Annotated in this window: 54 protein-coding genes; 34 read left to right on the top strand and 20 right to left on the bottom strand. The window is 72.3% G+C overall.

The window, feature by feature from the left end; translation table 11 throughout:
- Window positions 1-193: 193 nt before the first annotated feature.
- Complete coding sequence (locus NE235_RS26595; RefSeq protein WP_252807748.1) at window positions 194-1,567, bottom strand: ricin-type beta-trefoil lectin domain protein; 1,374 nt, start codon at window positions 1,565-1,567, stop codon at window positions 194-196.
- A gap of 174 nt (window positions 1,568-1,741) precedes the next feature.
- On the opposite strand from NE235_RS26595, the gene NE235_RS26590 reads away from it, so the two are divergent.
- A complete protein-coding gene (locus NE235_RS26590; RefSeq protein WP_252807746.1) occupies window positions 1,742-2,542 on the top strand; it encodes an aminoglycoside 3'-phosphotransferase in 801 nt (266 codons plus the stop codon).
- 101 nt (window positions 2,543-2,643) lie between these two features.
- Window positions 2,644-2,913 (top strand): DUF4235 domain-containing protein, encoded by a 270-nt coding sequence (locus tag NE235_RS26585; protein ID WP_252807744.1) that lies wholly within the window; start codon window positions 2,644-2,646, stop codon window positions 2,911-2,913.
- A 187-nt stretch (window positions 2,914-3,100) separates the two neighbouring features.
- Here NE235_RS26585 and katG read toward each other — a convergent pair whose 3' ends face one another.
- The 3 genes from katG to NE235_RS26570 all read right to left on the bottom strand — a co-directional run bounded on the left by katG (window position 3,101) and on the right by NE235_RS26570 (window position 6,674).
- Window positions 3,101-5,317: a catalase/peroxidase HPI gene (gene katG / locus NE235_RS26580; protein ID WP_252807742.1), complete on the bottom strand. Its 2,217-nt coding sequence runs from the start codon at window positions 5,315-5,317 to the stop codon at window positions 3,101-3,103.
- A 28-nt stretch (window positions 5,318-5,345) separates the two neighbouring features.
- Window positions 5,346-5,783 carry a Fur family transcriptional regulator gene (locus tag NE235_RS26575; protein WP_252807740.1) on the bottom strand — a complete coding sequence of 146 codons (438 nt, stop codon included), beginning with the start codon at window positions 5,781-5,783 and terminating at the stop codon, window positions 5,346-5,348.
- A gap of 150 nt (window positions 5,784-5,933) precedes the next feature.
- Entirely contained in the window at window positions 5,934-6,674 is a 741-nt protein-coding gene (locus NE235_RS26570; RefSeq protein ID WP_252807738.1) for an SDR family oxidoreductase, read from the bottom strand.
- Window positions 6,675-6,835: 161 nt separating this feature from the next.
- Between NE235_RS26570 and NE235_RS26565 the strand changes: the two genes are divergently transcribed.
- From NE235_RS26565 to NE235_RS26530, 8 genes are all read left to right on the top strand, one after another.
- Window positions 6,836-7,678, top strand: a complete 843-nt coding sequence (locus NE235_RS26565) for a LysR family transcriptional regulator (protein WP_252807736.1) — start codon at window positions 6,836-6,838, stop codon at window positions 7,676-7,678.
- Window positions 7,679-7,785: 107 nt separating this feature from the next.
- On the top strand, window positions 7,786-8,466 hold the full coding sequence (locus NE235_RS38350; RefSeq protein ID WP_308206158.1) for a DUF4189 domain-containing protein: 681 nt from the start codon (window positions 7,786-7,788) through the stop codon (window positions 8,464-8,466).
- A gap of 247 nt (window positions 8,467-8,713) precedes the next feature.
- Window positions 8,714-10,144, top strand: coding sequence for an arabinofuranosidase catalytic domain-containing protein (locus NE235_RS26555; protein ID WP_252807734.1), 1,431 nt, complete (start codon window positions 8,714-8,716; stop codon window positions 10,142-10,144).
- A 54-nt stretch (window positions 10,145-10,198) separates the two neighbouring features.
- Complete coding sequence (locus NE235_RS26550) at window positions 10,199-11,590, top strand: glycoside hydrolase family 43 protein (protein WP_252807732.1); 1,392 nt, start codon at window positions 10,199-10,201, stop codon at window positions 11,588-11,590.
- Window positions 11,591-11,740: 150 nt separating this feature from the next.
- On the top strand, window positions 11,741-12,751 hold the full coding sequence (locus NE235_RS26545) for an aldo/keto reductase (protein ID WP_252807730.1): 1,011 nt from the start codon (window positions 11,741-11,743) through the stop codon (window positions 12,749-12,751).
- Window positions 12,751-13,341: a TetR family transcriptional regulator gene (locus tag NE235_RS26540; RefSeq protein WP_252807729.1), complete on the top strand. Its 591-nt coding sequence runs from the start codon at window positions 12,751-12,753 to the stop codon at window positions 13,339-13,341. Before NE235_RS26545 ends, NE235_RS26540 begins: the two co-directional genes overlap by 1 nt.
- Window positions 13,342-13,357: 16 nt before the next feature.
- Window positions 13,358-14,311 carry an NADP-dependent oxidoreductase gene (locus tag NE235_RS26535; protein ID WP_252807727.1) on the top strand — a complete coding sequence of 318 codons (954 nt, stop codon included), beginning with the start codon at window positions 13,358-13,360 and terminating at the stop codon, window positions 14,309-14,311.
- A complete protein-coding gene (locus NE235_RS26530) occupies window positions 14,311-15,546 on the top strand; it encodes a serine hydrolase domain-containing protein (protein ID WP_252807725.1) in 1,236 nt (411 codons plus the stop codon). Before NE235_RS26535 ends, NE235_RS26530 begins: the two co-directional genes overlap by 1 nt.
- Before the next feature lie 239 nt (window positions 15,547-15,785).
- Here NE235_RS26530 and NE235_RS26525 read toward each other — a convergent pair whose 3' ends face one another.
- Genes NE235_RS26525 through NE235_RS26510 form a run of 4 tightly spaced genes read right to left on the bottom strand, consistent with a single transcriptional unit; the run spans window position 15,786 to window position 19,241 of the window.
- Window positions 15,786-16,268: a DUF2231 domain-containing protein gene (locus NE235_RS26525; RefSeq protein ID WP_252807722.1), complete on the bottom strand. Its 483-nt coding sequence runs from the start codon at window positions 16,266-16,268 to the stop codon at window positions 15,786-15,788.
- A 47-nt stretch (window positions 16,269-16,315) separates the two neighbouring features.
- On the bottom strand, window positions 16,316-17,164 hold the full coding sequence (locus tag NE235_RS26520) for a DMT family transporter (RefSeq protein ID WP_252807720.1): 849 nt from the start codon (window positions 17,162-17,164) through the stop codon (window positions 16,316-16,318).
- 56 nt (window positions 17,165-17,220) lie between these two features.
- Entirely contained in the window at window positions 17,221-18,576 is a 1,356-nt protein-coding gene (locus NE235_RS26515; RefSeq protein WP_252807717.1) for a sensor histidine kinase, read from the bottom strand.
- Window positions 18,573-19,241 carry a response regulator transcription factor gene (locus tag NE235_RS26510; protein WP_252807716.1) on the bottom strand — a complete coding sequence of 223 codons (669 nt, stop codon included), beginning with the start codon at window positions 19,239-19,241 and terminating at the stop codon, window positions 18,573-18,575. The genes NE235_RS26515 and NE235_RS26510 overlap by 4 nt, the downstream gene beginning before the upstream one ends.
- A 129-nt stretch (window positions 19,242-19,370) precedes the next feature.
- Here NE235_RS26510 and NE235_RS26505 point away from each other — a divergent pair, with 129 nt between their 5' ends.
- The 6 genes from NE235_RS26505 to NE235_RS26480 all read left to right on the top strand — a co-directional run bounded on the left by NE235_RS26505 (window position 19,371) and on the right by NE235_RS26480 (window position 23,562).
- Window positions 19,371-19,865: a DUF2231 domain-containing protein gene (locus NE235_RS26505; RefSeq protein ID WP_252807714.1), complete on the top strand. Its 495-nt coding sequence runs from the start codon at window positions 19,371-19,373 to the stop codon at window positions 19,863-19,865.
- Between the two features lie 92 nt (window positions 19,866-19,957).
- Entirely contained in the window at window positions 19,958-20,305 is a 348-nt protein-coding gene (locus NE235_RS26500) for a hypothetical protein (protein ID WP_252807712.1), read from the top strand.
- A complete protein-coding gene (locus NE235_RS26495) occupies window positions 20,305-21,252 on the top strand; it encodes an FAD:protein FMN transferase (protein ID WP_252807710.1) in 948 nt (315 codons plus the stop codon). Before NE235_RS26500 ends, NE235_RS26495 begins: the two co-directional genes overlap by 1 nt.
- The gene (locus NE235_RS26490) at window positions 21,249-22,040 is read left to right on the top strand and encodes a ferric reductase-like transmembrane domain-containing protein (protein ID WP_252807708.1); all 792 of its coding nucleotides are present in this window, start codon (window positions 21,249-21,251) and stop codon (window positions 22,038-22,040) included. The genes NE235_RS26495 and NE235_RS26490 overlap by 4 nt, the downstream gene beginning before the upstream one ends.
- Window positions 22,037-23,356 carry an NADH-ubiquinone oxidoreductase-F iron-sulfur binding region domain-containing protein gene (locus tag NE235_RS26485; protein WP_252807706.1) on the top strand — a complete coding sequence of 440 codons (1,320 nt, stop codon included), beginning with the start codon at window positions 22,037-22,039 and terminating at the stop codon, window positions 23,354-23,356. Before NE235_RS26490 ends, NE235_RS26485 begins: the two co-directional genes overlap by 4 nt.
- A 2-nt stretch (window positions 23,357-23,358) precedes the next feature.
- A complete protein-coding gene (locus NE235_RS26480) occupies window positions 23,359-23,562 on the top strand; it encodes a ferredoxin (protein ID WP_252807704.1) in 204 nt (67 codons plus the stop codon).
- Between the two features lie 27 nt (window positions 23,563-23,589).
- Here NE235_RS26480 and NE235_RS37715 read toward each other — a convergent pair whose 3' ends face one another.
- On the bottom strand, window positions 23,590-23,721 hold the full coding sequence (locus NE235_RS37715; protein WP_289849238.1) for a hypothetical protein: 132 nt from the start codon (window positions 23,719-23,721) through the stop codon (window positions 23,590-23,592).
- Window positions 23,722-23,786: 65 nt separating this feature from the next.
- Between NE235_RS37715 and NE235_RS26475 the strand changes: the two genes are divergently transcribed.
- On the top strand, window positions 23,787-25,019 hold the full coding sequence (locus NE235_RS26475) for an acyltransferase family protein (protein WP_252807701.1): 1,233 nt from the start codon (window positions 23,787-23,789) through the stop codon (window positions 25,017-25,019).
- A gap of 15 nt (window positions 25,020-25,034) precedes the next feature.
- On the opposite strand, the gene NE235_RS26470 is transcribed toward NE235_RS26475, so the two are convergent.
- From NE235_RS26470 to NE235_RS26460, 3 genes are read right to left on the bottom strand one after another with little or no spacing between them, the layout of a single operon-like run.
- Window positions 25,035-25,508, bottom strand: a complete 474-nt coding sequence (locus NE235_RS26470; protein ID WP_252807699.1) for a hypothetical protein — start codon at window positions 25,506-25,508, stop codon at window positions 25,035-25,037.
- The gene (locus NE235_RS26465; RefSeq protein WP_252807697.1) at window positions 25,505-26,917 is read right to left on the bottom strand and encodes a sensor histidine kinase; all 1,413 of its coding nucleotides are present in this window, start codon (window positions 26,915-26,917) and stop codon (window positions 25,505-25,507) included. The genes NE235_RS26470 and NE235_RS26465 overlap by 4 nt, the downstream gene beginning before the upstream one ends.
- Window positions 26,914-27,588 carry a response regulator gene (locus tag NE235_RS26460; protein ID WP_252807695.1) on the bottom strand — a complete coding sequence of 225 codons (675 nt, stop codon included), beginning with the start codon at window positions 27,586-27,588 and terminating at the stop codon, window positions 26,914-26,916. The genes NE235_RS26465 and NE235_RS26460 overlap by 4 nt, the downstream gene beginning before the upstream one ends.
- Before the next feature lie 113 nt (window positions 27,589-27,701).
- On the opposite strand from NE235_RS26460, the gene NE235_RS26455 reads away from it, so the two are divergent.
- A complete protein-coding gene (locus NE235_RS26455) occupies window positions 27,702-28,505 on the top strand; it encodes an SGNH/GDSL hydrolase family protein (protein ID WP_252807693.1) in 804 nt (267 codons plus the stop codon).
- A gap of 47 nt (window positions 28,506-28,552) precedes the next feature.
- On the opposite strand, the gene NE235_RS38345 is transcribed toward NE235_RS26455, so the two are convergent.
- The 4 genes from NE235_RS38345 to NE235_RS26435 all read right to left on the bottom strand — a co-directional run bounded on the left by NE235_RS38345 (window position 28,553) and on the right by NE235_RS26435 (window position 34,371).
- The gene (locus tag NE235_RS38345; protein ID WP_252807691.1) at window positions 28,553-29,260 is read right to left on the bottom strand and encodes a GNAT family N-acetyltransferase; all 708 of its coding nucleotides are present in this window, start codon (window positions 29,258-29,260) and stop codon (window positions 28,553-28,555) included.
- A 13-nt stretch (window positions 29,261-29,273) separates the two neighbouring features.
- On the bottom strand, window positions 29,274-29,726 hold the full coding sequence (locus NE235_RS26445) for an iron chaperone (protein WP_252807688.1): 453 nt from the start codon (window positions 29,724-29,726) through the stop codon (window positions 29,274-29,276).
- Window positions 29,666-31,417, bottom strand: coding sequence for an FUSC family protein (locus tag NE235_RS26440; protein WP_252807686.1), 1,752 nt, complete (start codon window positions 31,415-31,417; stop codon window positions 29,666-29,668). The genes NE235_RS26445 and NE235_RS26440 overlap by 61 nt, the downstream gene beginning before the upstream one ends.
- A 152-nt stretch (window positions 31,418-31,569) precedes the next feature.
- Window positions 31,570-34,371 carry a helix-turn-helix transcriptional regulator gene (locus NE235_RS26435; protein WP_252807684.1) on the bottom strand — a complete coding sequence of 934 codons (2,802 nt, stop codon included), beginning with the start codon at window positions 34,369-34,371 and terminating at the stop codon, window positions 31,570-31,572.
- A 345-nt stretch (window positions 34,372-34,716) separates the two neighbouring features.
- Between NE235_RS26435 and NE235_RS26430 the strand changes: the two genes are divergently transcribed.
- The 4 genes from NE235_RS26430 to NE235_RS26415 all read left to right on the top strand — a co-directional run bounded on the left by NE235_RS26430 (window position 34,717) and on the right by NE235_RS26415 (window position 38,691).
- A complete protein-coding gene (locus NE235_RS26430; RefSeq protein WP_454464577.1) occupies window positions 34,717-35,466 on the top strand; it encodes an MBL fold metallo-hydrolase in 750 nt (249 codons plus the stop codon).
- Window positions 35,467-35,487: 21 nt separating this feature from the next.
- Entirely contained in the window at window positions 35,488-37,017 is a 1,530-nt protein-coding gene (locus NE235_RS26425) for a carboxylesterase/lipase family protein (protein WP_252807681.1), read from the top strand.
- On the top strand, window positions 37,014-37,418 hold the full coding sequence (locus NE235_RS26420; protein WP_252807679.1) for a RidA family protein: 405 nt from the start codon (window positions 37,014-37,016) through the stop codon (window positions 37,416-37,418). The genes NE235_RS26425 and NE235_RS26420 overlap by 4 nt, the downstream gene beginning before the upstream one ends.
- A gap of 106 nt (window positions 37,419-37,524) precedes the next feature.
- Complete coding sequence (locus NE235_RS26415) at window positions 37,525-38,691, top strand: serine hydrolase domain-containing protein (RefSeq protein WP_252807677.1); 1,167 nt, start codon at window positions 37,525-37,527, stop codon at window positions 38,689-38,691.
- Window positions 38,692-38,772: 81 nt separating this feature from the next.
- Here the strand turns inward: NE235_RS26415 and NE235_RS26410 are convergent, their stop codons facing one another.
- The 3 genes from NE235_RS26410 to NE235_RS26400 all read right to left on the bottom strand — a co-directional run bounded on the left by NE235_RS26410 (window position 38,773) and on the right by NE235_RS26400 (window position 41,898).
- Window positions 38,773-39,738, bottom strand: coding sequence for an acyl-ACP desaturase (locus NE235_RS26410; protein WP_252807676.1), 966 nt, complete (start codon window positions 39,736-39,738; stop codon window positions 38,773-38,775).
- Window positions 39,739-39,953: 215 nt separating this feature from the next.
- Window positions 39,954-41,369 (bottom strand): DEAD/DEAH box helicase, encoded by a 1,416-nt coding sequence (locus NE235_RS26405; RefSeq protein WP_252807675.1) that lies wholly within the window; start codon window positions 41,367-41,369, stop codon window positions 39,954-39,956.
- 325 nt (window positions 41,370-41,694) lie between these two features.
- A complete protein-coding gene (locus NE235_RS26400) occupies window positions 41,695-41,898 on the bottom strand; it encodes a cold-shock protein (protein ID WP_252807674.1) in 204 nt (67 codons plus the stop codon).
- 429 nt (window positions 41,899-42,327) lie between these two features.
- On the opposite strand from NE235_RS26400, the gene NE235_RS26395 reads away from it, so the two are divergent.
- Genes NE235_RS26395 through NE235_RS26350 form a run of 10 tightly spaced genes read left to right on the top strand, consistent with a single transcriptional unit; the run spans window position 42,328 to window position 52,596 of the window.
- Window positions 42,328-43,341, top strand: a complete 1,014-nt coding sequence (locus NE235_RS26395; protein ID WP_252807672.1) for a substrate-binding domain-containing protein — start codon at window positions 42,328-42,330, stop codon at window positions 43,339-43,341.
- 2 nt (window positions 43,342-43,343) lie between these two features.
- Complete coding sequence (locus tag NE235_RS26390) at window positions 43,344-44,939, top strand: sugar ABC transporter ATP-binding protein (RefSeq protein ID WP_252807670.1); 1,596 nt, start codon at window positions 43,344-43,346, stop codon at window positions 44,937-44,939.
- A complete protein-coding gene (locus NE235_RS26385; protein ID WP_252807661.1) occupies window positions 44,936-45,943 on the top strand; it encodes an ABC transporter permease in 1,008 nt (335 codons plus the stop codon). Before NE235_RS26390 ends, NE235_RS26385 begins: the two co-directional genes overlap by 4 nt.
- Before the next feature lie 43 nt (window positions 45,944-45,986).
- On the top strand, window positions 45,987-47,066 hold the full coding sequence (locus tag NE235_RS26380; protein ID WP_252807659.1) for a zinc-dependent alcohol dehydrogenase family protein: 1,080 nt from the start codon (window positions 45,987-45,989) through the stop codon (window positions 47,064-47,066).
- A complete protein-coding gene (locus NE235_RS26375; protein ID WP_252807657.1) occupies window positions 47,059-48,357 on the top strand; it encodes a DUF4380 domain-containing protein in 1,299 nt (432 codons plus the stop codon). Before NE235_RS26380 ends, NE235_RS26375 begins: the two co-directional genes overlap by 8 nt.
- Entirely contained in the window at window positions 48,354-49,109 is a 756-nt protein-coding gene (locus NE235_RS26370; protein WP_252807656.1) for an SDR family NAD(P)-dependent oxidoreductase, read from the top strand. Before NE235_RS26375 ends, NE235_RS26370 begins: the two co-directional genes overlap by 4 nt.
- On the top strand, window positions 49,106-49,885 hold the full coding sequence (locus NE235_RS26365; protein ID WP_252807654.1) for a FadR/GntR family transcriptional regulator: 780 nt from the start codon (window positions 49,106-49,108) through the stop codon (window positions 49,883-49,885). The genes NE235_RS26370 and NE235_RS26365 overlap by 4 nt, the downstream gene beginning before the upstream one ends.
- Entirely contained in the window at window positions 49,875-51,020 is a 1,146-nt protein-coding gene (gene dgoD / locus NE235_RS26360) for a galactonate dehydratase (RefSeq protein WP_252807652.1), read from the top strand. The genes NE235_RS26365 and dgoD overlap by 11 nt, the downstream gene beginning before the upstream one ends.
- Entirely contained in the window at window positions 51,014-51,652 is a 639-nt protein-coding gene (locus NE235_RS26355; RefSeq protein ID WP_252807650.1) for a bifunctional 4-hydroxy-2-oxoglutarate aldolase/2-dehydro-3-deoxy-phosphogluconate aldolase, read from the top strand. The genes dgoD and NE235_RS26355 overlap by 7 nt, the downstream gene beginning before the upstream one ends.
- On the top strand, window positions 51,649-52,596 hold the full coding sequence (locus tag NE235_RS26350; protein WP_252807649.1) for a sugar kinase: 948 nt from the start codon (window positions 51,649-51,651) through the stop codon (window positions 52,594-52,596). The genes NE235_RS26355 and NE235_RS26350 overlap by 4 nt, the downstream gene beginning before the upstream one ends.
- Window positions 52,597-52,684: 88 nt before the next feature.
- On the opposite strand, the gene NE235_RS26345 is transcribed toward NE235_RS26350, so the two are convergent.
- Window positions 52,685-53,116, bottom strand: a complete 432-nt coding sequence (locus NE235_RS26345) for an amidohydrolase family protein (RefSeq protein WP_252807646.1) — start codon at window positions 53,114-53,116, stop codon at window positions 52,685-52,687.
- 188 nt (window positions 53,117-53,304) lie between these two features.
- On the opposite strand from NE235_RS26345, the gene NE235_RS26340 reads away from it, so the two are divergent.
- Window positions 53,305-54,342 carry a beta propeller repeat protein gene (locus tag NE235_RS26340; protein WP_252807644.1) on the top strand — a complete coding sequence of 346 codons (1,038 nt, stop codon included), beginning with the start codon at window positions 53,305-53,307 and terminating at the stop codon, window positions 54,340-54,342.
- 567 nt (window positions 54,343-54,909) lie between these two features.
- The gene (locus NE235_RS26335; RefSeq protein ID WP_252807642.1) at window positions 54,910-55,743 is read left to right on the top strand and encodes a CPBP family intramembrane glutamic endopeptidase; all 834 of its coding nucleotides are present in this window, start codon (window positions 54,910-54,912) and stop codon (window positions 55,741-55,743) included.
- Window positions 55,744-55,810: the final 67 nt, after the last annotated feature.

The raw sequence follows: 55,810 nt of genomic DNA, 5'->3' as shown, positions 1-55,810 counted from the left end.
TGGTGAACTGGGTGGTGCTCGCGCCCTTCGAGCTGCGGTGATGCCGCGCCCACCTGAGAAGGGTGCCCCTTGAGCAGTATGGTCGGGATCGGGGAGATCCCGACCATACTGCTCAAGGGGCACTTTTCGTATCACGGGCCAGTGTCCTGCGCCTCGTCGCCGAACAGGGCGTCGACCGGTTCCTCGACCTCGGTCAGAAGCCGGCCGTGATCCGGGTGAAGTCCCAGTCGTTCTGGGAGATGCCGCTGCAGGTCGACTGCACTCCTCCGCCGGGGCAGGGGTGGTCGCGGTTGACCGCCCAGAAGGCGAGGCGGTTCAAGCCCTTGGACACCGCCCAGTCGCGGATCTGGGTCCAGGTGGCCGTCGAGGTGGTCTCCTGCTGGTCGGACAGGCCGTTCATGCCGGAGATCCCCATGTGCGCGTAGGCCTGAGCGTCGCTCCAGCCCCACGCGTTCTTCAGGGCGGTCTTCAGCCCTTCGGCCGCGTTGACGGTGCTCTGGTACATGTTCGATCCGCCGCCGAAGTCGAACGGCATGATCGTGTAGCTGTCGATCGGCACGTTGAGCGCCTTCGACTGGTTGATCAGCCGGACGCCGTCACCGCTCGGGCCGGAGGTGGTCGTGCCGAACGTCACGGCGATCTTGATGTTCGGGTTGTTCTGCTTGACGATCTTCAGGCCGCCGAGGATCCGGTCCTGCACGGTGTAGTTCGAGAACTCGTCGGTGTTCTCGATGTCGAAGTCGACGACGGCCGGGCCGACCGCGTTGATGACCTGCTGGACCGCTCCGGCGTACGCCGAAGAGGACGAGCAGTTCGGGCCGAGCTTGTTGCCCTGCCAGCCGCCGAAGGAGACCTCGACGCTGCCGCCGGCGCTCTTGATGGCCGAGATCGCCTGGGCGTCGGTGCCGCCGGTGAGCGGCCGGGAGCCGTCCCACGCGGGCGTGCATCCACCGCTGGAGAGCATGAACGCCATGGTGAAGGACTTGACGCCGGTCGCGTTCATGACCGTGGCGGGGTTCGGCGGGTTGCCCCAGCCCATGTAGAGGTACGGGGCGCCGGGGATGCGGCCGGAGCCGGGCGAGGTGCTCGTCCCGGGCAGCGTCCACTTCTGGTTGTCGCTGCCGGCGCAGTCCCAGATCTGCAGCGGGGTGCCGTCCGCCGAGCTGGGGCCCGTGGCGTCCAGGCACTTGCCGAGGGCGCGGAGGCTGCCGTCGGAGGCGGCGGTCCACGATTGGGCCACCGTTCCGTTGCAGTCGTAGAGCTGGACCTTGGTGCCGTTGGCGCTGTTGGCCGCGGCGACGTCGAGGCACTTGCCGAGGGCGCGGATCGTGCCGTCGGTCCCGACCGTCCACTGCTGCGCGTTGGTGCCGTTACAGGTGTAGAGCTGGATCTGAGTGCCGTTGGCGCTGTTCGCCGCGGCGACGTCGACGCACTTGCCGCCGTACCCGGTGATCTGGCCGGTGCCGGCCCAGGCGGGAGAGGCCACGGCGACGAGCGGGGGCAGCGCGAGCACGGCCGCGCCGGCCAGGAGACGGAGCCGGAGGCGGGAGAAGCGTTCCTGATTCATGGCGGGGGTCCTCTCAGGAATGATCAAAGCTTCGACCAAGACGCGGATTAAGGGGGCGGACCGAACCTCCTTCCCGGCGGCCGTCTCCAGGCCGGATCGACCTAAAGACAGGAAGGTTTCTTAAAAATTAAGCCGACTATAGCTCAGGCCGCGCGGTTGCGTAAGGATGGAGCGATGGTTGCCGGACCCCCGAGATCAGACGTGGCGGTGCCCGCGCGCGTGACGGCCCTGGCGGCGGGCCGGCCCGTGCGTGCGGTATGGGAGAACGAGATGGGCGGGCTGACCTTCGAGGTCGGCGCGGACCCGGACCGATGCTTCGTGAAGTGGGCTCCTCCGGGCGGCGGGAGCGACCTCGCCGACGAGGCCGTCCGGCTGTCCTGGGCCGTGGCGTTCACCCCGGTGCCGCGCGTGCTGGACCAGGGCGCCGACGACGAGGGCTCCTGGCTCGTCACCGCCGCGCTGACCGGGCAGAGCGCCGTCGCCGACCGGTGGAAGGCCGAGCCGCGTACGGCGGTGACGGCCGTCGGCGAGGGCCTGCGCGCCCTGCACGAGGCGCTTCCCGTCGCGGAGTGCCCGTTCACCTGGGCGGCCGAGGACCGGCTCGCCATCGCCCGCCGACGCGCCGCGCAGGGCCGGCTCGACCCGGCGAAGTGGGACCCGGCGCACCGCTCGCTCGGCGTCGATGGGGCGCTCGAACTGGCCGCGGACATCCCGCCGCACGACCGGCTCGTCGTCTGCCACGGCGACGCCTGCGCACCCAACACCCTGGTCGGCGCAGACGGCCGCTGGTCGGCCCACGTCGACCTCGGCCGGCTCGGCGTCGCCGACCGGTGGGCCGACCTCGCGATCGCCGCCTGGAGCACCGAGTGGAACTACGGCCCCGGGTGGGAAGACCTTCTCCTCGACGCGTACGGCGTCCGCCCCGATCCCGACCGGATCCGCTACTACCGTCTCCTGTGGGACCTCGGCGCCTGAACGTTAGCCCGCGTGCTCACCGGGTACCCCCGCCGCACCAGGAGACCCCACGACGAGGAGAGGTGCGCACACGTGAGCACGACGGACCCGCGGAGCCGGCCATGAGCAAGTCCAACTCGATCTCCCGCCCGGTCTCGGCGGTCCTCGGCCTGACCGGTGGCCTGATCGCCGGAGCGCTCTTCAAGCAGACCTGGAAGCTCGTCTCCGGCCAGGACGACGCCCCCGACGCCGGGGACGTCGAGCGCGGCTGGGTCGAGGTCCTGGCCGCCGCCGCGCTGCAGGGCGCGATCGTCGGCGGCGTCAAGGCCGCCCTCAACCACGGCTACCTCGTCCGCCGCACCGAGCGATCCCGACGAGCGAGCGAGGCGTGAGCACGCCGGCCAAGGGACGAGGCCGTCCGCGGAGCGAGTGAGAAGGGCGAGCGAGGCGTGAGCACGCCGGCCGGAGCGACTGACGACCGCGGCCCTCTCGACGTCGCGCGGGAGGCGAGCGGCGTCGAGAGGGCCGGATTCGGGGAACGTCCGGGCCGGCCCGTGCGGGCCGGCCCGGACGTCGTGGTCAGCGCAGGTCGAACCGGTCGAGGTTCATGACCTTGTCCCAGGCCGCGACGAAGTCCGTCACGAACTTCTCCTTCGCGTCGTCGCTCGCGTAGACCTCGGCGACCGCGCGGAGCTCGGAGTTGGCGCCGAAGACCAGGTCGACACGGCTGGCGGTCCACTTGACCTCGCCCGAGGCGTCGCGTCCCTCGAAGGTCTCCGACTCCTCGGAGACCGACTTCCACACCGTGCCCATGTCGAGCAGGTTCACGAAGAAGTCGTTGGTCAGCTTCCCGGGGCGGTCGGTGAGGACGCCCAGGGAGGACTGCTGGTGGTTGGCGCCCAGCACGCGCAGACCACCGACGAGGACCGTCATCTCGGGCGCGCTCAGCGTGAGCAGGTTCGCCCGGTCGATGAGGAGGAACTCGCCGGGCAGCATGTTGCCCTTCATGAGGTAGTTGCGGAACCCGTCGTGCGACGGCTCCATCACCTCGAACGACTCGACGTCGGTCTGCTCCTGCGACGCGTCGGTGCGTCCCGGAGTGAAGGGCACCACGATGTCATGGCCGGCGTCCTTCGCGGCCTTCTCGACGGCCGCGCACCCGCCGAGCACGATCAGGTCGGCCAGGGAGATCCGCTTGCCACCGGTCTGCTCGGCGTTGAACGCCTCCTGGACCTGCTCCAGGGTGCGCAGCACGGTCGTCAGCTCGTTGGGGTTGTTGACCTCCCAGTTCTTCTGCGGCTCCAGCCGGATGCGCGCGCCGTTGGCGCCGCCGCGCTTGTCGGTGCCGCGGAACGACGCGGCCGACGCCCACGCGGTGGTGACCAGCTGGGAGATCGACAGACCGGAGTCCAGGAGCCGGGCCTTGAGCGCGGCGATGTCATCGGCGTCGACCAGCTCGTGGTCGACCGGCGGGACCGGGTCCTGCCAGATCAGCGTCTCGGCCGGCACCTCCGGGCCGAGGTAGCGCTGCTTCGGGCCCATGTCGCGGTGGGTCAGCTTGAACCAGGCGCGGGCGAACGCGTCCGCGAACTCGTCGGGGTTCTCCATGAAGCGCCGCGAGATCGGCTCGTAGATCGGGTCGAAGCGCAGCGACAGGTCGGTCGTGAGCATCCCCGGCGCGCGGTTGAGCGTGCCGTCCTCGGGGTCGGGCACCGTGTTCGCTCCGGCGCCGTTCTTCGGCCGCCACTGCTTCGCCCCGGACGGGCTCTCGGTCAGCTCCCACTCGTTGCCGAAGAGCACCTCGAAGAAGGTGTTGTCCCACTTGGTCGGGGTGGGCGTCCAGGTGACCTCGAGGCCACTCGTGTGGGAGTCCCGGCCCTTGCCGGTGCCGTAGGAGTTCTTCCAGCCCAGGCCCTGGTCCTCCAGCGGGGCGCCCTCGGGCTCGGGCCCGATGGCGTCGGCCGGGGCCGCGCCGTGCGTCTTGCCGAAGGTGTGGCCCCCGGCGATCAGGGCGACGGTCTCCTCGTCGTTCATCCCCATGCGGCCGAACGTCTCGCGGATGTCGCGCGCCGCGGCGACCGGGTCCGGGTTGCCGTTCGGGCCCTCGGGGTTGACGTAGATGAGGCCCATCTGCACCGCGGCAAGGGGCTTCTCCAGGTCGCGCTCACCGCTGTAGCGCTCGTCGTCCAGCCACGCGGTCTCGGGCCCCCAGAAGACGTCCTCGTCGGCCTCCCAGGCGTCCTCGCGGCCACCGCCGAAACCGAAGGTCTCGAGGCCCATCGTCTCCAGGGCGACGTTGCCGGCCAGGATCATCAGGTCGGCCCACGAGATCTTCCGGCCGTACTTCTGCTTGACGGGCCACAGCACGCGGCGGGCCTTGTCGAGGCTCGCGTTGTCCGGCCAGCTGTTGAGGGGCGCGAAGCGCTGCTGGCCCGCCCCGGCGCCACCCCGGCCGTCGCTGACGCGGTAGGTGCCCGCGCTGTGCCACGCCATGCGGATGATCAGCGGCCCGTAGTTCCCGAAGTCGGCCGGCCACCAGTCCTGCGAGTCCGTGAGCACCCGCGCGATGTCCTGCTTCACGGCGGCGAGGTCGAGGCTCTTGAACTCTTCGGCGTAGTCGAAGTCCGCACCGAGGGGGTTCATCATCGGCGGGTTCTTGGCCAGCATCCTCAGGTTGAGGCGCTCCGGCCACCAGCCGCGGTTGCCGCCGCCCTGGGTCGGGTGCGGGGCGCGGGTACGGCCGTGCGGGACCGGGCAGCCGCCTTCTGCGGCGTTCGCGTCAACGTTGTCAGGCATGGGAATCCTTCCGGACAGATCACGGTGGTCAGGAACTGCGAGCGGTGGAACAGCCGGGGCACAGGCCCCAGTAGACGACCTCGGCCTCGTCGATCGTGAAGCCGTGGCCGTCGGACGCCGTCAGGCACGGCGCCTCGCCGACCGCGCACTCGACGTCGGCGACGACACCGCAGGAGCGGCACACGACGTGGTGGTGGTTGTCCCCGACGCGTCCCTCGAACCGGGCGGGGCTGCCCGCCGGCTCGATACGGCGGATGAGTCCCGCCGCGGTGAGCGCGTGCAGGGCCTCGTACACGGCTTGGAGGGAGACGTGGCCGACGCGGTCGCGCGCCCCGGACGCGATCGCCTCGACACCGAGGTGGTCACCGGCCCGTACGGTCTCGAGCAGTGCGACGCGAGCGGCCGTCACCCGCAGCCCGGCACCACGCAGGTCCTCGGCGGTGGTCGAAGTCCGGGATGCGGTCATGACCTCAACCTACCGCCCTAAACGTGAACGATTCAATAGAACGAGCGACTTAGGTTAGGGGCGCCCATGCACGCTCCACCTGATCGGCTCGAATGCCGCTCACGACCGCGGCCGTCACCGCGCCCGGGGCCGCTCCCGGGCGCCCGCCCATCACCAGGGCACCACCCCGTCGTCCTCGAAGAAACCGCCGGTCGGACCGTCGTCGGGCAGGGTGGCCAGCCGGATCGCGATCGCCGCGCCCTGCTCGGGCGTACGGACGCCGCGGTGGCCGTTCAGGTCGGTCGCGCAGTAGCCGGGGCAGCCGAGGTTGATCAGGATGTTCGTGTCGCGCAGCTCCTTCGCGTACTGGACCGTGACGGCGTTGAGGAACGTCTTCGACGGCGCGTACGCGCCGGAGATCGGGCCCGCCTTGAGCGGATCGTCCTTGTCGGACTGCCGGGTGAGGGAGCCGACGGAGCTGGACATGTTCACGATCCGCGGCGACGCCGACCGGCGCAGCAACGGCAGCATCGCGTTGGTGACGCGGATGACGCCGATCACGTTCGTCTCCACGGCCGCCCGCGCGGTCGCGGGGTCGACACGGGTGGGCTCCTGCGGCATGCCGCCGGTGATCCCGGCGTTGTTGACGAGCACGTCGAGGCGGCCGGCGCGCTCCTCGACCAGCCGGGCCGCGGCGGCCACACTCGCGTCGTCGGTCACGTCGAGCGGCACGCCGAACGCGTCGGCCCCGGCCGCGCGCAGCCTCACCACGGCGGCCTCCCGCTGCTCCTCGCTCCGGGCGCCGACGCCGACGCTCCAGCCGAGCGCGCCCAGGCCCGCCGCGATCTCGTATCCGATGCCCTTGTTCGCGCCGGTGACCAGCGCGATCGTCTGTTCGCTCATGTCGTTCATCCTGTCCGCGCGCCCGCCGGCACCTCCAACACCGTTCGGGTAGGCGGCGATACCGGACGGGTATCGTCTCTGGTCAACGGCACTCTCCGGCCCCCTGCCCCGTCCCGTCCCCGGTCTTCCGGGGGGCGCGGTACGGGCGGCCCCGCGGGTACCGTGGCGACATGGAGACGCGGGAGCTGCGGTACTTCATCGCCGTCGCCGAGGAGCTGCACTTCGGGCGCGCCGCGGAACGACTCGGGATGGCACAGCCGCCCCTGTCCCGGGCGATCCAGCAGCTCGAACGGCGGCTCGGGGTCACGCTCCTGGAACGCACCAGCCGCGCCGTCACGCTCACCGAGGCCGGGGCCGTGCTGCTGCGCGAGGGCCGCGCGGCCCTCGACGCGGTCGACGCCGCCGACCGCCGTACCCGCCGCGCGGCCGTGGCCGGCGCCCCCGCCCTGGTCCTCGTCACGAAGGCCGGCGCCACCGGGGAACTCCTGCCGAAACTGCTCGACGCGTACGCCGCCGAACCCGAGGCGGTCGCCGTCGACGTGATCCTGTGCGGGCCCGGCGAGCAGGAGCGGCTGCTGCGCGACGGGCGGGCCGACGTCGCACTGCTGCACCTTCCGTTCGACTCGGCCACCGGGTTCGACACCGAGGACCTGCGCACGGAAGGGCAGGTCGCGGTCCTGCCGGCCGGGCATCCCCTCACCGCCCGGCCCCACCTGCGGATGAGCGACGTCACCACGCTGCCCGGACTGCCGATGCCGCGCTGGCCACGCCTCGACGGCACGTACCCCGACGGCCCCGGTCCGCAGGTCCGGGACCAGACGCAACTACTGCAGCTGATCGCCCTCGGCCGGGCTGCGGCGATCATGCCGGAATCGGCCCGGCCCCACCGGGGCGAGGACGTCGCCGCCGTGCCGGTGCTGGACGCGCCGCCGGTGACGACGGTGATCGCGTGGCCGCCGCACAGCCGGTCCCGGGCGCTCGCCGGGCTGGTCCGCGCCGCGACCCGCCTCTGAAATCCGCCTGAACCGATTCGCCGGAAATGGCGTCTTAGGTCTGCCTCGGACGACGGGGCAGCCGCTACGATCTTCCGGACTTCGACGCATCTGGGGAGTGGGTCACCGTGCAACCCCCGCAGCCGCCGTACGGTGGCCAGCCGCCCTACGGTGGGCAGCCGCCGACGTACGGGCCGCCGCCCGGCCCTCCCGGACCGCCGATGCCGCCCGGCCCTCCGGGATGGGGCCCACCCGGCCCGCCCGGTCCGCGGCGGCCCAACAACAACGGCGCGGCGGTCGTCATCGTCATCGTCGCGGCCCTCGTGCTGCTGGTCGGCGGCGGTGCCGTCCTGGTGTGGGGCTTCGACGTCGGCGTCTCGAAGGCCAAGCGGGCGGCCGCGGCGCCCACCCTGCCGGACCTGCCGACGCCGCCCACCTACAGCCCGCCGGCGATGCCGAGCTACAGTCCGCCGCCGCTGCCCAGCTTCCCGCCGGACACCCCGCCCGACACGTACTCGCCTCCGACACTGCACTACGGGGCCATCGCCGTGGCGCCCGACGGCAGCGTCGGCAAAGCCTGGGACTACACGACCGTGTCCGCCGCCAAGCGACGGGCGCTCAAGGAGTGCCCCCGCTCCGGCTGCAAGGTCCTCACGACCTTCGTCAACGGCTGTGGCGCCGTCGCGTACAACTCCCGCACCAACAGGTACTGGGGCGGTTCGGGCACAACGAAGTCCGCGGCCCAGAAGAACGCCATCTCGAACGCGGGCGGCGGCCGCTGGATCACCTGGGTCTGCACCACCCGATAGCCGGTCGCGAGTCCCGGAGAACGGACCTCCGCCGGGTGCCGCCCGTGAAACGGGGATGAAAGATCCCCTGCCCCCGGGCGGCCCCCGTACCGCCGTGGCCTGTGCCGCCACCGGCGGCGCCCGCCCATGAACCGCGAGCCCCTTGACATGCGGTCCGCGTCCCGCACACTCCTGCGTGAGTCAGCGTCCAGCATGTCGCGCTCTGTCCGAGATTTCGAACAGAGCGGTCGAGCAGGGGGAGGCCTCGATGAGGTGGGCCGCATACGGTCGGTTGCTACGACGCCTGCGCGGCATCGCCGCCGCGGGCGTCATCCTGGCGAGTTCGGTCACGGTCGCCGCTGTGGCCACGAACGCGCACGCGGCGGCGGGATGCCGCGTCGACTACAAGGTCACCAGCCAGTGGACCGAGGGGTTCACCGGTGACGTCACCGTCACCGACCTCGGGGATCCCGTCAGCGGATGGACGCTGACGTGGTCCTTCGGCGCGGGCCAGCAGGTGACGCAGGCGTGGAACGCCACGGTCGCGCAATCGGGCGCCCAGGTCACCGCGCGCAACGCGAGCTACAACGGCGGCCTCGGCACGAACGCGAGCGTCACCTTCGGCTTCAACGGCTCGTGGCGCGGTTCCAACCCGGTCCCCACCGCGTTCGCGCTGAACGGCACGACGTGCACCGGCGGCGTCCCGACCTCGCCTCCGACCAGCCCCACACCGCCGCCCGCATCCGGCACGGGCCCGTGTGACATCTACGCCTCGGGCGGCACGCCCTGCATCGCCGCGCACAGCACGACGCGGGCGCTCTACGGCGCCTACAACGGCAACCTCTACCAGGTGCGGCGCTCGTCCGACAACGCGACCAGGAACATCGGCGTGCTCACCGCGGGAGGCTCGGCCGACGCCGCCGCCCAGGACTCCTTCTGCACGGGCACCACCTGCGTCATCACGGTGGTGTACGACCAGTCGGGGCACGGCAACGACCTGTGGTACCAGGGGCCCGGCGGGATCGGCGGCTCCGACACCCCGGCCAGGGCGACCAGCGAGTCGCTGACGGTCGGCGGCGGCAAGGCGTACTCGCTGTACATCAACGCCGGCAACAGCTACTGGCGGAACGGCTCCTCCTCGGGCGTCCCGACCGGCAGCGCGCCGGAGGGCATGTACATGGTGACCAGCGGCACCCACGTCAACGGCGGCTGCTGCTTCGACTACGGCAACAGCGAGACGACGCGGAAGGCCGACGGCCCGGGCGCCATGGACGCGATCAACTTCAGCACGTCCTGCTGGTTCGGCGGCTGCTCCGGATCCGGTCCCTGGGTCCAGGCGGACCTGGAGTGGGGGCTGTACCCGGGCGGCAGCAAGTCCTGGAACCCGAACCAGCGAGCCTTCACCAGCAAGTTCGTGACGGCGACGCTGAAGAACAACGGCACCTCGCGGTTCGCCATCAAGGGCGGCAACGCCCAATCGGGCGGCCTGACCACCCTGTGGGACGGCGGGCTCCCGAGCGGCTACAGCCCCATGAAGAAGCAGGGGGCGATCATCCTGGGCAGCGGCGGGGACTGCTGCAACGGCAACACCAACCTCAGCGTCGGCACGTTCTACGAAGGCGCCATGGTGGCCGGCTATCCCTCCGACACGACCGACAACGCGGTGCAGGCGAACATCGTCTCCGCCGGCTATCGCTGAGCCGGGACGACGACCGAGCCGCGGCAAGAGTCCACCACTACCCGAGGGGTGCTCGTGACAGGCGCAAACCGGATCCCGGCCGTCCTCAGGCCCAGGCGCGTCGTCGCCTGGCTCACCGGCCTGCTCTGCCTCATGGCGTTGTTCGCGGTTCCCGCGAGGGCGGACAACCCGATCGTCCAGACCATCTACACCGCCGATCCGGCCCCGCTCGTCTACAACGGCCGCGTCTACCTCTACACGGGCCACGACGAGGACGGCTCGACGACGTACACCATGAAGGAGTGGCGGGTGTGGTCGTCCGCCGACATGGTGAACTGGACTGACCACGGCTCCCCGCTCAGCCTCGCGAGTTTCAGCTGGGCGAACGCGAACGCCTGGGCAGGCCAGGCCATCTACCGGAACGGCAGGTTCTACTGGTACGTCCCGATGCGGGACCGGGCGACCGGAGCGATGGCGATCGGGGTCGCCGTGTCGAACAGCCCCACCGGGCCCTTCAGTGACGCCCTCGGCCATCCGCTGGTCGAGAACGGCCAGATCGACCCCACGGTCTACATCAACGACGACGGGCAGGCGTACCTCTACTGGGGCAACCCGGACCTTTGGTCCGTCAAATTGAATCCCGACATGACCTCCTACTCGGGCAGCCCGACCAAGGTCTCGCTCACCACCGCGGGATTCGGCACCCGTACGGGGAACGCGAGCCGGCCGACCCTGTTCGAAGAGGGACCCTGGTTCTACAAGCGCAACGGCCTGTACTACATGGTCTTCGCGGCGGCCTGCTGCTCGGAGTTCATCGCTTACTCGACGGCTCCCGGCCCCACCGGACCGTGGACCTACCGGGGCACCATCATGCCGACGCAGGGCGCCAGTTTCACGAACCACCCGGGAATCGTCGACTTCAACGGCGGGTCGTACTTCTTCTACCACAACGGCGCGCTGCCCGGCGGGAGCGGTTACACCCGTTCGGTCGCCGTGGAGAAGTTCACCTACAACGCGAACGGCACCATCCCGACCATCAACATGACGTCGTCGGGCGCGCCGCAGGTGGGCACGCTCAACCCGTACGTCCGCCAGGAGGCCGAGACGATCGCCTGGGAGTCCGGGGTCGAGACGGAGCCGTCCAGTGAGGGCGGGATGAACGTCGGCTACATCGAGAACGGCGACTGGATCAAGGTCAAGGGGGCCGCCTTCGGCGCCGGCGCCACGTCCTTCACCGCGCGGACGGCCTCGGCGACGAGCGGCGGGCGGATCGAGGTCCGCCTGGACGGCACGGGCGGCGCGCTGGTGGGGACGTGCACCGTCCCCGGCACCGGCGGCTGGCAGACGTGGACGACCGTCTCCTGCCCCGTGACCGGCGCGACCGGAACCCACGACCTGTACCTGCGGTTCACCGGCGGAAGCGGCTACCTGTTCAACGTGAACTGGTGGCAGTTCAACGCCGCGTAGCCCCGGAGAGGACTTCCCACCGGGCGTCCGCCCGCCCCACCAGGCACCTCCTGAGGGGCGGGCGGACTGCCGTCCGGCCCGTTTCCGGCGAAGCCCAGTATCAGGTTACAAAGTTTGACACCTGTTACCTACTCTCCTTAGTGTGCTCGCATGGAGCAGAGAACACTTGGTGCGGACCTGCGCGTGGGGGCGGTCGGGCTCGGCTGCGCGGGCATGTCCGGCGCGTACGGACCCAGCGCCGACGAGCAGAGCATCGCGACCTTCCGTAGCGCGCTCGACGCCGGGATCACGTTGATCGACACCGCCGACTTCTACGGGATGGGGCACAACGAAGCGCTCATCGGGCGGGCGCTGCGACCCGCCGACCGCGACCGCGCGGTGGTGAGCGTGAAGTTCGGCGCGCTGTTCGGGGTGGACGGCAGCATCCGCGGCGTCAACGGCCGGCCCGACGCGATCCCGAACTTCCTGGGCTACTCACTGCAGCGGCTGGGCACCGACTACGTGGACATCTACCGCCCGTCCCGGCTGGACCCCGCCGTCCCGATCGAGGAGACCGTCGGCGCCATCGCCGAGATGGTGCAGAAGGGGTACGTGCGCGGCATCGGGCTGTCCGAGGTCGGCGCCGAGACGATCCGCCGCGCCCACACCGTGCACCCGATCACCGACGTCCAGATCGAGTACTCGCTGTTCAGCCGCGGTGTCGAGGACGAGATCCTGCCCACCTGCCGTGAGCTGGGCATCGGCGTCACCGCCTACGGGGTGCTCGCCCAGGGACTGCTGACCGGGACCTGGCGGCCGTCACCCGACGACGCACGGCGCCGCGGGCACCTCCCTCGCTTCGCCGCCGGCAACGTCGAGACCAACCTCGCCCTGGTCGAGCGGCTGCGGGAGGTCGCCACCGCCCGCGGCGTCACGGTCGCACAGCTCGCGATCGCGTGGGTGCTCGCGCAGGGCCGGGCGCACCAGGACATCGTCGCGGTCGTCGGGGCCAGCCGGCCGCAGCGCATCACCGAGGTGGCGGACGCCGCCGACCTGCGGCTGACCCAGGACGACCTGGACGCGATCGAGCAGGCCGTCCCGCGCGGGGCGGTCGCCGGAGAGCGCTACGCCCCCGCCCTGCTCGCGATGCTGGACAGCGAGCGAACGAGCGGCAGTCGCTGATGCCCCCTCGGACCCCACTGGACGCGGACGCCGTCCTGGCGGCCACCGAGGACATCCTGCGCCGCCACGGCCCGGACAAGGCGACCGTCGTCGACGTCGCCCGGGCACTCGGGGTCAGCCACGCCGCCGTCTACAAGCACTTCGCCTCCAAGCAGGCGCTACGCGAGGCCGTGACCCGGCGCTGGCTCGACCGCAACCGCGACACCCTCGCCGGCATCGCCGCCGACCGCGCGGTCCCGCCCGCCCAGCGGCTGCGTAGCTGGCTGCACGCCGTCCTGACCGTGAAGCAGGCCAAGATTCGGGAGGACCCGGAGCTGTTCGCCGCCTACGGGATCCTCGCGGCCGCGCACAGCAGCGTCGCCACCGGCCACGTCGCCGACCTCCTGGGCCAGCTGACGGCCATCATCGCCGACGGCGCCGCCGACGGCACCTTCCGCACCGACGACGCGGCGGCCACCGCCCGCGTGGTCTTCACGGCCACGGCCAGGTTCCACCACGTCGCCCACGCGGCCGAATGGCAGAACCCCGGCATCGAAGACGAACTCGACGAGGTCTGCAGCCTGCTGCTCGAGGGCCTTCAGAACAACTGAGGAGAGATCGAAACCCATGGTCAAGGCAATCGGAGTGACGGCGCCGGGCGGACCGGACGCGCTCGGCGAGCTCGACCTGGCGGCCGAGCCGCTCGGTCCCGGCCAGGTCAGGATCCGGGTGAGCAGCGCCACGGTGAACCCGACCGACGCGATGATCCGTTCTCGGCCGCGTCAAGGCGACGCGGACGCGATACGGGTGCCGGGCATGGAGGTCGCCGGCGTGATCACCGAGATCGGCCCCGCCGTCGACCGTCCGTTCGCGCCCGGAGACGCCGTCATGGCCATCGTGCTGCCCTCGGGCGAGCACGGCGGCTACCGCGCGGATCTCGTGCTGCCGGCACGTTCGGTCGCGATGATCCCGGCCGGGCTGTCGGACGTCCAGGCCGCCACCATCCCCATGAACGGGCTCACCGCCCGCCTCGCACTCGACACGCTGGCGCTCCCGGCCGGCGCGACGGTCGCCGTCACCGGCGCCGCCGGCACCGTCGGCGGGTACTTCGTCCAGCTCGCCAAGCAGGCCGGGCTGGTCGTCGTCGCCGACGCCGCCCCGCAGGACGAGGCCTTCGTCCGCGACTGCGGAGCCGACGAGATCGTGCAGCGGGGGGACGACTTCGCCGCGGCGGTCCGCCGCCACCACCCCGGCGGCGTCGACGGGCTCCTCGACGCCGCCGTGCTGGAGGCCGCCGTCCTCCCCGCCGTCAAGGACGGCGGCACCGTCGTCACCGTCCGCGGTTACCAGGGCGACGGGACCGACCGGGTCCGCGTCGCTCCGATCTTCGTCCGCGACTATGTCGAGGCCGCGGCCGAGCTCGACCGGCTCGCCGAACTCGCCGGCGAAGGACGGCTCACCGTCCGCGTGGCCGGCGAACTGCCCGCCTCCCGCGCCGCCGACGCGCACCGCTCGCTCGACCGGCGCGGCGTCCGCGGGCGGTTCGTCCTGCGGTTCGCCCCGACGGGGGAAGATAACTGATGGCGACCGCGACGCATCCGGGCGTCACACGCGAACCCGCGGCGGCCGGCTTCGACGAGCGTCGCCTCGCACGGCTCGCCGGCTACCTGGACGAGCGCGTCACCAGCGGCCGCGATCGGGGCTCCATCGTCCTGGTCGCGCGCCGAGGCGAGCTGGTGCACCTCTCGTCCCACGGCACGAGAGACGCCGAAGGGCGGCTTCCCGTCGAGCCGGACACGATCTGGCGGCTCTACTCGATGACCAAGCCGGTGACGTCGGTCGCCGCCCTCATGCTGTGGGAGGAGGGGCTGCTCTCGCTCTCCGATCCGGTCGAGCGGTTCCTCCCCTCCTTCGCGCACATGCGCGTTCACCGGCCAGGCGAGGACGGATCGACGGTGCCGGCGGTCGAGCCCATCCGGATCCGGCACCTGCTCACCCACACGGCGGGCCTGACCGTCACCGGGCTGGCCGACAACGCCGTGAACGACGCGTACCGGGTGGCGGGGATCGCCGCTCTCGGTGAGCCGGAGCCCTACACGCTCGACGAGCTGTGCGAGCGGCTCGCCGCGCTGCCCCTGCTGTTCGAGCCGGGCTCCGCGTGGAACTACTCGCACGCGACCGACGTGCTCGGCCGGATCATCGAGATCGCCGGCGGAACGCGACTCGACGAGTTCCTGGCGGAACGCGTCTTCGAACCGCTCGGGATGACCGACACCGGTTACCGGCTGCCGGCCGGCGATCGGCTCGCCGCTCTGTACCGCCGGGATCCCCGCACCGGACGGCCCGAGCTCGTGCGGGACCCGGGGGTCGCCGCGGGCGAGCTCCCGACGCTCATCACCGGCGGACACGGTCTCCTGTCGACCGCGCACGACTACCAGCGCTTCGTACAGATGCTCGCGCGCGGAGGCGAACTGGACGGCGAACGGCTGCTGGCGCCGCGCACCGTTGAACTCATGGCGGCCAATCACCTCCCCGGCAACGCGACCATGTCGGCGTTCAGCCATCCGCCGGCGCGAACCGCCGGCATTCACGAGGGGCGCGGCTTCGGGTTCGGCGTCGCACCGCTTCTCGACCCGCGCTCGGTCTGCTCCCTGTCGAGCGCCGGTGAGTACGGCTGGGGAGGCGCCGCGGGCACGAACTTCTGGGTCGACCCCGAGAAGGACCTGACGGTGCTGTTCATGACGCAGGTCATGCCGCCCCCGGACGACATATGGCTGGCGCTGCGCCGGCTCGTCTACCAGGCGCTCGTCGACTAGGGCCTGTCTCAAAGCCCCGCTGTCCTACTGTGCGGCGCCCAGGCGGCGCCTCGCCGCGTTGTCGTCGGTCGGCAGCCAAAACCAGGCTGCCTCCCTCCTCCGCCTTGCGACGCACCACCTGGACACCGCTCGCTACGGACGGGGACTTTGAGACAGGCCCTAGCGCGGCACACGGTCACGACCGGCCCCGCGCCCCGGTGCGCCGGGCGCGGGGCCTCGGCGACCCGGCCGCGCCGGTGTCACCGCTTCGTCCAGACGGCCTTCGCTCCGCCGTGGCCGGCGAGCACGACCTCGGCCACGCCGCCGATTCCGCCCACCAGTGCCATGGCGGCGAGGACGGCCGCCGCGACGGGCCGCCACCGCGGCCGGGCGCCGGTCGTCCCTCCCGAGGATCGTGACGCCCGCCGGGCGAGGTAGATCGAGAGGCAGATGCCCGCGACCGCCAGCCACAGCACGATGACGAACGGCAGTACCTGCTCGCTCTGCTTGGCGTGGGCCTCGACGAGCTCGTTCTCGCCGACGCGCTCTTCGAGGGCCTCGCCGCTCTCGGTCGTCACCGGCACCGCGATCAGCCCGATGGTCGCCACGAAGAGGACCGCCGGCCACAGGCGACGCGCCGCGGCGGGCCAGAACGCCATGAGGATCGCGCCTAGCGCCGCCAGCGGCACGCAGACCACGACGGCGTGGGCGATCAGCGGATGCAGCGGCAGACCGAAGACCATGCCCCGTCTCGTACCCGGGAGGGCGGAAACCGGCGGCAAAGCAGTGACTAAGTCCGTACGAGGGGCGATCTGTCCAGGATGGTGATCCCGGTGACGGCTAGGAGCGCGCCGAGGACCTGGACGGCCAGGGCCCAGGACGAGGCGAGGCGCTCCTGGAAGACGGCGGTTCCGATCAGGACGGCGCCGATCGGCTCCAGGGTGTCGATGAGGGGCAGGCTGATCGCCAGTGACCCCGCCTGGTAGGAGCTCTGGGCGAGGAGCAGCCCCGTTCCGCCGATGACGAGCAGGGCGTACGGTTCCCAGTGCCGTAGCGCGGCCAGCCCGTCGTGGCGGAGCAGATCCGCGGCCGCCTTGGTCAGCGCGTCGAGCAGGGCGAAGAGCAGCCCGGCCGCCGCCGCGTACATGCCCGCCCGGCGGCGGCCCGGACTCCGGAGCCCCGCCGAGACCAGCACGGCCACCAGCGAACCGATGACCACGAGGAGCGGCAGCCAGCCCCACGATCCCGGCGCGGCCGCTCCAGGGGTGTGGGGCAGCACCGTCAGGAACGCCGCCACCCCGCCCGCGGTGCACATCGCGCCGGTCACCTCGGCCGGGGTGAGCCGCTGGCCGCGGCGCCAGGCGATCAGCGGGAGGGCGAACAGCAGGTCGGTCGAGGCAAGCGGCATGACGAGCACCAGCGAGCCGAAGGCCAGGGCGACGCCCTGGATGAAGTACGAGGCGGCCGCCATCGCGATGCCGGCCAGCCACAGCGGCCGGTGGGCCAGTTCCCAGAGCAGGCGCGGCCGGAGTGACTGTGTTTCCGGCATGCCGGAGGCCGCCGCCTGCTGCACGACGGCGGCGACACCGAAGCAGCACGCCGCCGCGAGCGCGGACAGTACGGCGATGGCGGAGGCCACGATGCCAGCATGCTCGCCGGTCGCCGCCGGTGCACGCACCGTGACGGCCGCCGCCGTCATCTCGTCGTGGGCAGGTCCAGGGTGACGGTGAGCCCTCCGCCGGGCGTCTCGGACAGTGTCACGTCTCCGCCGTCGGCGGTGATCAGCCGGTGGACGATGGGCAGGCCCAGGCCGGTGCCGCCCGCCCGTCCGGTACGGAACCTGCGGAACGCCTCGGCCATCGCCTCCGGTGACATGCCGGGACCGTCGTCCGCGACGATCACGCGGACCCGGTGCCCGGCGCGGCCCGCGCCGATCCACACGTGGCCGCCCTTCGACGTCGCGGTGAGCGCGTTGTCCACCAGGTTGTCGATGGCCTGTTCGAGGCGGCCGGGGCCCAGCATCGCGGTCAGGGGCGCGCCCGCTTTCAGGATGAGTTCGACGCCGCGTTCGGCCGCGACCGGCCGCCAGGCGTCCACGCGATCGCGCAGCAGCTCGGTGACCGGGATGGACTGGGGAGGCGTCGTGGTGTTCTCCGCCCGGGCCACGGCGAGGAGCCCGTCGACCATGCGGCTCAGACGGCTCAGCTCCTCCAGGGCCGCCTCGAACTCGGCGACGTCCGCCTGGCCTCCGCCGGACCTGGCCTCCTCCGCGAGGAGTTCCATGCGCAGCCGCAGCGCCGACAGCGGCGTGCGGAGCTGGTGGGAGACGTCCGCGAGCACGGCGCGGCTGTCGTAGATCAGGTTCTCCAGGCGGGCCGCCATCACGTTGAACCGCTCGGCCAGGCCGCGCACCTCCGGCGGGCGGCGTGGCGGCTCGGCGCGCGCCGCCAGGTCACCGGCGCCGAGGGCCTCGGCGGCCACGCCCAGCCGGCGCAGGGGACGGCCGACCCACCTGGCGAGGTAGACGGCGAGGACGACGGCGGTGACGACCGCGAGGAACGCGACGACGCCGAGCCGCGTCCACAGCCGGTCCACCCGGTCCCGCAGGGGGGCGAGCGGCCGGGTCAGCAGCACCGTGCCCTTCACCCGCTCGTCCTCGACGCCGACCGGGACGATCGCCAGCAGGCGGTCGCCGAGCTCGGAGACGCGGCTCTGGCCGCGCAGGCCGACGGCGGCGCGGCCGGGCGTGTACAGGCCGGTGTCGCGTCCGACGATGATCCGGCCCTTCCGGTCGACGACGGTGACCACGGTCCGGTCGCCGCCCTCGACCCCGTGTCGCACCGCCGCCAGCCGGTCCGGCAGGCCGGCCGCGCCATCGTGGTCCTCGACCCCCTCCTCGGCCGTGCTCGCCATCGCACGGGCCAGCTCGAGCGTGCCGCTCTCGTAATCGTGGCGGTACTGACCGGCGATGGTGTACCCCAGCGGCAGCAGCGCGCCGATGATCAGCCCGCCGGTCAGGACGAGGAACGCCGCGAGGATGCGGCTGGTCACCCGGGGTCCCCGAGCCGGAAGCCCCGGGCGTACACGGTCTGGATGGCCGACGGGTCGCCCAGCTTGCGGCGCAGCGCCGCGATGTGGACGTCGAGCACGCGCGTCGGGCCGTACCAGTGGGTGTTCCACACGCGTTCGAGGATCTCCTGGCGGCTCACCACCCGTCCCGGGTCGGTGGCGAGGCACTCGAGGATGTCGAACTCGGTGGGGGTGAGGGAGACCTCGGCGCCCCCGGACGTCACCCGGCGCGTACGCGTGTCGATGGTCAGCGAGCCGTGCCGGAGCAGATGCGTCTCGGTCAGCCTGCTGCGGCGCAGCACCGCCCGGATCCGCGCCATCAGCTCGGCGAACCCGAACGGCTTGACGATGTAGTCGTCGGCACCCGCGTCCAGCGCGGCGACGCGGTCGGGTTCCTCACCACGAGCGGTGATCACCAGGATGGCGCTGTCGGACCGCCGCCGGAGCGTGCCGCACAGCTCGGTGCCGTCGGCGTCGGGCAGGCCGAGGTCGAGGAGGACGACGTCGGAGGGGCCGGCGGCCAGCGCCTCCGCGGCCGTGCTCACGGCGGACGCGTCGTATCCCGCGCGGGTCAGGCCCCGCTGGAGGGAGGCGGAGATCCCCGGGTCGTCCTCGACGATCAGGATCCGCACCGGCGTGTCGGTCACGCCTTCACGGTACGACCGGGGACCCGATCTGAACGACTTCTGAACATTCTCCTTGATCCTTACTCAGTCATGACCGGCGACAGTGGAGCACGCATCCCCGGCCGAGACCTCCCTCCCCGAAGGACGATCATGTTCTCCACCATCATGGGACTGCCCGCCCACCCCCTCGTCATCCACGCGGTGGTGGTCCTCATCCCGCTGGCCGCCCTGGGCGCGATCGTGGTCGCCGTCTGGCCGGCCGCCCGCGAACGGTACGCCTCCCTGGTCCTCGCGGTGGCGACGCTGGCCCTGCTCTCCGTCCCGCTCGCCACGCACACCGGCGAACTGCTGGAGGACCACGTCAAGCGGACGTCGCTCGTCGAACGGCACACCGAGATGGCCGACGGCCTGCTGCCCTTCGCCGGCCTGCTCTGGCTGGGCCTGGCCGTCATGGTGTTCGTGCGCTGGTACTCCGCCCGGCGGACCGTGCAGTGGGGCCGGTACCTGACCGTCGCCGCCGCGGTCGTCGCGGTCGTCGGCGCGGTGGCCAGCGGCGTCCAGGTGGCGCGCATCGGCCACAGCGGCGCCAAGGCCGCCTGGCATGGCGTCGCGACCTCCTCCTCCGAGCACGGCGACCGCCCCTGAAGGATGAACGACTTCTTCACATTTCAGGCACAGCTCTCGAACATCCCGCCGACGAGACTCGGAACCTGAGCGCACATCGAGGGGGATGAGAGATGCAGCACCCCGAACGTTCGCGCCGGCGCCGTCGCGACGCGGGCCTGAACCAGGTGGCGGCCTGGACCCGCCGGGCGGTCGGCGTCGGCATCGTCCTGTCCGGCCTGCTGGCCGCCGGCCTGGCGCACCTGCTGCCGGGACAGGCCGCCGACCGTGCGGACGGCGGCCCGGAGGCCCCGGTGTCCTCGGAGCCGTCCGCGCCGCCGGCCACCAGCCCGTCACCGGACGGCTCCGCGAGACCGCACCGCACCCACCGTCCCCGCCTCACTCCGCCCGCCACCGCACCGGCCGCGCCGCCGAGCACCCCGGTCAGGAGGCCGGCGCACACCACCTCGGGCGGCTCCTGATGACGGGCGCGGTCGGCTTCCCCGTCTGGGGGACGACGGCGCGGCTCCTCGTCACCGACCCGAGGCGCCTCGACGCGGCGCGCGCCGCCCTCGACGCCGAGCTCACGGCGATGGGCGCGGCGTGCGACCGGTTCCGCGCCGACTCGGAGCTGTCGCGGGTCAACGCCGCCGGCGGGCGGCCGGTCGAGGTGTCCGCCCTGTTCGCCGAGACGCTGCGGCGGGCCCTGGACGTGGCCGAGGCGACCGGCGGCGCGGTCGACCCCACCGTCGGGGCCGCGCTGGTCGCCGCCGGGTACGACCGGGACCTCGCGGAGGTACGCGGCGGCGGCCCGGCACCGCGCCTGGTCCGGCGGCGCGTCGCCGGCTGGCGCACGGTGCACCTCGACGGCCGGGTCGTACGGCTGCCGCGCGGCGTACTGCTGGACCTGGGCGCGACCGCGAAGGCGCTGGCCGCCGACCGGGCCGCCGAACGAGCCCTCGCCGACACCGGCTGCGGGGTGCTCGTCGGGCTGGGCGGCGACATCGCGGTCGGCGGGCCGCCGCCCGAGGGCGGCTGGCGGATCCGCGTGACCGACGACCACCGCGACAACGGCCCGGGAGACGCCCCCGGCCAGGACGTCGTGATCAGCGCGGGCGGCCTGGCGACCTCATCGGTGACCGTACGGCGCTGGCGGCGCGGAGACCAGCGACTCCACCACATCATCGACCCGGCGACCGGCATCCCCGCCGCCTCCTGCTGGCGTACGGCCAGCGTCGCGGCGGCCACCTGCGTCGACGCGAACGCCGCCGCGACCGCGGCCCTGGTCAAGGGCTGGTCCGCGGGCACGTGGCTGGTCGACCAACGGCTGCCCGCCCGCCTGGTCCGTCTCGACGGGCACGCGTTCGCCCTGGCCGGCTGGCCCGAGGAGACACCGGTCGCGATCACGAGCGGGGGGCGGGCGGGATGAACCTCCTCTGGTACTCCACGCGCGCGACCGGTGAGGTCGCCCTGCTGTTCCTCACGATCGTGCTGACGCTCGGCGTCCTGTCGGCTCTCCGCGTCGGCGGGCGGCGCGCGCCCCGGTTCGTGCTCGCCGGGCTGCACCGCACCCTCACTCTGGCCGCCCTGGGCTTCCTCGCCGTGCACATCGCGACGACGGTCGCCGACTCCTACGCGCCGATCACCGTGACCGACGTCGTCGTGCCGTTCGGCTCGGCGTACCGGCCGATCTGGCTGGGCCTGGGCACCGTCGCGTTCGACCTGCTGGCCGTCCTCACCGCGACGAGCCTCCTGCGGACGAGGCTCGGCTTCCGGCGCTGGAAGGCGCTGCACTGGGCGGCGTACGCCTGCTGGCTCGCGGCCTTCGTGCACGCGCTCGGCACCGGGTCGGACGTCCGGTCCTCGCTGTTCCTCATGCTCGCCGGGGTCTGCGCCGCCGCCGCACTCGCCGCCGTGGCCTGGCGGCTGGCGGCCGGTGGCTCCGGCAACGCGGGTCTGCGCGCCGGCGCCGGGCTGCTGACACTCGTGGCGGTCCTGGCCGTCGGCGCCTGGACCGTGTCCGGCCCGCTGGCCGGTGGCTGGGCCCGGCGCGCCGGCACCCCCGCCTCGCTGCTCGGGAACGCCGGCACCCCGGACACGAAGGCGAGTACGGGAACGACCGGGAACACGCCGGCCCCGCGATCGACGCGGGCCACGCCACCTGCCGGGGACCGCGACGACGACGGGGACGGCGACGAGGGAGGGGACGAGGAGTGACCACGGGAACCGCGGCGCCGCACACCGTACGGCTCCTCGCCGGATACCACGCGCTGGGCCGGCGGGCGGGGCTGGAGGACCACCTGGTCCAGTACGGCGCGCCGCCGGCCACGGCGGGCGCCGCGTTGATCCAGGCCGTCGAGGAGTCCGGGCTGACCGGCCGGGGCGGCGGCGGCTTTCCGACCGGCCGCAAGCTCCGCTCGGTGGCGGCCGGCCGACGGGCCGCCGTGGTGGTCGTCAACGCCGCCGAAGGCGAGCCGGCCAGCGGCAAGGACCGCGCGCTGCTGACGGTCGCCCCGCACCTGGTCCTGGACGGGGCCGTGCTCGCCGCCGGCGCCGTCGGCGCACGCGAGATCGTCGTCTGCGTGCACGCCGAGCCGGACGCCGGCACCGGGAAGGACCCGCAGACCGCCGTACGGCGAGACGGTGCCGCCACCCTCGCGGACACGGTCCGGCGGGCGATCGCCGAGCGCGAGGCGGCCCGGCCGGCGCCGGTGCCGATGCGGGTGACCGCCGTACCGCCCCGCTACGTCGCCAGCGAGGAGACCGCCCTGGTCCACTGGCTCGACGCGGGCGACGCCCGGCCGCTCTTCACGCCGCCCCGCCCCTTCGAACGCGGCGTAGGCGGACGGCCGACGCTCGTCAGCAACGCCGAGACCTACGCGCACATCGCCCTGATCGCGCGGCACGGCCCCGCGTGGTTCCGCTCGTGCGGCACCCCGGAGGCACCGGGCACGGCCCTGTTCACGGTGTCGGGCGTCGTCGCCCGCCCCGGCGTGGTCGAGGCGCCGCTCGGCACACCGGTCGGCGAGGTCCTGCGCCTGGCCGGCGGCCCGTCCGAGCCGCTGCAGGCCGTACTGGCCGGCGGATACGGCGGCACCTGGCTACCACCGGACCTGCTGGGCCTGCCAACGACGCCGTCGGCGTTCCGGGCCGCCGGCCTCGCGCTCGGACCGGGCATCCTGGTCGCCCTCCCCGAACGGGCCTGCGGGGTGGCGGAGTCCGCGCGGGTCCTCGCGTGGCTGGCCGCGCAGACCGCCGGGCAGTGCGGCCCCTGCGTCCACGGGCTGCCCGCCATCGCCGCGGACTTCGCCGAACTCGCGGCGTGCCGGGTGAGCACGGAGCTGTACCGCCGGCTCGACCGGCGGCTCTCGGTCATCCCCGGGCGCGGCGCCTGCCGTCACCCGGACGGCGCCGTACGGTTCGCGGCCAGCGCCCTGCGCGTCTTCGGACGGCACCTGCGGGTCCACGCGCACGCGGAGGGCTGCCTGCTCGCCCAGTGGCCGCCGGTCCTGCCGATCCCCGAGGAGTGGTGACGATGTCCTGGCGCCTGAGGGTCGACCCGATCGCCTGTACGGCGCACGGCCTGTGCGCCGAGCTCCTCCCGGAGGCGATCGACCTGGACGAATGGGGCTACCCGATCATCGGCCCCGTGCCGGACCGGCTGCTGCCGCTGGCACGCCGCGCGGTGGCGGACTGTCCCACCCTGGCGTTGCTCCTCGAACGCGACCGCCCGCGCTGACCGGCCGCCGGTCGCAACGGGCGGCGGCTACGCGTCGGCGGTGCCGGGGAGCACGGCGAACACCGGATGGCGCGAGACCTCGGCGGCGAACTCCTCATCGGCCGAGTCGAGCGCGAAGTTGATCTTAATCGTTGAGGACGCCGCCCCGTCGCGGCTCACGATTACGACGAACCTGCGACCTGGCGGGGACGATGCCTCGACACGGGCCCGGCACCGTCGTCGCCATGACGCGAGTTGCACCGACCAACGACGCTCGGCCCACCGGTGACGCTTCCCGGGCCATCGGGCGCAGGCCGCACCTGCCCGCGCTGGACGGGCTGCGCGGGGTCGCGATCATCGGAGTGCTGCTGTTCCACACCGGGCACCTGTCCGGTGGTTTCCTCGGCGTGGACCTGTTCTTCGCCCTGTCCGGTCACCTCATCACCGGCCTGCTGCTGCGGGAGGTCGAGGCGACCGGCACCGTCTCGCCGGTCGCCTTCTGGGGCAGGCGGATCCGCCGGCTGCTGCCCGCGCTGGCGGCCATGCTGGCCGGTGTCACCGTGCTGGTCCGGGCGGTGGGGCCGCCGGACCTGGTGCGCACCACACGCGCGGACGGTCCCTGGGTGCAGCTGAACCTGGTCAACTGGCACCTGCTCGCGGAGTCGGCGAGCTACTGGGACCGGTTCGGCGCGGCCCGGGTGTTCGAGCACCTGTGGAGCATCGCGGTCGAGGAGCAGTTCTACCTGGTGTGGCCGGTGCTCCTGCTGCTCACCGCCCGAGGCGGAGGGCGGGCGGGACACCGGGTCGCGGTGACGGCGGCCGTGGGCTCGGCCGTCTCCCTCGTGCTGATGGTCGCGCTCGCCGATCCGGCGGACCCGACCCGCGTCTACACCGGCACCGACACCCGGGCGTTCTCGTTGCTGCTGGGGGCCATGGTCGCCACTCCGCCACTGCGCGCCGTCCTCGCCCGCGTGGCGGGCCGGGGGGCGGGGGCGGCGTCGGTGTCGCTGGCGGCCGGGCTCGGCGTGGCGTGGTGGCTCGTCGACGGCGTGGACTCGCCCGCCCTGTTCACCGGTGGGCTCTTCGTCCACTCGCTGGCCTCCGCGCTGCTGGTCGGGCTGTGCGCGCAGGCACCGCGAACGCCGGTCGCCCGGGTTCTCGCCCGGCCGCCGCTGCGGTGGCTCGGACTGATCTCCTACGGCCTGTACCTGTGGCATTGGCCCGTCTTCGTGCTGCTCTCCCCGCAGCGGACGGGACTCGGCGGGTGGACCCGTACGGCGCTGGTGTGCGCCGTCTCGATCGGACTGGCCGCGCTGTCGAAGTACCTGGTCGAGGACCCGATCCGGTTCCGCGCCGGGTGGGCGCGGGGGCGGAGCGGGGCGGTCGCCTTCGCGGCGGTCATGGCCGGACTGGCGGTGCTGTGGTGGGCGCTGCCCGTCCCGGCCCCGCCCACGGTCGACCTCACGAACCTCAGGTGATCGCCTGATCCCCGATCACCGGATCAGCGGACAGGTCCGTCGCTTCTCCGACTCGTGGGTGGACAGCGTGAAGCGGACCTGCACCCTCGTCCTCCTCGACCCGCCGCTCTGCACGTGGACGCCGAGTGCGGTGCACACGATCTGGTCGATGCCCAGCGGCGTCACCTCACGGAGCGCCAGCGGCACCCTCAGCTGGATCAGCCCCGGGCCGGTGGTCGCCAGAATCCGGGGCCCCGCGACCGACGCGATCTCCGTGTGCAGGTCCGAGTCGCCCACCCCGAACAGCAGCAACGAGACGGCCTCGGGAACGGTGCCCAGGCGGTAGGTTCGCCGGAACTGCGGCCGGAGCCGCTCATGCGCGTCGACGAAGTACAGCGTCACCCCGTGCGCGACGCCCGTCGGCGCCCTGCCCGCGTCGGTCACCCCGGACGGCCGGACACCGCAGGAGCCGAGGACCAGCACCGCCACCACCGGCCAGATCCGTCTCACCCGTCCTCCCGTTTCCGCGGCAGTCGCAGCACGAAACGCGCGCCGCCGCCGCTCGCGTTGCCCGCGGTCAGGTCACCGCCGTGCAGGCGGGCGTTCTCGAGCGCGATGGCTAGGCCGAGCCCGCTGCCCGGGGTACGGACGCGGGCGGCGTCGGCCTTGTAGAAGCGTTCGAACACGTGCGGCAGCACGTGTTCGGGCAGGCCCGGCCCGCCGTCACCGACCTCGATCCGCACCTGTTCCCGGGTCGCCGAGACGCTGACGCGCACCGGTGGTCCGCCGTGCCGGAGCGCGTTCCCGACCAGGTTGGCCACGATCACGTCCAGCCGGCGCGGATCCAGCCGGAGCGGGATCTCCTCCGGCGCGGCCAGGTCGACCTGGTCCAGCCATCCCCGGGCGCGCAGGCAGTCCCGTACGGCGTTGCCCACCTCGACCTCCTCCAGCCGCAGCCGGGCGGTGCCGGCGTCGAAGCGGGACACCTCCATCAGGTCCTCCACGAGCCGGACCAGCCGGTGGGTCTCGGTGATCGCCATCTGCGCGGACTCGCGGGCGTCCGCCTCCATCTCGGCGGCCGCGGTCGCCAGGACCTCCATCACCGCCGTCAGCGTGCTCAGCGGGGTGCGCAGCTCGTGGGAGACGTCCGCGGCGAACCTCCTCGCGTCGGCCTGCATCCGCCGCATCGCGGCCATGGAGGTCTGCAGCGACTCGGCCATCTCGTTCACGGTGACGGTCAGCTCGGCCAGTTCGTCGGCGCCCTGGGGCGGCGACCGCGCGGCGAGGTCACCGGCGGCCAGCCGGCGCGCGGTGTCGCGGAGCTCGCGCACCGGGCGCAGCACGCTCCGCGCGGCCAGCAGCGCCAGGAGCACCGCCGGCGGCAGCGCGAGCGCGGCCGTACCGGCCGCCGACCAGGCGAGATCGTCGACCTGCCGCTCGACGCCGGTCAGGTCGCGCACGGCGTACACCTCGATGCCGGAGGGAGTGCGGGCGCCGTCCGGCCCGGTGATCACGATCGGGGTGCCGATCAGCAGCCACGGTCTGCCGCTCGCGGTGACCCGCTGCGTGACGAGACGGTCCCGGGTGCGGACGGCGGTGTGGAGCGCCTCGGTGACCAGCCCGGTCTCGGCACCGTCCGCGGACCGCAGGTCGCGGTAGGTCACCAGCGTGTTCGCGCCGACGGCCGCCCGCAGCCGGTCGAGCGCGGCCTGGTCCGGTGGGTAGGTCAGCTGGGGCGTGGTCGCGCCGATCTGGCCGGCGATGCTCTCGGTGAGCCGCCGCTGCGTCGAGGTGACCAGCGCGGTGCTCGCCGATCCGGCGCTCGACCAGGCCGCCGCGGCGGCGCCGAGCACGGTGACCAGCACAAAGGTGAGCGACAGCCGGGCGCGCAGGCCACGCGGCCACAGCCGCCCGGTCATACCGGCCCGAACCGGTAGCCGAACCCGCGCACGGTCTGCACGTACTCCGGCGCGGCCGGATCCGTCTCGATCTTCGCCCGGAGCCGCTGCACGCAGTTGTCGACCAGCCGTGAGTCACCGAGATAGTCCTGCTCCCACACCTCCTCCAGCAACCGCTGCCGGGTGAACACCCGCCCGGGCGCCCGGGACAGGGTCAGCAGCAGCCGCAGCTCGGTCGGCGTCAGCGTCACCAGGTCGCCGCGCAACGACACCGTGAGCGCCGTGGTGTCGATGCGCAGGTCGCGATGCACTCGTACACCGTCGGAGGTGCCGGTGCTGCGGCGCAGCACCGCGCGGATCCGCGCGTCGAGCACGGTCGGCCGCGCCGGCTTGACGACGTAGTCGTCCGCACCCGCCTCCAGACCACCGACCACGTCGAAGTCGTCACCCCGCGCGGTCAGGATGATCACGGGCACTTCGCCGGCCGCCCGGATGCGGCGGCAGACCTCGACCCCGTCGATGCCCGGCAGCATGAGGTCGAGCACCACCAGGTCCGGCGTGGCCGAGCGGAGCTCGCGGAGGCCGTCCTCACCGGTGCCCGCCGTACGGACGTCATGGCCGTGCCTGCGCAGCGCGAGCTGAAGCCCGCGCCGGACCAGAGGGTCGTCCTCGATGAGCAGAATCGCCGCCACACGCCCAGCATGAACGACATCGGGCGGACACGGCGGCTTCGACGGGATCTCTGCGACATGATCGCGACACGACGGCGGAGACGCCGGGACACGAGCGCGGCACCGTCGGTCCCATGACCAGGACACGGACCTTCCTCACCGGACCGGCCAGGGCATCGAGCGTCGTCCTCGCCCTGACCGCCCTGCTTCTGCCGACTGCCGCCTGTTCCCACGGCGCGCCCACCGCGACCGGCTCGACCGGCGCGACGAACACGACCGGCGCATCCGCCGGCCTGGGTCTGTCCAAGGTCCTCTTCCTCGGCGACTCCATCGCCGCGGGCGAGGCGCTGCCGCTGGCCGCCGCGCTGAAGGCCGGCGGCGTCGGGTTCCGGTCGATCGCCGCCGACGGCGGCGGGAACGTCGTGGGGCCGTTCTCCGACAAGCACTGGAAAACGCTGCCCGGGCAGATCGCCTCCGCCGGGCCCACCGTGGTCATCTACCAGATCACCACGTACGACTGGGGCGGTCGCCAGGAGCAGGAGGACGCCTACGGCAGGCTGCTGACCACGGTGACCAGGTCCGGCGCCGAGCTCGTCTTCGTCACCATGCCGCCGATCAGACCCGATGACTTCTACAAGCCGCACATGGCGGACCTGAACCGCACCCCGGACGCCGCACGCGCGGTCGCGGCCCGATCCTCGGGACGCGCGGCCGTCCTCGACGCCGGCGCGGTATGGGGCCGCACCTACCGGCGGGCCGAGGGCGGCAGGGCGTACCGCAGCACCGACGGCATCCACACCTGCCCGCAGGGCGCCGCCCGCTTCACCGGCTGGCTGCTCACCGAACTGGCGAGGCTGTTCCCCGGCTTCACACCGCCCGACCCGCGGTCCTGGGCCAACACCGGGTGGTCCGCCGACGCCCGCTTCCACGGCTGCTGATCAGGCCGTCGTGGCGGGTGCCGGTGACGTCATCGCCCGTGGCGCCGTCAGGGAACGCGGAATCCGCGGAAGGTCACCCGCGTGCGCGTCTCGAAGCCGATCCGCTCGTAGAGGGCGATCGCGCCCGTGTTCGCCTCGGCGACGTGGAGGAAGGGACGCTCGTTCCGGGCCAGGACGCGCGCCACGAGCGCACGGACCAGGCGGGCGGCGTGCCCGCGCCCGCGCGCCTCGGGTGCGGTGCACACGGCACTGATCTCGGCCCATCCCGGAGGCCGGAGCCGCTCACCCGCCATCGCCACCAGCCTGCCGTTCTCACGGATGCCGAGGTAGGTGCCGAGTTCGCGCGTACGCGGCCAGAACGGCCCCGGCCGGGTCCGCGCGACGAGGTCCAGCATCTCGGGCACACTGTCCGCGCCCAGCTCGACCACCCCGGTGCCGGTCCCGGCCGCCGGGTGATCGGTGCCGTCGCCGCCGGGCCAGAGCATCTGCCGGCCTTCGAGGACGAAGACCGGCTCCCAGTCCGGCGGCGGGCTCACCGGGCGGCTGAACAGGTCGGCGAGTTCGCCCCGTCCGAGCAGCCGGGCGAGGTCGGCCCACTCCGCCCCGTCCGGGTCGGCGGACAGAGCGGAGAAGGTCGCCACTTCCCGCTCGTAGGTCGCGGCCCGGCCGAGCCGGCGGGCGAGGTGCGCGTGGTGGCCGCGGAGCGACTCGCCCACCGGGTCGTCGAGCGCGACGGTGTCGCGGTCCACCGGCACGCCGTACGTCCTCTCAGCCCGCCGCGCGCTTGACCACCTCGACGATCCGGGCCTCCACCTCGGGGGTCAGCTCGGTCACGGCGTAACTGGTGGCCCACATCTCGCCCTCGTCGAGCTTCGCCGGGTCGTTGAACCCGAGGGTCGCGTAGCGCGCCTTGAACTTGTCCGCGGGCTGGAAGAAGCAGACGACCTTGCCGTCCAGCGCGTAGGCGGGCATCCCGTACCAGAGCTTCGGCGCGAGGGCCGGGACGTTGGAGGTGATCAGGGTGTGGACCCGCTCGGCCATGAGCCGGTCCGAGTCCTTCATTCCGGCGATCTTCTCGACCACGTCCCGCTCCGCCTCCGCCGCCGCCTCCGCGGCGGAGGCGCGACGCGCCGCCTTCTTCTGCTCCTGAGCGTGGTCCTTCATCGCGGCCCGCTCTTCGGCCGTGAATCCCTCGTACTTGCTGCTGTCGGTGCCGGCCATGGAGACTCCTTCGGTCGTGGGTCGGGATCGGCCCAGTGCATCCTGCCAGACGAAGGCGTCGTTGCCGTGCCTCGCGCGGGCCCGGCCTCGGTGGCGAGGCTCCGCGCGCGGAAGGAGGCGGCCTCCATCCGCTCGAGGAGACGGCGGACCCGGGCGCGTTCGGCGCGGCGGGGATTGAGCGGATGCACCAAGGGACGGCACGCCTCGCGGAATGCCTCCAGCGCAAGGTCGAGATCGCGGACATCGGGCGCGGGCTCGGGGGAGCCGGCGCGCGGCGCCCGGCACGCGACGTGCTCGAGGATGCGGAGCAGCCTCCTCAGCCGCGTCTCGGCGACCGTGTGGACGCTGGTGGGGACGACCAGCGCGGCCGCCAGGATCCCGCACCCCGCCCCCAGGACGGTCTCTTCGATGCGCAGGACGAGCAGCTCCGGGGAGAGGGTGTGCAGGACGGCGAGCACCATGCCGAGCGAGCCGGTGATGAAGAAGACCACCGCCCAGTAGCTGCCGGAAGGGGTGTAGAACATCCCGAACACGCAGGCGAGGAGGAGGGCCAGGGCCACGGTCGTACGCCCGGCGGCCAGGACGGCGAGGCCGTATCCGAACGGCACCCCGGCGACGGTGCCGGCCAGCCGCCGGACGCTCTGCAGCAGGATGTCCCCGGTGTGCTCGGCGTTGACGAAGACGACCCACGCCGTGGCCACGGCCCAGTACCACAGGTGCGGGGCGGCCAGCTGCCCGCCGGCCATCGCGAGCGCGGCCGCGGCGGTCGCCTGGAATGCCTGCCGCGTCGTAGGCCGCCACGGGCCGGAAGACCGCGGCGCGCCCGGCGGGAGCGCCTCCCGGCCCGGCTCCGCCCGGTCCGCCGGTGCCGGACTCATCGTGTCGGCGACGGACGCCGTCGACACGATCGACGAGCGGATCGCGAGCGCGCCGAGGCGCTGAGCGGTCGCGTCCGCACGTGCCGTCCGCTCGAGCTCCGCCGCCGTGTCGTGGAGCAGCCCCGCCGGAGCCTCCTGCAGGAACTCCCGGAGGAGCAGCGCGGTGGCGTGCAGCCGGTCGAGACGTCGCTGGAGTCCCCGGGCGCCGGGCGCGCCGCCTGCGGGCGGGCCCGACGCGGCCCGCCGCGCGTCGCACAGGCGGCTGTCGAACGCCGCTCTGAGGCGCCGGTGAATGCCGCGGGACGTCGCGGGCACCAGGCAGAGACGGGTGACCGCGGCCGCCGCGAAGGCGACGGCCGACGCCTCGGTCAGCTGCGGGAGCTGGTGGGGCTGGATCCTCGCGAACTGGGACAGGAAGTAGCCCATGAAGGCGAAGATCCCGAGATCCAGTCCGCGCCGTCCGAAGCGGCGCGCGTAGACCGCGGCGAAGATCAGCGCGAGGAAGGCCGTACGCGACACGAGCGGGACCGGTGCCAGCAGGCCCCCGGCCGTCACGGCGGCGAGGGTCACGGGCACCCCGGCGAGCAGGGTGCGCATCTGGGCGCGGGGGTGCGGGTCGCTGATCGCCAGCGAGGTGACCACCGCCGTGAAACCTCCGGTCAGGAGCACGACCGGAGACCGGTCCAGCACCGTCAGCGCGGCCAGGGTGAGAGTGAGGCCGAGGACGGCGCGGAGCCCGGCGGTCAGCCGCAGCAGCCCCGGGTCGGCGGCGGCGAACCGGTCCCGCAGCGACGCTGTCTTCGCGGCCGCCATGGAGTTCCGTCCTTCGTCACCGGGAGAGGCATCGGGATGACGGGGCGGGTCACCTGGCAGGTCACCGGCTCCTCGCCCCCGCGCTCAGTCTCGTCCCGGCGGGATGGCACGCGGTCTGCGTCAGGTGACTGCTTCCACGACCGGGCGGGCCCTCACTCCCGCCGGCCGGCCGTCGCGAGTGTGCCCTCGATGAGGTCGCGCAGCTGGGACCGGGCGGTGATGCCCAGCTTGGGGAAGCTGCGGTACAGGTGCGAGCCCACCGTGCGCGGGGAGAGGAAGAGTTTCTCGCCGATCTCGCGGTTGGTCAGCCCGCGGGCGGCGAGCCTGATGATCTGCTGTTGTTGCGGGGAGAGTTCGGCGAGCGCGTCGGGTGCCGAGTCCGTGACGGCGAGGCCGGCGGCCCGTGATTCGGCGCGGGCCCGCTCGATCCACGGGCGTGCGCCCAGGCGGCGGAAGGTCTCCAGGGCCTCGGCGAGCGGTACCCGCGCCTCCGCGATGCGCCGGCGGCGCCGCAGCCACTCGGCGAGGTCGAGCAGGCTCTGGGCGCGTTCGAAGGGCCAGTGCTCCAGTGCCGGATCCGCCAGGGCCGCGCGGAAGTACGGCTCGGCGTCCTCGGGATCCGCCAGCAGGCCACGGGCGCGGCTGATCAGCGCGCGCAGGCGGGGCGAGGCGTTCTCCCCGAGCGCTCGCGCGGAACGCTCGACGATCAGGCGGGCCTCCTCGCGACGGCCGCAGCGCACCGCGGCGGCGGCCAGGTCCGCGAGGGCCGGGTAGGAGGCGTGATAGTGCACGGGCGCGCCGTCCGCCGTGAAGACCATGCGGAGCCGGTCGTACGCGGTGTCGTACGCGCCTTCCGCGGCCGCCGCGGCGCCGAGCGCACGACGGGCGTAGACGGCGACCGACCGGCTCTCCAGCGGATCGACGAGGGTGAGCGCGTCCTCGGCTCGTGCCCGGGCCGCCTCCGCGTCGCCCTGGTAGGCCAGAACGATGGCGTCCACGGTGGCCGCGCAGGCCACGGCGTGGTCGAGGCCGGCCGCCCAGCCGATCGCGGTGGTGCGGGCGCAGGCCTCACGGGCCTGGTCCCATCGGCCGCGTTCCACGTAGGCCCAGCCGACCGCGCCGCCCAGCCCTTCCGGCAGTTGTCCCTGCAGCCTCCAGCGGTCGAACGCCTCGTCGAAGGCCCGGACGGCCTGCGGGGTCTCGTCGAGGAGCCACGCCAGGATTCCGACGGTCGTCAGCTGCTCCGGCCTGGCCTCCGCGTCGGCGGCCGACCGCGCGAGCAGGCGAAGGGATCCGGCCCGGTCGTCGAAGGGGTCCGACACGACCCTCACCCAGGTGCGCAGGCCCGCGTGCGCGGCGTCCTCGGGCAGGCGCCGCAGGAGGTCCTGGACACGGTGCCGCTGGGCGTCCTCCCCGGAGTAGAAGCGGACGACGGTGGCGCCGGCCAGGAGGTCCAGCGCGACGGCGGGCTGGGAGGTCGCCAGTTCCTCGGCGAGGTCGGTGAGCCGGGAGAAGACCGTGCTGTGGCGTCCGGTCAGCACCGCCAGCCGTCCGGCCTGCACGGCGGCGGAGACCAGCAGCGCCCGGTCGTCCGTGCGCGCGCGTGCCGCGGCGACCAGTTCCTCGACCCAGGGCAGGTCTCCGGTGAACACGGCCGCCTCTGCGGCTTCGACCAGCAGGCGGGCGCTCTCCTCGCGCCGCGGCGTGAGCTCCGCGGCGCGCTGGAGGGCCTTGGCCGCCGCCGCGTGGCCGCCGCGCCGGCGGGCCCGGTCGGCGGTCCGTCTGAGCTCCGCCGATACGGCCGCGGCCGGACCCGGGCTGGCGGCGGCCAGATGCCAGGCACGCCGATCCGGTTCGTCCCGCAGCATCTCGGCCAGCGCGAGGTGAGCCTCGCGCTGCGCGCCCAGGGACGCCGCGTGATACACGGCGGACCGGATCAGTGGGTGACGGAACCGGACGTCACGGCCGGCCCGCCGGATCAGTGCGGCCTGCTCGGCGGGCAGCCAGGTCTCGTCCTCGGCGTTCGGGAGCCCGGCCGAGACGGCGATCGCGGAGTCGGCGCTGTCCATGGCGGCCAGGAGCAGCAGGGCCCGGGTCGTGGCGGGGGGAAGGCCGTTCAGGCGGGCGGCGAAGATCTGCTCCAGGTGATCGGTGAGCGGAAGCGGACCGGCGGGCGGCATCCCCGTGGCCGCGTCGTGCGCGGTGACCGCCCTCGTCAGCTCCACCAGCGCCAGCGGGTTGCCGCCCGCCTGGTCGAGGATCCGCGCCCGTACGCGGCCGGTGGGGCTCTCCGGCTGCAGGTCCAGCAGCCGGTCGGCCGAGGCGTCGTCGAGCGGTCCCAGGGTGAGCGCCGGCACATGACGGTCGAATCCCGGGAGAGGAGCACCGCCCCGGACCCCGATCAGCGTCGTGACCGGTTCGCCCTCCAGCCGCCTGACGGCGAAGGACAGTGCGGACAGGGAGGCACGGTCGAACCACTGCGCGTCGTCCAGCACCACGAGCACGGAACGGTCGTCGCTCACGGCCGACAGCAGGCTCAGGACGGCGACTCCGATCAGCATGGGCTCGGGTGTCCCCGAATGCCGGAGCGTGTCCGGCCCCATGCCGAAGGCGTCCAGGAGCACGGCACGCTGCCGGTCCGGTAGTCCGTCCGCCTCGGCCAGTACGGGCCGCAGCAGCTGATGCAGGGCGGCGAACGCCAGGTCCGACTCCGACTCGCTTCCCTCGGCGTGCAGTACGCGGGCACCGCCGGCCTCGGCCCGGCGCATCGTGTGCCTCAGCAGCGCGCTCTTCCCGGTGCCCAGGTCCCCGACCAGCATGAGGACCCGGTCGGCCGACGCCGGGTCCGCGGCGTGGGAGAGGCGGGCCAGCTCAGCGTCCCGGCCGACGATCGGCTCCCCCGGATCCGGCTCCGGTCTCGTGACCGGGCCGAGGTCGCCTGCGTGCTCGTCCACGGAGTCTCCCGGGGATATGGCCCTCTCGGCTCCCCGATCGGAGCCGCCCTGCCTGCGTCTCAGGCTACAAGCCCGCCGGTCCCGGGCCGGGCGCGCAGGTGCGGTCACGTGACGGATACCGCGCGAACCGGGGCCGCTCGTAAGGTCCGAGGAAATGCCGGCCGATTCCAAGGATGTCACATGGATCAGATCACACTCGGAGACGTCACCATAACCCGAGTATGGGAATACTACGGGTCTGTCGAAATGACGCCTGAGACCTTTTTCCCGGAGAGTTCGAAGGAGGTGTGGAACGACGAGTCATCCTGGCTGAGCCCGCATTTCCTGGACCACGAGACCAATATCGTGAATTCCGCTATCCAGACCTGGCTGCTGCGCAGTGCGGGCAAGACCATCCTCGTCGACACCGGCGTCGGCAATCACAAGGAACGCCCGTACGCCCCGGTCTGGAGCCACCTCAAAACGGACTTCCTGGCCAATCTCGCTCGCGCGGGCGTCCGGCCCGAGGACGTGGACATTGTGATCAACACGCATCTCCACATCGATCACGTCGGCTGGAACACGTACCTGGACGGCCGGCGCTGGGTGCCCACCTTTCCCAACGCCACCTACCTGATGCCGAAGGACGACTTCGACTTCTGGAATCCCGAGAACGGCCACGAGACGGTGTTCGGCCGCGGCAACCAGAACGTCTTCGAGGACAGCGTGGTCCCGGTACACCAGGCCGGCCAGACCCTGCTCTGGGAGAACAGCCACCAGATCGACGCCGACCTTCGCCTGGACGCCGCTCCCGGGCACACCCCCGGCTCCTCCGTACTGACCCTCACCTCCGGGACGGACCGCGCGGTGTTCGTCGGGGACATGCTGCACAACCCGGCCCAGGTCCTCGAGCCCGACTCCAACAGCTGCTTCTGCGAGGACCCCGCGGCCGCCCGCGCCACCCGCCGCAAGGTGCTGGGCTGGGCGGCCGACAACAACGCGCTCGTGATCCCCGCGCACCTGGGCGGCCACGGCGCCGCGGAGGTGGCACGCGAGGGAGACCGGTTCGCCATCAAGGGCTGGGCCCCCTTCACCCCGTACACCGAGCAGGGCTGAGCCCTCCGAGAAGGAACCGCTGTGAACCACCATCCCGACCCCATCGTGACCACGACGCAAGGCGCCGTCCGCGGTCTGCGCCGAGGGGACACCACCGCCTTCCTGAACATCCCCTACGCCGCACCGCCCCGCGGCGCCGACCGGTTCGCGCCGCCCCGGCCGCACGAGCCGTGGGACGGTGTACGGGACGCGACCGCGCCCGGGCCGAACGCGCCGCAGTCCGAGCGCAGGCTCGGCAGCGTGGACATGTCCCCCTACTTCGGCCTCGGCTGGAGTCGCGGCGAGGACTACCTCACCGTCAACGTCTGGACCCCCGCCGACGGCGGCGGCCTGCCCGTCATGGTGTTCGTCCACGGCGGCGGATTCGTCGCCGGATCGACGCGGTCCGCGCTGTACGACGGTTCCGCCTTCGCCCGCGACGGCGTCGTCCTCGTCACCCTCAACTACCGGCTCGGCATCGCCGGGTTCCTCGACCTCCCCGGAGCGCCCCGCAACCGCGGCCTGCTGGACGTCGTCGCCGCGCTGCACTGGGTCCAGGAGAACATCACTGCCTTCGGCGGTGATCCGCGGAACGTCACCCTCTTCGGCCAGTCGGCCGGGGCGACCATCGTCGGCGGCGTCCTGGCCACCCCCGAGGCCGCGGGACTCTTCCGCCGGGCGATCGTCCAGAGCGGGAGCGGCCTGGGCGCGTTCACCACCGAGCAGGCCGCCCGCGTCACCAGGGCGGCGGCCGAGGCCCTGGGCGTCGAGCCGCATGCCGACGCCTTCGCGGACGTCTCCGACGACCGCCTGGTCGAGGCCGCCTCACGGCTCGCGGGCATCGATCTGCGGACCGCGACGCACCACGACCCGCTCGTCGGGCTCAGCCCCTTCAGCCTGGTCCTCGGCATCCAGCCCGCCGCGTCCGTCACCGACGGTCTCGGCACGGACGTCGACCTGCTCGTCGGGACCAACGCCGAGGAGGGGAACCTCTACCTGGTCCCCGTGGACAAGTACTCCACCTCGACCGCCGGGGACGTCGAGGACGTGGCGGCCCGCTCGCATCCGGATCCGGCGCGGCTCGTCGAGACGTATCGGAAGGCACGGCCCGGGGCGTCCTTCGGCGAGCTGCGCTCCGCCATCCTGGGCGACGCGCTGTTCGGCGCGGGCAGCTGGGCCCTGGCCGACGCGCACGTCGCCCAGGCGCGGTCCGCCACCTACGCGTACGAGTTCGCCTGGCGCTCCCACGCCCTGGACGGGGAACTCGGCGCGACCCACGCGATGGAGCTGCCCTTCGTGTTCGATCTCGCGCATTCCCCCTGGCTGCACGGCCCGAACGCCCTGCTCGGCCCGGACGGGCCTCCCGCGGACCTCGCCGCCCGCACGCACGAGGCCTGGGTCCGGTTCGCCGCGACCGGCGACCCCGGCTGGGACCCGTACGACACCGAGCGCAGGGCCACCATGCGCATCGACGCGGAGTGGGCCCAGGCCGACGACCCCCGCGGCCGGGAACGGCAGGCCTGGAGCCGGCCCGCGTCCACCTCCGCACGCATCCCTTCGAGGACACCATGACCCGAACCGTCATCACCACCGAGAACGCCCCCGCCCTGGCGGCCCCGCTGTCCCAGGGCATCCGCAAGGGCCCCGTGCTGCAGGTCTCCGGACAGCTCCCGCTCGATCCGGGCACGGGCCGGGTCGTGGGCGCCACGGTCGCCGAGCAGACCACACAGGCCCTGCGCAACGTCACCGCCGTGCTCGAGGCGGGCGGCGGGAGCCTGGAGGACGTCGTCATGCTGCGCGTCTACCTCACCGACCCCGCCCATCTGGCCGAGATGAACGAGGCGTACGCGGCGGCCGTCGGCGCGCCCTTCCCCGCCCGCACCACCGTCTACATGCCGCTGCCGCCGGGGATGCTCGTCGAGGTCGACGCCCTGGCCGTGCTCAGCGACCGGCCAGGAGCCCCCGTCACCTGACGAGGGAACGTATGCGGCCCGGGGAGCAGAGGTACAGGCTGCTGTACCGCTAAGTGACGTGGCTGCGGCATCGATTGTGATCCGCCGCGAACCTAGCGTTTCCGGCATGAGAGATCACCGCTTCCGGAACCGTATCGCCGCCGTCGCCGCCCTGAGCGGCCTCGCCGTCCTGGGCGGCCTGGCGGTCCCCGGCCCGCACTCCGTCGCCGACGCGCTCACCCCTCAGACGCACAAGTCCGCCGACCCCGTACAGCAGCACCTGAACGGGCTCGTCCGCGACGACGGGTTCCCCGGCGCCCTCGCCGCCGTACGCGACCGGAACGGCCACATCCGCAACTACACGGCCGGGGTCGGCGACCTGAAGACACGGGCGAAGGTCCCGATGGACGGGCAGGTGCGCATCGGCAGCAACACCAAGACCTTCACCTCCGTGGTCGTGCTGCAGCTCGTCGGCGAGGGCAAGGTCGGCCTCGACCAGCCGATCGAGAAGTACCTGCCGAACCTCATCCGCGGCGACGGCATCGACGGCCGGAACATCACCGTACGGCAGCTCCTCCAGCACACCAGCGGACTGCCGAACTACACGAACTTCCTGGCCGACGGCTTCCTGCCCTTCCAGCACACCTACTTCGAGCCGCGCGAGCTGCTCGACATGGCCCTGGCGCAGAAGGCCGACTTCAAGCCTGGCGCGAAGTGGGAGTACAGCAACACCAACTACGTCATCCTCGGGTTGCTCATCGAGAAGATCACGCACCGGCCGCTGGTCGAGGAGATCACCCACCGGGTGATCGACCGCGCCGGGCTACGCCACACCTACTTCCCGAACGTCGGCGACCAGACCATCCACGAGCGGCACCCCCACGGCTACGACCGGGACAAGCCGAACCAGCCGCTCAGCGACGTCACCGAGATGGACCCGTCGTGGGGCTGGGCCGCCGGCCAGCTGGTCGCCACCCCGAGCGACGTCGACCGGTTCTACTCCGCGCTGCTGGCCGGCCGTCTGGTCGGGCCCGCGGAGCTGAAGGAGATGCGCAAGACCGTCGCCGCCCCCGACCTGTGGTCCGGCGCACGGTACGGCCTCGGCCTCATCAGTACTCAGCTGACCTGCGGTGGCGTGGCCTGGGGTCACGGCGGCGACATCGACGGCTACCACACCAGTGATTTCGCCACCGACGACGGCCGCGCCGCGACGGTCGCCGTCACCCTGCTGCCCGAGAACGAACAGCAGATCGACCACCTGCTGTCCGCCGTCGACACCGCCCTCTGCGAATGAGCCCTTCCCCCCTGAGCACGCGTCGGCCCGGCCGGATTCCTCCGGCCGGGCCGCTCGGCGAGGCTTTCCGGCATGGCGGGGTCAGGGCTGCGGTGAGCCGCTCCGCTCTCGGTTCGGGCCGTCGGCCGTACGCGCCCGGCGTTCGGTGAATCGGCTCGCCGCCGTCTCCAGGCGTTCGAGGAATTCCGCCAGTTCCTGGCGTGCCTTGTCCCCGTCGGCGCTCAGGCCGTCCCGCTCGAAGATCCGCCATTGCCGCAGAACGGGGAGTACGACGTCGTCGAGGTGGACGCGCGGATCGTAGATGCCCGCGTTCGCGATGGCGACGGATCTGCGCAGGAAACCGTCGATGGTGTAACCGGGCATCCGGAAGTCGGTCACGACGTCGGTGACGGCGCGCATCGTCGCGTTCGGAGACAGCTCGAAGGCTGCGGCGAGCACATTGCGGTAGAAGAGCATGTGCAGGTTCTCATCGGCTGCCACCCGCGCCAGCAGCCGCTCGCAGACGGGGTCTCCCGACGCCTTTCCGGTGTTGCGGTGAGAGACGCGCGTCGCCAGCTCCTGGAAGGCGACGTAGGCCAGGCCGTGCAGCATCTTGTCGCCGTGGTCGGCCTGGTAGCCGCCCTCCATGTGCGTCATACGCGCCCGTTCGAGCGCGACCGGGTCCACGGCCCGGGTCACGGTGAGGTAGTCGCGGATGACGATCCCGTGCCGGTTCTCCTCGGCCGTCCAGCGGTCCACCCAGGTACCCCATGCGCCGTCACGCCCGAAGATCGTGGAGATCTCTCGATGGTAGCCGGGCAGGTTGTCCTCGGTGAGGAGGTTGACCACCAGCGCCTCCTTCGCGGAGGGCGAGATCGTGGAATCCTCGGGCGACCACGGCTCGCCGTCCAGCGGGCCGTCGAAATCCCGGCCGAGGCTCCACGGCACGTACTGGTGCGGGAACCACTCCTTCGCCGTGGCCAGGTGACGGTCGAGCTCGGCCGCGACGACGGGTTCAAGCTCGGTGAGCAGCTCGAACGTCGTCTGCGGCTCGGACGTGTACGGCATGTGATCCCCCCGAAAAGTGGCGTGAACGGCGCCTGCGGAGCAGCGCCAGTGATCATCATCCCCTGGGCGCGCCTTCCCACGCCCGGCGCCTGGCCACGGCAGTGGCCCGGCCGTCATCCACCCGCCTGGACTCGTAACGGCCGGGTTCGGCCGTTACGAGCGTGGCGCGAGGCGGGACTCGCCTCTGGTCGAAGGCCCGCCCTGGCGAGGTGTCCTCAGGCGCCGGCGCCGCGGGTCGCCGCGACTCGTGGGGAGCGGCGGTTCTGCGGGCGGCGACGGCCCGGCGCGGAGCCGCCGTTCCGGGAGCCCTGGGGGGCCGGAGAAGGCAGGGTCACGGGAATGCCGGAGGGCGTGCGGGCACCGGTGATGCGGCTGAGTTCGGCGTCGCCGGACCGTACTCGCGTGGATTGCGGCGTGATGCCGGCGGTGGCCATCATCCGGTCCATTTCGCGGCGCTGGCCGGGCGTGACCAGGGTGACGACGGTGCCGGACTCGCCGGCGCGGGCGGTGCGGCCGCCCCGGTGCAGGTAGTCCTTGTGGTCGTTGGGCGGATCGACGTTGACGACCAGGTCCAGTCCGTCGACGTGGATGCCGCGCGCGGCGACGTTGGTGGCGACCAGAACGGTGACGTCTCCCGTGCGGAACTGCTCAAGGGTGCGGTTGCGCTGCGGCTGGGTCTTGCCTCCGTGCAGTGCGGCGGCGCGGACACCTCCGTTGAGCAGCTTGCGGGTCAGCCGGTCGGCGGCGTGTTTCATGTCGACGAACATGATGACGCGACCCTCGCGGGCGGCGATGTGCGCCGTCGTGTCGTGCTTATCCGCCTCCGTGACATGCAGCAGGTGGTGCTCCATGGTGGTCACGGCCCCCGCCGACGGGTCGACCGAGTGGGTCACCGGATCGGTGAGGAACCGGCGGACCAGGCGGTCGACGTTGCGGTCCAGGGTCGCGGAGAACAGCATGCGCTGGCCCTCCGGGTCCACCTGGTCCAGCAGCGCGGTGACCTGCGGCAGGAAGCCCATGTCCGCCATCTGGTCCGCCTCGTCCAAGACGGTGATGCGTACGTGGTCCAACCGGCAGGCGCCTCGGTTGATCAGATCCGCGAGCCGCCCCGGGGTGGCGACCAGGATCTCCGCGCCGCGGCTGAGAGCGGCGGACTGCCGGGAGATCGATACGCCGCCGACGACGGTGGCCGATCGAAGGCCCACGGACGTGGCATAGGGGGCGAGCGCGTCGGTGACCTGCTGGGCCAGTTCCCGGGTGGGGACGAGCACCAGGGCCAGCGGCCTACGCGGCTCAGCGCGCCGGCCGGCGGTTCGGGCGAGCATCGCCAGCCCGAACGCGAGGGTCTTCCCCGATCCCGTACGGCCGCGGCCGAGGACGTCGCGGCCGTTCAGCGCGTCCGGCAGGGTCGAGGCCTGGATCGGGAACGGTTCCGTCACGCCCTGCCGGGTCAGGGTGGACAGCAGGGCCGCCGGCATCTCCAACTCGGCGAACGACGCAACCGGCGGGAGGGGCGGCGTGGAACTCGTGGGAACCGCGAAGTCGCTCTGCCGCCGGGCGGCCGGCCGACCGGTGGACCCGGTGTAGGAGCGGGAGGAGCGACTGCGGGACGGATTCATGGGACGGGTCATGCGTGAGCCTTCCTGAAGCGGCACGTTTCGAGGAAGGCCCCACAACCCATGGCGTGAAGCAGTCGCAAGAACGAACCAGAGTGAGCCGCGAAGCGGCGTGATGAGCCGAAGACGCGCGGCGTTCGGGCGGCCGATGCCCCTCATGAGGGGCGGCTGAGGGCCGAACTCAGATGGGGCTGCGCCGGCCTGGGGCCGTGGGGCGGGTCTTCGCCGCAAGGGCCGTGCCCTGGACGCAGCCGTCGTCAGCTCCGGGATCGAAGGATCCCAGGGAAGCCCGCAGGGCCCGCACCTTCACGTACGGGCCCTGCGGCATATCGCGTGATCCTCAGGCGGGAACGATGTTCTCCGCCTGGAGGCCCTTCTGGCCCTGCGTGATGTCGAACTGGACCTTCTGGCCCTCCTGGAGCTCACGGAAACCGCGAGCCGCGATGTTGGAGTAGTGGGCGAAGACGTCGGCGCCGCCGCCGTCCTGCTCGATGAAGCCGAAGCCCTTTTCTGCGTTGAACCACTTTACGGTGCCGGTAGCCATATCTGCGTCCTTCCGGGGTCTTGACGGAGCCCGCACCTTGCGAGCCGCGCGTCGCCGTAATGACCCCACCCGGATGACTCCGGTGAAACAAAAATGCGCCTGAGGTGAGAACCAGCAGGCGCACATAAAGTTTATGGGAACCACAACTGCAACACCAGCAGCCTATCACCGGCGAGCGAAGCAGGCAACCTGCCGCATGGCGGGCCGGCCGCCGGGCCACCAGACCGGCCGACCGGCCCCTCGCCGTGCCGAGCGACGGGTGCGGTCAAGGTCCGGGCCTTCACCAGCACCTCCCAGATATTTTCATAATTTATGTTGACGTGCCGTATCGCGCAGGTTAACACTGATGACCTCCTCGTTCGAGGTGGTCGGCAGGCCGATGGGCTCCGTCGTGTGTTGGAGGTTGGGTTGGAAAGACGTCCCCGGCGCTTGGCCGCGCTTGTCGCGGCCGCCGCCACACTTGTACTCGGCGTCTCGGCGTGCAGCAGTGGCACGGCGAGCGGCGGTTCCTCCGGTTCCAGCGGGTCGGTGAAGGGCAAGTCGCTGCGCGTCGGCGCGGTGTTCCTCGACTCGCAGGGCTTCTACGGCGGGGTCAAGGCCGGTTTCAAGTCCGCCGCCTCGGCCTCCGGCGCCAAGCTCAAGCTCATCGAGAGCAACCCCGGCGACGACGCGTCCAAGGAGGCGTCGTTCGTCTCCACGCTGGTCAGTTCCCGCGTGGATGCGCTGATCATCTCGGCCAGTTCCCAGACCGGCTCGGTCCCGGCCATCCGATCCGCGGCGAAGGCCGGCATCCCGGTCATCTGTTACAACACCTGCATCGACCAGGCCGACATCAGCAAGTACGTGTCGGCCTACGTCCAGGGCGACCCGGTCGCCTTCGGCAGGAACACCGGCGAAGCGGCGGCCAAGTACTTCCTGAAGGCCGGGATCACGCACCCCAAGATCGCCGTCGTCAACTGCGAGTTCGTCCAGGTCTGCACGCTGCGCCGGCAGGGCTTCGAAGCCGCGCTGAAGGCCAAGGTGCCCGGCTACCGGCTCGTGTCGAACCAGGCCGGTACCACCGAGGACAAGTCCGTCAGCGTGGCGACCAACCAGATGCAGGCCCACCCGGACCTCGACGCGTTCTACGGTGAGTCCGGCGGGGCCACCTACGGCGCCTTCAAGGCGATCCAGTCGGCGAACAAGGCCGGGAAGGTCGTCGTCTTCGGCAGCGACATGACCACCGACATCGCCAACGCGCTCGCGGACGGCAAGGTGATCAAGAGCATCACCGACATCTCCGGCAAGGTCACCGGCAAGCTGGCCTGGGAACAGGTCCAGCGGGTCCTCGAAGGCGACAAATCGCTGGGCAAGACCGTGGACGACCCGATCACCGGGTACACCGCGGACGACAAGCCGGCCGTACAGCAGTGGCTGACGGCGCACTCGGACGGACTGCCGTAACCATGGCGTCGAACAACGACCGGCCTGTGGCCCGGGGCGCCGGGTCGGAGCGCGGCTCCGACCCGGTGGCCCGGACCCGGGGGGCGGTCCGCCGGTACCCCGGTGTCCTCGCGCTCGATCACGTCGACTTCGAGGTGCACCCCGGTGAGGTGCGCGCGCTGCTCGGCAAGAACGGCGCCGGCAAGTCGACGCTGATCCGGCTCCTGTCCGGGGTCGAGAAGGCCGACGAGGGCACGGTCGAGATCGCCGGTACGGCGCTCACCGGCGGCGGCAGCCGCGAAGCGAGCCAGCTCGGCGTCGCCACCGTGTACCAGGAGCTCAGCCTCATCCCGCAGCTCAGCGTCGCCGAGAACTACCACCTCGGCGCGCTGCCCACCGGCCGTGGCGGTCTCGTGCGGACCGCGCACATGAAGGACGCCGCGGACGCCGCGCTGGCCGAACTCGGCGTACGGGTCGACCCGGGCACACCCGTAGGCGCGCTGCCCGTGGCCGAACAGCAGATGGTGGAGATCGCCCGGGCTCTCCGCGGATCGCCGAAGCTGCTGATCCTCGACGAGCCGACCAGTTCGCTGGCCGCCGCCGCGGTCGACGTGGTGCTGCAGGCGGTGACCCGGATCGCCGCGACGGGCGTGGCCATCATCTACGTCAGCCACCGGCTGAACGAGATCAGGCAGATCGCGGACACCGCCTCGGTCATGCGCGACGGCCGTCTCGTCGAGACCGTCGGCACCAAGGGCGCCAGCAGCGACGACATCGTGTCACTGATGCTCGGCGACGCCGCGAGCGCCACCGAGGCGACGGCCCGCCGCACGTCCGCGCCGGCGACGGACCGGCCCGTCGTGCTGTCGGTCCGCGAACTCGCGGTGCCGCCGAAGGTGCGCGAGGCCACCTTCGACCTGCACGAGGGTGAGATCCTCGGCATCGCCGGCGTACTGGGATCGGGCCGCAGTGAGCTGCTCCGGTCCATCGCCGGCCTCCAGCCGCCCGCGTCCGGCACCCTCACGGTCTTCGGCGAACGGCTACGCCGCTGGTCGGTCCGGGACATGATCCGGCGCGGGGTCGGGTTCACCCCGGAGGAACGCAAGACCGACGGCATCGTCCCGCTGCTCGGCGTCGACGAGAACATCGTTCTCGCCGACCGCAGCTCGGTTCGCCGGGGACCGCTACTGTCCGGCAGGCGTCAGCGGGCGGCGGCCGCGAAGCTGGTCTCCGCGCTGTCGGTCCGCACCCCCGACGTCGGCGTACCGGTCGGTGCGCTGTCGGGCGGCAACCAGCAGAAGGCCGTGATCGCCCGGTGGCTGCACCGCGGCAGCCGGATCCTGCTGCTCGACGAGCCGACCCGCGGCGTCGACGTACAGGCCAAGGCCCAGATCTACGAACTGGTGCGGAAACTGGCCGACGACGGCGTCAGCATCGTGTTCGTCTCGAACGAGCTCGAGGAACTGCCGCTGGTCTGCAGCCGCGTCGTCGTACTGCGCGACGGTGCGATCGCCGCGGAGCTGACCGGCGCCGACATCACCGAATCGGCAATCTTCGCCGCCACCCTGGCAGACGGAACCGGGAGCGCGGCCGCGTCCACCACCGGGGAGTCACAGTGAGTTCGACCGCGCAGACGCAGACGACACCCGCCGAGGTGCAACGGCACGTACGCCGGCTGAGCCTCAGCCGAGGCGTCAACGAGCTCGGCCTGCTCGCCGCCATCATCGTGCTGTACATCGTGCTGGGCGCCAAGGCGGGCGGCTTCCTCACCAGCGGCAACCAACTGGGCATCCTGCGCGACGCCGCGCAGATCGGCATCGCCGCCTGGGGCATGACCCTGGTCATCATCGCCGGTGACATCGACATCTCGATCGGCCCGGCGGTGGCGTTCGGGTCGGTCATGGTGGCCAAGGGAGCCACGAGCTGGGGGCTCGGGGTACCGCTGGCCGTCATCGTGACGCTGCTGATCGGCGCCGCGATCGGCGCGTTCGCCGGCTACCTGCGGGCACGGTTCAACGTGCCGTCCTTCATCGCCACGCTGGGCGTCTACAGCGCCCTGCGCGGTCTCGCCCAGTTCATCAGCAACGCGCTGCCGGTTCCACTACCGGACTCGGGGTTCTTCGACTTCCTGGCCGGATCGGTGGCCGGCGTGCCGACCCCCGCCGTGGTGATGATCCTGCTCCTGGTCGTCTTCCTCGTCATCGCCTTGAAGACGCCGTACGGCCGGGCGGTCTACGCGCTGGGCGGCAACCCCCGCGCCGCCGAACTCGCCGGCATCCCGGTGAAGCGGATCCGGATCTCGCTGTTCGCCGTGAACGGTCTCCTCGCCGCCATCACCGGTGTGCTGCTCGCCGCCCGCCTCGGCTCGGGCAACGGCGGGTCGGCGATGGGCCTGGAGTTCGACGTCATCGCCGCGGTCGTCATCGGCGGCACCGCGCTGGCCGGTGGTTCGGGGTCGATCCTGGCCACCGCTCTGGGCGTCATCTTCATCACGCTGATCGGCAACGGCCTGGTCCTGCTCGGCGTCAACCAGTTCCTCCAGGACGTGGTACGCGGCGTCATCATCGTGCTCGCCGTCCTCGTCAACGTCCTGCTCGGCCGCCGCAACCGGCTGACCTCCTGAAGACAACCACCATCGACATCGCCACTGACATGAAGGTGTGATCGTGTCCGATATTCCGCAGCGCATGCGCGGCGTCCACCTGCCCGGCGACTCCACCGCGGTCGTCCGCGACGTCGAGGTCCCCGAGCCGGGCCCGGGCGAGCTGCTGGTACGAGTCGGCGCGTCCGGCATCTGCGGCAGCGACATCGGCTACATCTACCGCGGCTACAAGGGCCATCGCGGTGAAGAGGGCGCGGCGTACCGCGGCGTGGTCGCCGGGCATGAGCCGGCCGGGACCGTCGTCGCCGCCGGCCCGCAGACACGGCGCTTCGGCGCCGGCGACCGGATCCTGGCGTACCACATCGTCGGGTGCGGGGTGTGCCACAACTGCCGGGGCGGCTGGATGATCAGCTGCACCGGATCGACGCGCGCGGCGTACGGCTGGCAGCGCGACGGCGGCCACGCCGACTACATCCTCGTGGACGAGCGCACCGCGATCGCGCTCCCGGACGAGCTGTCGTTCGTCGACGGCGCGCTGATCGCCTGTGGCTTCGGCACCGCGTACGAGGGGCTGCACCGCCTGGGCGTCACCGGCGCCGACGACGTGGTCGTGGTGGGTCTCGGCCCGGTCGGCCTGGCCGCGGCGATGATCGCCCGGGGCATGGGCGCGCGGCGGGTCATCGGCATCGAGCCCAGCGCCGTCCGTCGCGGCTGGGCCGACGGCCTCGACCTGTTCGACGCGACCGTCCACCCGGACGACGCCGCCGAGGCGGTGGCCCAGGCGACCTCGGGAGTCGGCGCCCAGGCCGTCATCGACTGTTCGGGCAGCCGGGCCGGTCGCAGCACCGCGATCGAGTCGGCGGCCGAGTGGGGCCGGGTGTCGCTGGTCGGCGAGGGCGGGACGCTGGAGACCGAGGTGTCCGACGCCCTGCTGCACAAGCAGCTCACGCTGTACGCCTCGTGGGTCACCTCGGTGCAGGGGATGGAGCGGATCACCTCCGACCTGGTGCGCTGGGGCCTGCGCCCGGAGGCCGTCGTCAGCGACCGGTTCGACCTCGACCGGGCCGACGACGCGTACCGGCTCGCGGCGGGTGAGAGCCGCGGCAAGGTCGTGCTGATCCCGGGATACCAGGCTCATGACTGACGTTCCATCCGGGCCCGTCGAGGTCACCGTCGACGCGTCCGGGCCCGACGAGGTCGTCTGGCTGCGGGCCGGAGCGATCGAGGTCGGCGCGGTGCCCGCGCTGGGCGGACGCGTCCTCGCGTTCCGCCTCGCCGGCCACGAGACGCTCTACCGCAACGACGCACTGCTCGACGAACGCCTGCACCGCCGCCCCGACCACGGCCCGGAGCCCGACGGCACGATGGCCACCTGGCGCAACTACGGCGGCGACAAGACCTGGCCGGCCCCGCAGGGCTGGGACGGCCCCGGGCAGTGGGCCGGCCCGCCCGACCCCGTCCTGGACTCGGGGCCCTACGCCTGGACGGTCGCCGAGGACGCCGGGCGCGTCCGGCTCACCATGACCAGCGGCGCCGATCAGCGCAGCGGGCTGACCGTCGTACGCGAGGTCGACGTCGAGACCGGCACCAGCACGGTCACGGTCACCCACCGGCTGATCAACACCGGGGGTCGCCGGGTGCGCTGGGCGCCGTGGAACGTGCTCCAACTGCCGGGACCGGAGGCCGGTGCCGGAGACGGCTGGTTCGCCGGGGTCGACGACAGTGCGGTACCGGTCCGCGGGCTGCTCGCGGGCACCGGCCTGCCGGCGTGGACGGTCGACGCCGGTGTCGCCCGCGTCGCCGGTCAGGACGTGGTCGGGAAGCTGGCGCTGCCCGGAGCGTCCGGCTGGCTCGCCACGGTCAGCGGCGGGTACACCGTCACCCAGCACTTCGCCGTCGACCCGGCCGGGCTGTACCCCGACGAGGGGGCGCGCGCCGAGGTGTGGCTGGAGTGCCCGCAGGAGCGGGGCATCGAGTCGCTCGGCGGCCTGCGGCCCACCGCCCGGATCCTGGAGAGCGAGGTGGTGGGCCGGCTCGCGGACCTCGCGCCCGGCGAGCACACCGAGCTGACCGTACGGCTGTCGGTGTGCCGCAGCGCCGGTACGCCGCGCCGCGTCCGCCCGGCCGGCGTCGTGCTGCGCGACCTCACCGCGGAGGACACCGCCGGCGGCCTGCGGCTCACCGGTGACTTCGCCACGTTCATCGACGGTGAGGTGGTCTGCCGGCTCCTCGGCGCCGACGGCCGGCCGCTCGCCGAGCGGCCCGTCGCGACCGCCCGGGCCGGTGGTGGGCTGCCGCTCGACGTGCGCCTCGCGGGCCCGCCCGGAGCGCACGCCGTCGAGCTCCGGGTGGTGCGTCCGCACGGCCCCGCGCCGGCACTCGATACTGCGATGATCATGCCGATGCTGCGAGACTCTGGGAGTACCTCATCGTGACAGCTTCGGATTTCGACCGGCGCGTCGTCGCCGTGACCGGCGCGGCCGCCGGTATCGGAGCAGCGGCCGCCCGGCACGTCGCCGCGCGGGGTGCGGCCGTGCTGGTGTGCGACATCGATCCGCGCGGTGAACAGGTCGCCGCCGAGATCGCCGCCGCCGGCGGCACCGCCGCCTACCTCTCCGCCGACGTGGCCTCGGAGACCGACTGGCAGCGGGTCGCCGACCTCGCGGCCGGCCGATTCGGCGGTCTCGACGTCCTGGTCAGCAACGCGGTCACCGTCGAGGTGGCGCCCGCCGACCGGATGAGCCTGGCGTCGTGGGACCGGCAGCTCGCCGTGAATCTGACCGGCACCTTCCTCGGCGTCCGGGCCTGCCTGCCGTACCTGCGCGAGCGGCGCGGCAATGTCGTCGTCATCTCGTCGGTGCACGCCGTCGTCGGCCTGCCCGGGCACCCCGCCTACGCGGCGGCCAAGGGCGGGCTCACCGCGCTCACCCGGCAGCTCGCGGTCGAGTACGGACCCGAGGTGCGGGTCAACTGCGTAGTGCCCGGTCCGATCCTGACCCAGGCCTGGGACCGGGTCTCCGAACCGGACCGCCAGGCGAGCGTCGAGGCCACCGTCCTTCGCCGGTTCGGGCGGCCCGAGGAGGTCGCCGAGGCGATCGGGTTCCTGGCGTCCACCCGGGCCTCCTTCGTCACCGGTGCCACCCTGACCGTCGACGGCGGGTGGAGCATCGTGAAGGACTCCGCATGAACGCCCGGGTCGAACCGGCACCCGAGCCGGATGGCGGGTCATCGACCCGCGCCGCGATGAGCCGGCGTCGCGGAGTGCACGCCGAGGTCGTCGAGATCATCGGCCATCGCATCGTGAGCGGCGAGTTGCCCGAAGGCGCCACCATCAACGTCAACGCGCTCGAGGAGGAGCTCGACATCAGCCTGACGGCGGTGCGGGAGGCGTTGAAAGTGCTGGGCGCAAAGGGACTCGTGTACGCGCGGCAGAAGCGGGGCACGTTCGTCCAGCCGCGCGCCCACTGGCACATGCTGGACGCGGACGTCATCCGGTGGCGGTTCGCCGACGGCGTCGACCACCGGTTCCTGGCTCAGCTCGACGAGGTGCGCGAGATCATCGAGCCGGCGGCGGCACGGCTCGCGGCCGAACGCCGCACCGGCGCCGACCTCGAACGGCTGGAGCGCGCGCTGAGCGCGATGGTGGCCGCCGACGGCCCCGAGCAGGCGGTCTCCGCGGACCTGGCCTTCCACCGCGCGCTGCTGGTCGCGGCGCAGAACGAACTACTGGAACAAATGGAGATCGTGCTGGAGGTCGGCCTCGCACGACGTGACCAGATCGTGCACGCGGCCGGCCACATCGACGACGCGATCCCCAGCCACTCGGCAGTGCTGGAGGCGGTTCGCGACGGTGATCCCGTCGCGGCCGAACGGGCCGTACGGGACCTGCTGACCAAGGCGCGGGTCGACTCGCGGCGGGCCGCGGCATCACGACAGCACGGGAGGGTGCCGCGTGAAGATTGAACGGATCGAGACCTTCCTCGTCCCGCCGCGGTGGCTGTTCTGCCGTGTCGAGACCGACGACGGTCTCGTCGGCTGGGGCGAGCCCGTCGTCGAGGGGCGCGCGGAGGTCGTCCGCACCGCGGTGGAACTGTTCGCGGAGTACCTCGTCGGCCGCGACCCCATGCGCATCCAGGACCACTGGCAGGTGATGACCAAGGGCGGCTTCTATCACGGCGGCCCGGAGCTCTCCAGCGCGGTGGCCGGGCTGGACCAGGCCCTGTGGGACATCGCCGGCAAGTCGCTCGGCCTGCCGGTGCACGCCCTGCTCGGCGGTCATGTCCGCGACCGGGTCCGGCTGTACTCCTGGGTCGGCGGCGACGAGCCCGCGGAGCTCCGTGACGCGGTCCAGGAACAGATCGAGCACGGCTTCACCGCGGTCAAGATGAACGCCTCCGGCCGGTTCCCGTCCGCGGCCTCGCCCGCCGACACCCGGGCGGTGATCGAGCGTGCGGAGACGGTCCGCGCCGTACTCGGTCCCGAGCGCGACATGGCCCTGGACTTCCACGGCCGCGTCAGCGCCGCCGACGCCAAGCGGTTGCTCGTCGCCCTCGAGCCCCTGCACCCGCTGTTCGTCGAGGAACCCGTGCTCCCCGAGCACGGTGGGCGGCTCGCCGAGATCGTCGCGAGCAGCAGCGTGCCGGTCGCCTGCGGGGAGCGGCTCTACTCGCGGTCGGATTTCCTGGGCCCGCTCCAGGCGGGTATCGCGGTGGCGCAGCCGGATCTATCCCATGCCGGCGGCATCACCGAGGTCCGCCGGATCGCGGCACTGGCCGAGACCTTCGACGTGCTGCTCGCCCCGCACTGCCCGCTCGGGCCGATCGCGCTGGCGGCGAGCCTGCAGGTGGCGTTCACGACGCCGAACTTCCTGATCCAGGAGCAGAGCGCCGGCATCCACTACAACCAGGGCGCCGACCTGCTCGACTACGTCACCGACCGCCGGCCGTTCGACTTCACCGGCGGTTACGCGTCGCTGCCCGCCGGTCCCGGCCTCGGCGTCGAGATCGACGAGACGAGCGTCCGGCGTGCCGACAAGCACGGCCACGCCTGGCGCAACCCGATCTGGCGCGACAAGGACGGAGCGTTCACCGCATGGTAGCCACCGACGAATTCCGATCGCTGCTCCGGCGAGACGGGCTGCTGGCGATCGTCCGCGGCACCGACCCCGACGCGTGCGTCGCCTCGGTACGGGTCCTCGCCGACGCCGGCGTCCGGTTGATCGAGGTGTCCCTCACCAGCACCGACGCCGTGAGAATCATCGAGCGGCTGGCCGCCGAGGAACCCGGGATCACCCTCGGCGCCGGAACCGTGCTCACCGCGGCCGACGCCCGCCGCGTCCAGGACGCCGGCGCCGCGTTCGTCGTCACGCCCGGTGCCGCCCCCGGAGTCACCGAGGCGGCCCGGCTCGGCATGCCGGTCCTCGCGGGCTGTCTCACCCCGAGCGAGGCGATCGCGGCGGACCAGGCCGGCCACATCGTCAAGCTGTTCCCCGCGTCGGCGTTCGGCCCGTCGTACCTGCGCGCGCTGCGCGACCCGCTGCCGCACACCGACGTCGTACCGGTCGGTGGGGTCGACCTGGAGACCGCACGGGAGTACCTCTCCTGCGGAGCGATCGCCGTCGGCGCCGGGTCGCCCCTGCTCGGTGACGCACCACGCGGCGGAGATCTGACGGCGCTCGCCGCTCGGGCGGCACGCTTCCGCGCCGCCGTCGACGAGGCGCGCCTGTCATGACCGATGTCCTCACCGTCGGCGAGACCATGGCCTCGATGCGGGCGATCGCGCCGCTGAGGCTCGGCGGGCCGATGTCGCTGTCGGTCGCGGGCGCGGAGAGCAATGTCGCCATCGGCCTCGCCCGGCTCGGCCACAGCGCCGGCTGGGTGGGCGTCGTCGGCACCGACGAGCTCGGCACGCTGATACTCCGGACGCTGCGCGCCGAGGGCGTGGCGCTGGACGCGGCCCGGGTCGATCCGGACCGCCCGACGGGGATGATGGTCGTCGAACGCCGCATCAGCGACCTCACCAGTGTGATCTACCACCGTTCCGGATCCGCCGGCTCGGCCGTGTCCGCCGAGGACGTCGCGGCCGGCTTCCGCCTGTCACCGTCCTGGGTGCACCTGACCGGGATCACGCCGGCGCTCGGCGACCGGGCGCGTGGCGCCGTCGACGCCGCCGTCGCCCAGGCACGCCGCACCGGCGTACCGATCAGCCTCGACGTGAACTTCCGGGGGCGGCTGTGGACGGAGAGCGCGGCCGCGGAGTACCTACGCCGGTTGGCACCTGGCACGCGTCTGCTGATCGCCTCCGAGGACGAGCTGCATCTGGCGGCACCGGCGGCCGCTCGTACCGAGGAGGACCGGGTCGCCGCGCTGCTCGACGCCGGCGTCGCCGAGGTCGTCATCAAGCGCGGCGCGCGAGGCGCGTCGCTGTACGGCGCCGGCGGCCGGGTCGACCGCCCGGCCCGCACGGTGCGGGTGGCCGACACGATCGGCGCGGGTGACGCGTTCGTCGCGGGGCTGCTGTCCGCGACGCTCGATGGCCTCGCCGTGTCCGCCCGGCTCGAGCGGGCGGTCGCCTGCGGAGCGTTCGCCGTGGCCTCCGCCGGCGACTGGGAGGGCCTGCCGACCCGCGCCGACCTGGCCCTGCTCGACCTCGAGGCCGGCACCGCACAGCGGTGAGACGGCGGCGCGTGATCACCGCTGGGACCGGTGGTGATGGGTCCGCCCGGGCCGTGCCGAGCGCTGCCGGGCGCCGCCGACCGGGTACTCACAGCCGGAAGAGGCGCTCCGCGTTGAGGTGGGTGATCTTCTCTCGCTCTTCGGGCGTGAGGTCGAGTTCGTCGAAGAACTCCCGCGTGCCGTCGAGGTGAAGGAAGGGGTAGTCGGCCGACCAGATCAATCGGTCGAGTCCCACGACGGCGCGGATGAAGTCGAACTGGGGGCGATGGAACATCCCGCTCGGGGTGACCCAGACGTTCGAGCGGTAGACCTCCGTGATCGTCCGCGACAGCCCGGTGTCACCGGGTGAGAGGACGTCGTCCAGGCGGCTGAGGTAGAAGGGGACCATCTCGCCCCAGTGACCGCTGATGACCTGCAGGTCGGGGAGTTGTTCGAAGACTCCGGCGAGGATGAGCCGCAGGACGTGGATCCCCGCCTCGTGGTGCGCCGGGATCCGGGAAGCGCCGATCGCGTGAACCAAACGATCACGCCCGGCGTCTCCTCAGTGAAGGGACGCATACGGCAGGCGCGCGGGCGCAGCCGCCTCGGCCCCATCCGGCGATCGCACGGCGGTCGCCCGAGCCGAACCGGTGGCGCCCTGGAATGAGCGCCGACCGTCCCTCACCGAATCTCACTGAGCGGTTCACCGAAAGGGTGACGATGCGACGAATGCTCGCAGGGGCCGGCGCGGCGGCGCTGGCCCTCGGAATCGGCGCCGGTACGGCGCACGCGGCGACTCCGGCCTGGCAGATCAGCCAACTGACGGCCCACTACGAGATCCACGACCTGACGATCGCGCCCACCGGGAGCGCCTGGGCCGTCGGCGAGCGGACCAAGGCGGGGAAGACCCTCCCGGTCGTCCAGCACCTTTCTGGGACGACCTGGAAGGACGTGACGGTGCCGGCGACGTGGAAGACACCGTTGAAGGTCGTCGACGCGTCATCGAGCAAGAACGTCTGGGCGTTCGGCGAAGACGGCTCGATCGCGCACTGGAACGGCAAGAAGTGGTCGTCGGCGAAGTTCGGTGGTGGCTTCCATCCGACGGACGCCGCGGCGATCGGCGCCTCCGACGTGTGGGCGGTCAACGGCACCACGGCGCGGCACTGGAACGGCAAGAAGTGGGCGACCGTCAAGCTGCCCGCTCGGGTCGGCTCCATCCACGCGGTGTCCGGTAAGAACATCTGGGCGGCCGGCTCCATCGGCATGTCCAAGGCCGCCGTGATCCACTGGAACGGTAAGGCGTGGAAGGTCGCCAAGACCGTCTCCCTGCCGAAGCCGGACGAGTACGCGGACATCTCCTTCATGGACGTCACGGTCTCGGGCAAGAGCGTCTGGGCCGTCGGCTCGCAGTCGTGGTCCTGCGGTGTGGATGGTGACGACGTCTGCTACAAGCCGCTCGTGCTCCGGCTCACCGGGAGCAAGGCCAAGACGTTCGTCGCCTCGAAGGGCGTCGGGTACACCAAGGTGGCGGCCGACGGGTCGGGCGGCGCGTGGCTGCTGCAGGGCGCGTGGAGCCCCAAGTTCGTGCACGTCACGGGTGACACGTTCACGTCCGCCGCCGCACCGCAGCCGGCTCACTACGACGTGAACCTGACCACGCTCAAGAACCGGGCGGGCACGAAGACCATCTGGTCGGCCGGCGGATCGTTCCCGCAGGGCGACCCGGACGACCCGACCGGTCAGGGGATCTACCTCCGTAACGGCTGATCGGCCGGCCGGCCGCGCGCTGCGGTCATCCGCCGACCGGCCGCGCCGGCCGACTCTTCGTACGTGCCCGGGACGCCACGTCCCGGGCACGTACGTCGTTCAGGCTTCGTACTTCGAACTTTCTCATCCCTCACCGCATCACAAGACTCGTGACCCGATCGCGGAGCACGAAATAGCGAGTTGAGGGAATCTCTTGTCAACGACTAACAAAATTGTTCTCAGCATGATGGCCGCAGTGACACCGGGCATTTTCCGGACCGATTGCGGAGGAGAATCGACCACCGCGGATGTGGTCTGACGCCTCTCGCTCAAGCGGCGTCGGACCTGGGCGCGCCGACGCCCCGGTCTCCCCTCCATGAGTCAAACGATCAGTACGCAGCCGCGCACGCCGACGCTCGCTCGTCGCGAAGCCCGCAGCTCGAAGATCGCCCCGCTTGTCCCCTGTGCGAGCTACAGCCAGGTGTCCACCGCACGGTGACGATTTCTGGCCGGCGGACCCCTAGGTTCTTCACGTCGCCGCGGTGTTCCGCCCGCAGGATCCCTAAAACCCCCCGAAAAGGAACAGTCATGCGCTTGTTGAAGCAGCTCCTGCCCGTCATGGTGGTCGCTTTGGTCGGTGGCCAGCTCGTTACCGCGGTAGGGGACGATGCGCTTTTGCGCCTGGTCATCGGTACCGTGGCCGCCGTTCTCGCGGTGCTCGTGTACGCCTGGACGGTGCGGTGGTCCGAGCGCCGCGCGCCGGTGGAGGTGGCCCTGAAGGGTGCCCCCGTCCGCCTCGGCCTGGGGTTGCTCATCGGTGTCGCCTGGTTCAGCGCCGTCATCGGGAACATCGCGTTCAACAAGGACTACCGGATCGACGGCTTCGGGTCGGTGAGCGGTCCCATCGGGTTGTTCGGCTTCATGGCCGCCGCCGCGGTGACCGAAGAGCTGATGTTCCGCGGCGTGTTGTTCCGGATCATGGAGGGACGCACCGGCACCTATGTGGCGATGGTGGTGACGAGTGTGCTGTTCGGTGGATACCACCTCCTCAACCCGGACGCCACCTTGTGGGGGGCCATCGCCATCGCCGTCGAGGCCGGTGGCACGCTGGCCGCCGCCTACGCCGCCACGCGCAACCTGTGGGTGCCGATCGGGCTGCACTTCGGCTGGAACTTCGCGGAGGCCGCCATCTTCAGCACCGAGGTCTCCGGCAATGGGTCGAACGACGGGCTGCTGCACAGTGTGATGTCGGGCCCGGCGTACATCACCGGCGGCAAGTTCGGGCCGGAGGCGAGCCCGTCCGCGGTCACGTTCGGCGTGCTGCTGACGATCGTGTTCATGTGGCTGGCCCACCGGCGCGGCAACGTGGTTCCTCGTCGGCGCAGCGCACGGGTCGCCGCGGCTCAGACGCTCGCCCAGTGATCGACTACCGGGGCATGTCCCGGACCTGTGACGGGAGTGTGACGTCACGGTCCGGGATTTCCCGTTC

Origin of the sequence: Actinoallomurus spadix (assembly GCF_024055725.1) — a bacterium.
Classification (GTDB): domain Bacteria; phylum Actinomycetota; class Actinomycetes; order Streptosporangiales; family Streptosporangiaceae; genus Actinoallomurus; species Actinoallomurus spadix.
This window is presented reverse-complemented; position numbering and strand designations above follow the sequence as displayed.

What these genes read in the sequence shown, in the direction of transcription:
- NE235_RS26595 (WP_252807748.1), bottom strand. Translation starts at nt 1,567, where the DNA reads ATGAATCAGGAACGCTTCTCCCGCCTCCGGCTCCGTCTCCTGGCCGGC.
- NE235_RS26590 (WP_252807746.1), top strand. Translation starts at nt 1,742, where the DNA reads ATGGTTGCCGGACCCCCGAGATCAGACGTGGCGGTGCCCGCGCGCGTG.
- NE235_RS26585 (WP_252807744.1), top strand. Translation starts at nt 2,644, where the DNA reads ATGAGCAAGTCCAACTCGATCTCCCGCCCGGTCTCGGCGGTCCTCGGC.
- katG (WP_252807742.1), bottom strand. Translation starts at nt 5,317, where the DNA reads ATGCCTGACAACGTTGACGCGAACGCCGCAGAAGGCGGCTGCCCGGTC.
- NE235_RS26575 (WP_252807740.1), bottom strand. Translation starts at nt 5,783, where the DNA reads ATGACCGCATCCCGGACTTCGACCACCGCCGAGGACCTGCGTGGTGCC.
- NE235_RS26570 (WP_252807738.1), bottom strand. Translation starts at nt 6,674, where the DNA reads ATGAACGACATGAGCGAACAGACGATCGCGCTGGTCACCGGCGCGAAC.
- NE235_RS26565 (WP_252807736.1), top strand. Translation starts at nt 6,836, where the DNA reads ATGGAGACGCGGGAGCTGCGGTACTTCATCGCCGTCGCCGAGGAGCTG.
- NE235_RS26555 (WP_252807734.1), top strand. Translation starts at nt 8,714, where the DNA reads ATGAGGTGGGCCGCATACGGTCGGTTGCTACGACGCCTGCGCGGCATC.
- NE235_RS26545 (WP_252807730.1), top strand. Translation starts at nt 11,741, where the DNA reads ATGGAGCAGAGAACACTTGGTGCGGACCTGCGCGTGGGGGCGGTCGGG.
- NE235_RS26540 (WP_252807729.1), top strand. Translation starts at nt 12,751, where the DNA reads ATGCCCCCTCGGACCCCACTGGACGCGGACGCCGTCCTGGCGGCCACC.
- NE235_RS26535 (WP_252807727.1), top strand. Translation starts at nt 13,358, where the DNA reads ATGGTCAAGGCAATCGGAGTGACGGCGCCGGGCGGACCGGACGCGCTC.
- NE235_RS26530 (WP_252807725.1), top strand. Translation starts at nt 14,311, where the DNA reads ATGGCGACCGCGACGCATCCGGGCGTCACACGCGAACCCGCGGCGGCC.
- NE235_RS26525 (WP_252807722.1), bottom strand. Translation starts at nt 16,268, where the DNA reads ATGGTCTTCGGTCTGCCGCTGCATCCGCTGATCGCCCACGCCGTCGTG.
- NE235_RS26505 (WP_252807714.1), top strand. Translation starts at nt 19,371, where the DNA reads ATGTTCTCCACCATCATGGGACTGCCCGCCCACCCCCTCGTCATCCAC.
- NE235_RS26500 (WP_252807712.1), top strand. Translation starts at nt 19,958, where the DNA reads ATGCAGCACCCCGAACGTTCGCGCCGGCGCCGTCGCGACGCGGGCCTG.
- NE235_RS26495 (WP_252807710.1), top strand. Translation starts at nt 20,305, where the DNA reads ATGACGGGCGCGGTCGGCTTCCCCGTCTGGGGGACGACGGCGCGGCTC.
- NE235_RS26490 (WP_252807708.1), top strand. Translation starts at nt 21,249, where the DNA reads ATGAACCTCCTCTGGTACTCCACGCGCGCGACCGGTGAGGTCGCCCTG.
- NE235_RS26480 (WP_252807704.1), top strand. Translation starts at nt 23,359, where the DNA reads ATGTCCTGGCGCCTGAGGGTCGACCCGATCGCCTGTACGGCGCACGGC.
- NE235_RS26475 (WP_252807701.1), top strand. Translation starts at nt 23,787, where the DNA reads ATGACGCGAGTTGCACCGACCAACGACGCTCGGCCCACCGGTGACGCT.
- NE235_RS26465 (WP_252807697.1), bottom strand. Translation starts at nt 26,917, where the DNA reads ATGACCGGGCGGCTGTGGCCGCGTGGCCTGCGCGCCCGGCTGTCGCTC.
- NE235_RS26455 (WP_252807693.1), top strand. Translation starts at nt 27,702, where the DNA reads ATGACCAGGACACGGACCTTCCTCACCGGACCGGCCAGGGCATCGAGC.
- NE235_RS26445 (WP_252807688.1), bottom strand. Translation starts at nt 29,726, where the DNA reads ATGGCCGGCACCGACAGCAGCAAGTACGAGGGATTCACGGCCGAAGAG.
- NE235_RS26440 (WP_252807686.1), bottom strand. Translation starts at nt 31,417, where the DNA reads ATGGCGGCCGCGAAGACAGCGTCGCTGCGGGACCGGTTCGCCGCCGCC.
- NE235_RS26420 (WP_252807679.1), top strand. Translation starts at nt 37,014, where the DNA reads ATGACCCGAACCGTCATCACCACCGAGAACGCCCCCGCCCTGGCGGCC.
- NE235_RS26415 (WP_252807677.1), top strand. Translation starts at nt 37,525, where the DNA reads ATGAGAGATCACCGCTTCCGGAACCGTATCGCCGCCGTCGCCGCCCTG.
- NE235_RS26410 (WP_252807676.1), bottom strand. Translation starts at nt 39,738, where the DNA reads ATGCCGTACACGTCCGAGCCGCAGACGACGTTCGAGCTGCTCACCGAG.
- NE235_RS26405 (WP_252807675.1), bottom strand. Translation starts at nt 41,369, where the DNA reads ATGACCCGTCCCATGAATCCGTCCCGCAGTCGCTCCTCCCGCTCCTAC.
- NE235_RS26400 (WP_252807674.1), bottom strand. Translation starts at nt 41,898, where the DNA reads ATGGCTACCGGCACCGTAAAGTGGTTCAACGCAGAAAAGGGCTTCGGC.
- NE235_RS26390 (WP_252807670.1), top strand. Translation starts at nt 43,344, where the DNA reads ATGGCGTCGAACAACGACCGGCCTGTGGCCCGGGGCGCCGGGTCGGAG.
- NE235_RS26375 (WP_252807657.1), top strand. Translation starts at nt 47,059, where the DNA reads ATGACTGACGTTCCATCCGGGCCCGTCGAGGTCACCGTCGACGCGTCC.
- NE235_RS26365 (WP_252807654.1), top strand. Translation starts at nt 49,106, where the DNA reads ATGAACGCCCGGGTCGAACCGGCACCCGAGCCGGATGGCGGGTCATCG.
- NE235_RS26355 (WP_252807650.1), top strand. Translation starts at nt 51,014, where the DNA reads ATGGTAGCCACCGACGAATTCCGATCGCTGCTCCGGCGAGACGGGCTG.
- NE235_RS26350 (WP_252807649.1), top strand. Translation starts at nt 51,649, where the DNA reads ATGACCGATGTCCTCACCGTCGGCGAGACCATGGCCTCGATGCGGGCG.
- NE235_RS26340 (WP_252807644.1), top strand. Translation starts at nt 53,305, where the DNA reads ATGCTCGCAGGGGCCGGCGCGGCGGCGCTGGCCCTCGGAATCGGCGCC.
- NE235_RS26335 (WP_252807642.1), top strand. Translation starts at nt 54,910, where the DNA reads ATGCGCTTGTTGAAGCAGCTCCTGCCCGTCATGGTGGTCGCTTTGGTC.